General features: G+C 29.3%; 56 protein-coding genes and 1 riboswitch (1 of these 57 running past the window's edge). Of the genes, 29 read left to right on the top strand and 27 right to left on the bottom strand.

Annotated elements, in window-relative coordinates:
• The 20 genes from pgsA to LQK79_RS04490 all read left to right on the top strand — a co-directional run.
• Positions 1-421, top strand: partial view of a CDP-diacylglycerol--glycerol-3-phosphate 3-phosphatidyltransferase gene (pgsA, locus tag LQK79_RS04580; RefSeq protein ID WP_053241903.1) — the 3' portion only. 191 nt of this gene lie to the left of the window's left edge; 421 of the gene's 612 nt are visible here — the last part of the coding sequence; its start codon lies beyond the left edge, outside the window; its stop codon occupies positions 419-421.
• A 145-nt stretch (positions 422-566) separates the two neighbouring features.
• Positions 567-1,625 carry a recombinase RecA gene (gene recA, locus LQK79_RS04575; protein ID WP_231015709.1) on the top strand — a complete coding sequence of 353 codons (1,059 nt, stop codon included), beginning with the start codon at positions 567-569 and terminating at the stop codon, positions 1,623-1,625.
• A gap of 302 nt (positions 1,626-1,927) precedes the next feature.
• Positions 1,928-3,475, top strand: coding sequence for a ribonuclease Y (rny, locus tag LQK79_RS04570; protein ID WP_231015708.1), 1,548 nt, complete (start codon positions 1,928-1,930; stop codon positions 3,473-3,475).
• A 167-nt stretch (positions 3,476-3,642) separates the two neighbouring features.
• Positions 3,643-3,903, top strand: coding sequence for a stage V sporulation protein S (locus LQK79_RS04565; RefSeq protein WP_053241904.1), 261 nt, complete (start codon positions 3,643-3,645; stop codon positions 3,901-3,903).
• Between the two features lie 89 nt (positions 3,904-3,992).
• Positions 3,993-4,865 (top strand): decaprenyl-phosphate phosphoribosyltransferase, encoded by an 873-nt coding sequence (locus LQK79_RS04560; RefSeq protein WP_231015707.1) that lies wholly within the window; start codon positions 3,993-3,995, stop codon positions 4,863-4,865.
• A 134-nt stretch (positions 4,866-4,999) separates the two neighbouring features.
• A complete protein-coding gene (locus LQK79_RS04555; protein WP_231015706.1) occupies positions 5,000-6,199 on the top strand; it encodes a pyridoxal phosphate-dependent aminotransferase in 1,200 nt (399 codons plus the stop codon).
• Between the two features lie 18 nt (positions 6,200-6,217).
• Positions 6,218-6,676 (top strand): PTS sugar transporter subunit IIA, encoded by a 459-nt coding sequence (locus LQK79_RS04550; RefSeq protein ID WP_053241905.1) that lies wholly within the window; start codon positions 6,218-6,220, stop codon positions 6,674-6,676.
• A 95-nt stretch (positions 6,677-6,771) separates the two neighbouring features.
• Positions 6,772-7,032 carry an HPr family phosphocarrier protein gene (locus LQK79_RS04545; protein ID WP_053243529.1) on the top strand — a complete coding sequence of 87 codons (261 nt, stop codon included), beginning with the start codon at positions 6,772-6,774 and terminating at the stop codon, positions 7,030-7,032.
• A gap of 158 nt (positions 7,033-7,190) precedes the next feature.
• Positions 7,191-8,621 carry an adenylosuccinate lyase gene (gene purB / locus LQK79_RS04540; RefSeq protein ID WP_231015705.1) on the top strand — a complete coding sequence of 477 codons (1,431 nt, stop codon included), beginning with the start codon at positions 7,191-7,193 and terminating at the stop codon, positions 8,619-8,621.
• A gap of 104 nt (positions 8,622-8,725) precedes the next feature.
• Positions 8,726-9,580 (top strand): L,D-transpeptidase family protein, encoded by an 855-nt coding sequence (locus LQK79_RS04535; protein ID WP_053243527.1) that lies wholly within the window; start codon positions 8,726-8,728, stop codon positions 9,578-9,580.
• Positions 9,581-9,616: 36 nt separating this feature from the next.
• On the top strand, positions 9,617-11,311 hold the full coding sequence (locus tag LQK79_RS04530) for a M3 family oligoendopeptidase (RefSeq protein ID WP_231015782.1): 1,695 nt from the start codon (positions 9,617-9,619) through the stop codon (positions 11,309-11,311).
• A 155-nt stretch (positions 11,312-11,466) separates the two neighbouring features.
• Positions 11,467-11,766, top strand: a complete 300-nt coding sequence (locus LQK79_RS04525; RefSeq protein WP_231015704.1) for an ATP-dependent Clp protease adaptor ClpS — start codon at positions 11,467-11,469, stop codon at positions 11,764-11,766.
• Positions 11,767-11,768: 2 nt separating this feature from the next.
• On the top strand, positions 11,769-14,021 hold the full coding sequence (clpA, locus tag LQK79_RS04520) for an ATP-dependent Clp protease ATP-binding subunit ClpA (RefSeq protein ID WP_053242113.1): 2,253 nt from the start codon (positions 11,769-11,771) through the stop codon (positions 14,019-14,021).
• A 46-nt stretch (positions 14,022-14,067) separates the two neighbouring features.
• On the top strand, positions 14,068-14,202 hold the full coding sequence (locus LQK79_RS20825; RefSeq protein ID WP_157055732.1) for a CPC_1213 family protein: 135 nt from the start codon (positions 14,068-14,070) through the stop codon (positions 14,200-14,202).
• A gap of 93 nt (positions 14,203-14,295) precedes the next feature.
• Positions 14,296-14,925, top strand: a complete 630-nt coding sequence (locus tag LQK79_RS04515; RefSeq protein WP_231015703.1) for an ABC transporter ATP-binding protein — start codon at positions 14,296-14,298, stop codon at positions 14,923-14,925.
• A gap of 1 nt (position 14,926) precedes the next feature.
• A complete protein-coding gene (locus LQK79_RS04510) occupies positions 14,927-15,697 on the top strand; it encodes an ABC transporter permease (RefSeq protein WP_053242112.1) in 771 nt (256 codons plus the stop codon).
• Between the two features lie 19 nt (positions 15,698-15,716).
• Positions 15,717-16,445 carry a DUF554 domain-containing protein gene (locus LQK79_RS04505; protein ID WP_231015702.1) on the top strand — a complete coding sequence of 243 codons (729 nt, stop codon included), beginning with the start codon at positions 15,717-15,719 and terminating at the stop codon, positions 16,443-16,445.
• A 112-nt stretch (positions 16,446-16,557) separates the two neighbouring features.
• Positions 16,558-16,731, top strand: coding sequence for a hypothetical protein (locus LQK79_RS04500; RefSeq protein ID WP_231015701.1), 174 nt, complete (start codon positions 16,558-16,560; stop codon positions 16,729-16,731).
• Between the two features lie 344 nt (positions 16,732-17,075).
• Complete coding sequence (locus LQK79_RS04495; protein ID WP_053242108.1) at positions 17,076-17,450, top strand: BlaI/MecI/CopY family transcriptional regulator; 375 nt, start codon at positions 17,076-17,078, stop codon at positions 17,448-17,450.
• A 15-nt stretch (positions 17,451-17,465) separates the two neighbouring features.
• A complete protein-coding gene (locus tag LQK79_RS04490; protein WP_231015700.1) occupies positions 17,466-19,016 on the top strand; it encodes a M56 family metallopeptidase in 1,551 nt (516 codons plus the stop codon).
• A 19-nt stretch (positions 19,017-19,035) separates the two neighbouring features.
• Here LQK79_RS04490 and LQK79_RS04485 read toward each other — a convergent pair whose 3' ends face one another.
• A complete protein-coding gene (locus tag LQK79_RS04485; protein WP_231015699.1) occupies positions 19,036-19,404 on the bottom strand; it encodes a hypothetical protein in 369 nt (122 codons plus the stop codon).
• Between the two features lie 258 nt (positions 19,405-19,662).
• Between LQK79_RS04485 and LQK79_RS04480 the strand changes: the two genes are divergently transcribed.
• Positions 19,663-20,613 (top strand): DUF1848 domain-containing protein, encoded by a 951-nt coding sequence (locus LQK79_RS04480; RefSeq protein ID WP_231015698.1) that lies wholly within the window; start codon positions 19,663-19,665, stop codon positions 20,611-20,613.
• A 175-nt stretch (positions 20,614-20,788) separates the two neighbouring features.
• Here LQK79_RS04480 and LQK79_RS04475 read toward each other — a convergent pair whose 3' ends face one another.
• Positions 20,789-21,685 carry an FUSC family protein gene (locus LQK79_RS04475; protein ID WP_231015697.1) on the bottom strand — a complete coding sequence of 299 codons (897 nt, stop codon included), beginning with the start codon at positions 21,683-21,685 and terminating at the stop codon, positions 20,789-20,791.
• A 178-nt stretch (positions 21,686-21,863) separates the two neighbouring features.
• Positions 21,864-21,973, top strand: a riboswitch (SAM riboswitch).
• 96 nt (positions 21,974-22,069) lie between these two features.
• Between LQK79_RS04475 and metA the strand changes: the two genes are divergently transcribed.
• From metA to LQK79_RS04460, 3 genes are all read left to right on the top strand, one after another.
• Positions 22,070-22,987 (top strand): homoserine O-acetyltransferase MetA, encoded by a 918-nt coding sequence (gene metA / locus LQK79_RS04470; RefSeq protein WP_231015696.1) that lies wholly within the window; start codon positions 22,070-22,072, stop codon positions 22,985-22,987.
• Positions 22,988-23,143: 156 nt separating this feature from the next.
• Positions 23,144-24,694 carry a 2-isopropylmalate synthase gene (locus tag LQK79_RS04465; RefSeq protein ID WP_231015695.1) on the top strand — a complete coding sequence of 517 codons (1,551 nt, stop codon included), beginning with the start codon at positions 23,144-23,146 and terminating at the stop codon, positions 24,692-24,694.
• A 364-nt stretch (positions 24,695-25,058) separates the two neighbouring features.
• The gene (locus LQK79_RS04460; RefSeq protein ID WP_053242103.1) at positions 25,059-26,048 is read left to right on the top strand and encodes a tyrosine recombinase XerC; all 990 of its coding nucleotides are present in this window, start codon (positions 25,059-25,061) and stop codon (positions 26,046-26,048) included.
• A 54-nt stretch (positions 26,049-26,102) separates the two neighbouring features.
• Here the strand turns inward: LQK79_RS04460 and LQK79_RS04455 are convergent, their stop codons facing one another.
• Complete coding sequence (locus LQK79_RS04455; RefSeq protein WP_053242102.1) at positions 26,103-26,522, bottom strand: hypothetical protein; 420 nt, start codon at positions 26,520-26,522, stop codon at positions 26,103-26,105.
• Between the two features lie 184 nt (positions 26,523-26,706).
• On the opposite strand from LQK79_RS04455, the gene lexA reads away from it, so the two are divergent.
• Positions 26,707-27,318 (top strand): transcriptional repressor LexA, encoded by a 612-nt coding sequence (lexA, locus tag LQK79_RS04450; RefSeq protein ID WP_053242101.1) that lies wholly within the window; start codon positions 26,707-26,709, stop codon positions 27,316-27,318.
• Positions 27,319-27,341: 23 nt separating this feature from the next.
• On the opposite strand, the gene LQK79_RS04445 is transcribed toward lexA, so the two are convergent.
• From LQK79_RS04445 to miaB, 6 genes are all read right to left on the bottom strand, one after another.
• Complete coding sequence (locus LQK79_RS04445; protein ID WP_053242100.1) at positions 27,342-28,628, bottom strand: methionine gamma-lyase family protein; 1,287 nt, start codon at positions 28,626-28,628, stop codon at positions 27,342-27,344.
• 120 nt (positions 28,629-28,748) lie between these two features.
• The gene (hfq, locus tag LQK79_RS04440) at positions 28,749-28,994 is read right to left on the bottom strand and encodes an RNA chaperone Hfq (RefSeq protein ID WP_053242099.1); all 246 of its coding nucleotides are present in this window, start codon (positions 28,992-28,994) and stop codon (positions 28,749-28,751) included.
• A gap of 64 nt (positions 28,995-29,058) precedes the next feature.
• The gene (gene miaA / locus LQK79_RS04435) at positions 29,059-29,991 is read right to left on the bottom strand and encodes a tRNA (adenosine(37)-N6)-dimethylallyltransferase MiaA (protein WP_053242098.1); all 933 of its coding nucleotides are present in this window, start codon (positions 29,989-29,991) and stop codon (positions 29,059-29,061) included.
• A gap of 29 nt (positions 29,992-30,020) precedes the next feature.
• The gene (gene mutL, locus LQK79_RS04430) at positions 30,021-31,865 is read right to left on the bottom strand and encodes a DNA mismatch repair endonuclease MutL (RefSeq protein ID WP_231015694.1); all 1,845 of its coding nucleotides are present in this window, start codon (positions 31,863-31,865) and stop codon (positions 30,021-30,023) included.
• Between the two features lie 34 nt (positions 31,866-31,899).
• Complete coding sequence (mutS, locus tag LQK79_RS04425) at positions 31,900-34,524, bottom strand: DNA mismatch repair protein MutS (protein ID WP_231015781.1); 2,625 nt, start codon at positions 34,522-34,524, stop codon at positions 31,900-31,902.
• 21 nt (positions 34,525-34,545) lie between these two features.
• The gene (gene miaB, locus LQK79_RS04420; RefSeq protein WP_053242097.1) at positions 34,546-35,865 is read right to left on the bottom strand and encodes a tRNA (N6-isopentenyl adenosine(37)-C2)-methylthiotransferase MiaB; all 1,320 of its coding nucleotides are present in this window, start codon (positions 35,863-35,865) and stop codon (positions 34,546-34,548) included.
• A gap of 171 nt (positions 35,866-36,036) precedes the next feature.
• Here miaB and LQK79_RS04415 point away from each other — a divergent pair, with 171 nt between their 5' ends.
• Entirely contained in the window at positions 36,037-36,207 is a 171-nt protein-coding gene (locus tag LQK79_RS04415) for a hypothetical protein (RefSeq protein WP_157055737.1), read from the top strand.
• Between the two features lie 98 nt (positions 36,208-36,305).
• Here the strand turns inward: LQK79_RS04415 and LQK79_RS04410 are convergent, their stop codons facing one another.
• The 8 genes from LQK79_RS04410 to corA all read right to left on the bottom strand — a co-directional run bounded on the left by LQK79_RS04410 (position 36,306) and on the right by corA (position 45,428).
• The gene (locus LQK79_RS04410; protein WP_231015693.1) at positions 36,306-37,175 is read right to left on the bottom strand and encodes a GNAT family N-acetyltransferase; all 870 of its coding nucleotides are present in this window, start codon (positions 37,173-37,175) and stop codon (positions 36,306-36,308) included.
• A gap of 59 nt (positions 37,176-37,234) precedes the next feature.
• Positions 37,235-38,296 carry a CotS family spore coat protein gene (locus LQK79_RS04405; RefSeq protein WP_231015692.1) on the bottom strand — a complete coding sequence of 354 codons (1,062 nt, stop codon included), beginning with the start codon at positions 38,294-38,296 and terminating at the stop codon, positions 37,235-37,237.
• 116 nt (positions 38,297-38,412) lie between these two features.
• A complete protein-coding gene (locus tag LQK79_RS04400; protein WP_053242202.1) occupies positions 38,413-40,338 on the bottom strand; it encodes a bifunctional 4-hydroxy-3-methylbut-2-enyl diphosphate reductase/30S ribosomal protein S1 in 1,926 nt (641 codons plus the stop codon).
• An 89-nt stretch (positions 40,339-40,427) separates the two neighbouring features.
• Positions 40,428-41,081, bottom strand: coding sequence for a (d)CMP kinase (cmk, locus tag LQK79_RS04395; RefSeq protein ID WP_231015691.1), 654 nt, complete (start codon positions 41,079-41,081; stop codon positions 40,428-40,430).
• 161 nt (positions 41,082-41,242) lie between these two features.
• Entirely contained in the window at positions 41,243-42,463 is a 1,221-nt protein-coding gene (locus LQK79_RS04390) for a BaiN/RdsA family NAD(P)/FAD-dependent oxidoreductase (protein WP_231015690.1), read from the bottom strand.
• 94 nt (positions 42,464-42,557) lie between these two features.
• Positions 42,558-43,436, bottom strand: coding sequence for a MurR/RpiR family transcriptional regulator (locus tag LQK79_RS04385; protein ID WP_053242204.1), 879 nt, complete (start codon positions 43,434-43,436; stop codon positions 42,558-42,560).
• Between the two features lie 197 nt (positions 43,437-43,633).
• Complete coding sequence (locus tag LQK79_RS04380; protein ID WP_053243316.1) at positions 43,634-44,344, bottom strand: pseudouridine synthase; 711 nt, start codon at positions 44,342-44,344, stop codon at positions 43,634-43,636.
• Positions 44,345-44,354: 10 nt separating this feature from the next.
• Positions 44,355-45,428 (bottom strand): magnesium/cobalt transporter CorA, encoded by a 1,074-nt coding sequence (corA, locus tag LQK79_RS04375; RefSeq protein WP_231015780.1) that lies wholly within the window; start codon positions 45,426-45,428, stop codon positions 44,355-44,357.
• A 186-nt stretch (positions 45,429-45,614) separates the two neighbouring features.
• On the opposite strand from corA, the gene LQK79_RS04370 reads away from it, so the two are divergent.
• Entirely contained in the window at positions 45,615-46,133 is a 519-nt protein-coding gene (locus LQK79_RS04370) for an NUDIX hydrolase (protein ID WP_231015689.1), read from the top strand.
• Positions 46,134-46,248: 115 nt separating this feature from the next.
• Here LQK79_RS04370 and LQK79_RS04365 read toward each other — a convergent pair whose 3' ends face one another.
• From LQK79_RS04365 to LQK79_RS04325, 9 genes are all read right to left on the bottom strand, one after another.
• Positions 46,249-47,508, bottom strand: a complete 1,260-nt coding sequence (locus LQK79_RS04365) for a cytochrome P450 (RefSeq protein WP_269144051.1) — start codon at positions 47,506-47,508, stop codon at positions 46,249-46,251.
• Positions 47,509-47,666: 158 nt separating this feature from the next.
• A complete protein-coding gene (locus tag LQK79_RS04360; RefSeq protein WP_207642175.1) occupies positions 47,667-47,813 on the bottom strand; it encodes a hypothetical protein in 147 nt (48 codons plus the stop codon).
• Positions 47,814-47,874: 61 nt separating this feature from the next.
• Positions 47,875-48,018: a hypothetical protein gene (locus LQK79_RS04355; RefSeq protein ID WP_231015688.1), complete on the bottom strand. Its 144-nt coding sequence runs from the start codon at positions 48,016-48,018 to the stop codon at positions 47,875-47,877.
• Between the two features lie 144 nt (positions 48,019-48,162).
• Positions 48,163-49,074, bottom strand: a complete 912-nt coding sequence (locus tag LQK79_RS04350; protein ID WP_231015687.1) for a ribonuclease H family protein — start codon at positions 49,072-49,074, stop codon at positions 48,163-48,165.
• 31 nt (positions 49,075-49,105) lie between these two features.
• Positions 49,106-50,479, bottom strand: a complete 1,374-nt coding sequence (locus LQK79_RS04345; RefSeq protein WP_407928512.1) for a vWA domain-containing protein — start codon at positions 50,477-50,479, stop codon at positions 49,106-49,108.
• 7 nt (positions 50,480-50,486) lie between these two features.
• Complete coding sequence (locus LQK79_RS04340) at positions 50,487-51,632, bottom strand: AAA family ATPase (RefSeq protein ID WP_053242207.1); 1,146 nt, start codon at positions 51,630-51,632, stop codon at positions 50,487-50,489.
• 11 nt (positions 51,633-51,643) lie between these two features.
• Entirely contained in the window at positions 51,644-52,300 is a 657-nt protein-coding gene (locus LQK79_RS04335) for a hypothetical protein (protein ID WP_053242208.1), read from the bottom strand.
• Between the two features lie 31 nt (positions 52,301-52,331).
• The gene (locus LQK79_RS04330) at positions 52,332-52,544 is read right to left on the bottom strand and encodes a DUF3006 domain-containing protein (protein WP_053242209.1); all 213 of its coding nucleotides are present in this window, start codon (positions 52,542-52,544) and stop codon (positions 52,332-52,334) included.
• 5 nt (positions 52,545-52,549) lie between these two features.
• Positions 52,550-53,449, bottom strand: a complete 900-nt coding sequence (locus LQK79_RS04325) for a ComEC/Rec2 family competence protein (protein WP_231015685.1) — start codon at positions 53,447-53,449, stop codon at positions 52,550-52,552.
• A 226-nt stretch (positions 53,450-53,675) separates the two neighbouring features.
• Here LQK79_RS04325 and LQK79_RS04320 point away from each other — a divergent pair, with 226 nt between their 5' ends.
• Positions 53,676-54,659: a sulfide/dihydroorotate dehydrogenase-like FAD/NAD-binding protein gene (locus tag LQK79_RS04320; RefSeq protein WP_231015684.1), complete on the top strand. Its 984-nt coding sequence runs from the start codon at positions 53,676-53,678 to the stop codon at positions 54,657-54,659.
• A gap of 174 nt (positions 54,660-54,833) precedes the next feature.
• Here the strand turns inward: LQK79_RS04320 and LQK79_RS04315 are convergent, their stop codons facing one another.
• Positions 54,834-56,015, bottom strand: coding sequence for an acetyl-CoA C-acetyltransferase (locus LQK79_RS04315; protein WP_053242213.1), 1,182 nt, complete (start codon positions 56,013-56,015; stop codon positions 54,834-54,836).
• 179 nt (positions 56,016-56,194) lie between these two features.
• On the opposite strand from LQK79_RS04315, the gene LQK79_RS04310 reads away from it, so the two are divergent.
• Positions 56,195-57,472, top strand: a complete 1,278-nt coding sequence (locus tag LQK79_RS04310; RefSeq protein ID WP_053242214.1) for an FAD-dependent oxidoreductase — start codon at positions 56,195-56,197, stop codon at positions 57,470-57,472.
• Positions 57,473-57,671 lie beyond the last annotated feature (199 nt).

Below are 57,671 nucleotides of genomic sequence, written 5' to 3'. Positions count from 1 at the left end.
AATGGATCCGCTTGCAGATAAATTACTTGTTTCTGCAGCACTTATAACTTTAGTTGAATTTCATGTTATACATGCATTTGTAGCAATAGTAATAATCGCAAGAGAATTTGCTGTAACTGGACTTAGAAGTGTAGCAGCAGCTGAGGGAATGGTAATAGCAGCTAATTGGTGGGGAAAAATTAAAACTGTATGCCAAATTGTAGCTGTTATTTTTGCACTTTTATACATAAATATAAGAAAAAATATGATGTTTGCACACATTGTAGATAATTTAAATATACTTGGTATACATAATAAAGACATAGTTAAATTTTTTTACTATGGAACTAAAATAACTATGTTTATAGCTGTTATAGCCACAATAGTATCAGGAATCGAAATTTTTGTTAAAAATAAAGAAGTTTTTATGAATGATAAATAAATTGTTTAAAATTCAAAAAAATGTAAAAAATAATTATAGATGGATTATTAAAAATTATTGACCTTAAGTTCATTTTATTATATAATATTATGTGTAAGAACAAATGTTCGATATAGAGAGGTTGGTGAGCCCTTAGGGGAGTAATATGGATAATGATAAATTAAAAGCTATAGATACGGCTATGAGTCAAATAGAAAAGCAGTTTGGAAAAGGTTCAATAATGAAATTAGGAGAACATAGTACCCTTAACGTTGATTCAATATCAACTGGATGCTTATCCTTAGATATTGCCCTTGGAATAGGAGGCGTTCCTAGAGGAAGGGTCGTTGAAATATTTGGACCTGAGTCTTCAGGTAAAACTACAGTAGCACTACATATTGTAGCTGAAGCTCAAAAAAAAGGTGGCGCAGCTGCGTTTATTGATGCTGAACATGCTCTTGATCCTCAATATGCAAAGAGGTTAGGGGTTGATATAGAAAATTTAATTGTATCTCAACCTGATACAGGTGAACAGGCACTTGAAATAGCTGAAGCATTAGTAAGGTCTGGTGCTATTGATGTAATTGTAATAGATTCTGTTGCGGCACTTGTTCCAAAAGCAGAAATAGAAGGAGAAATGGGAGATTCACATGTGGGACTTCAAGCAAGACTTATGTCTCAAGCACTTAGAAAACTTGCAGGTTCCATAGATAAAACAAAGTGTGTTGCTATTTTTATTAACCAACTTAGAGAAAAAGTTGGAGTAATGTTTGGAAATCCGGAAACTACTCCTGGAGGTAGAGCACTTAAATTTTACGCTTCTGTAAGACTTGATATAAGAAGAATAGACTCAATAAAGCAAGGGGAAAGTATAGTAGGTAACAGAGCAAGGATAAAGGTAGTTAAAAATAAGGTGGCTCCGCCATTTAAGCAAGCTGAGTTTGATATAATGTATAATGAAGGTATATCAAATGAGGGAAATGTAGTAGATGTTGGTGTGAAAGAGGATATAATTCAAAAAAGTGGAGCTTGGTTCTCTTATGGAGAATTGAGATTAGGTCAAGGAAGAGAAAATGCAAAGCAATTTTTTAAGGAAAATCCTGATATAAGATTAGAAATTGAAAATAAAATAAGAGAAAAATATGAATTGCCTTTATATGGGCAAAGCAAAGAAAAACTTTCTGATAAGAAAGAAACGGCTGCTACTGAAGATGAAAAGAAATAGCTTTATATAAAATTATTATAGAAAATAGAGCCTACTTACAAATTAAAATTTAAGTGGTTCTATTTTTTTAGTGGAATTTTGTTAAAAGTACCATAATAGATTTATAATTTTTATTCAATATTAAAATGAAAGTAAATATCTTTAACTTGACATAATAGTTAATTTAATATACAATAAATTATATACAAATACTGGTTTAGCATATTCAAATGATTGCCAATTGAATAAATATGACACCTTTTCATAGCTTTCATGTACTTCAAATAATGTGACAAAATAAGCAAAGGAGGTGTTTTGAGGCAATGAATAATAATTATATTTATAAATTTTTAATTGCCATTGTTATAATACTTGTATTAGTGGCAATAGAACTATATTTTAGAAAGAAGTATGCCTGGGCAAAACTTTCAAAGGCAGAGGAAGAAGCTAAAAGAATAAAAGAGGATGCTTTAAAAGAAGCTGAATCTTCTAAGAAAGAAGCAATTCTGGAAGCAAAAGAGGAAGTTCATAAACTCAGAGCAGATCTTGACAAGGAAACAAGAGAAAGAAGAAATGAAATTCAAAGATTAGAAAGAAGAAATATTCAAAGAGAAGAAAGTTTAGACAAAAAAAGTGAAGTGTTAGAAAAGAAAGAAGATGTTCTCAATCAGCGTGAATCCTCAATTAAAGAGAAGGAAAGCAGTATTGAAGAATTATATGTAACTCAAAGAAAAGAGCTTGAAAAGCTTTCAGGATTTACTTCTGAAGAAGCTAAGCAAATGCTTTTAGAAGAAACAAGAAAAGAAATAAAGCATGAAACCGCAGTTATGATTAAAGATATTGAGCAAAAAGCAAAAGAAGAGGCTGATAAAAAAGCAAGAGAAATTATTACTTATGCTATACAAAGATGTGCAGCAGATCATGTAGCTGAGTCTACTGTTTATGTTGTAGCGCTTCCTAATGATGAAATGAAAGGTAGAATAATAGGTAGAGAAGGCAGAAATATAAGAGCTCTCGAAACTTTAACTGGAGTTGATTTGATAATTGATGATACTCCTGAGGCAGTTATTTTATCTGGGTTTGATCCTATAAGAAGAGAAGTAGCCAAAATAGCCCTTGAAAAATTAATATTAGATGGAAGAATTCATCCAGCTAGAATTGAAGAAATGGTTGAAAAAGCCAAAAAAGAAGTTGAAAATAATATTAAGGAAGAGGGAGAGCAAGCTACATTTGAAACAGGAGTTCATGGTCTACATAGTGAACTGATTAGACTTTTAGGAAGATTAAAATATAGGACCAGTTATGGTCAAAACGTTTTAAAGCATTCTATAGAAGTTTCTTATTTAGCAGGTTTTATGGCATCTGAATTGGGAATAGACCCTACATTTGCTAAAAGAGCTGGATTGCTTCATGATATAGGTAAAGCTGTAGATCATGAAGTTGAAGGACCACATGCATTAATTGGTGCAGAAGTTGCAAAAAAATATCATGAATCTTCTTTGATTGTAAATGCTATAGCAGCTCATCATGGTGATGTTGAACCTCAAGCACTAGAGGCAATTTTGGTTCAGGCTGCAGATGCTATATCAGCAGCAAGACCAGGTGCAAGAAGAGAAACACTGGAAGCATATATAAAGCGATTAGAAAAATTAGAAGAAATAGCTAATTCTTATGAAGGCGTAGAAAAGTCATATGCCATTCAGGCTGGAAGAGAAATCAGAATTATGGTTAAACCAGATGTAGTAGACGATGCGGGTTCAGTAGAAATGGCAAGGAATATTGTTAAAAATATAGAAGATCAATTAGAATATCCTGGTCAAATTAAAATAAATGTAATAAGAGAAACCCGAGCAGTTGATTATGCAAAATAAAAAATGTATGTTAGAAAATAAATTCCTTTCAAAAATATTTGAAGGGAATTTTTATATTCCAAATAATTTTTTTTTTGGTTTTAGAAGGAATTATTTAAAATATGTAGAATTATATACCTATGTTATTAAATAATTATTTACAATTTTATCAACGTAGGAGGGTTATTATGGAAGTATTAAAAGTTTCAGCAAAATCAAGTCCAAATTCAGTAGCAGGTGCTTTAGCAGGAGTTTTAAGAGAAAGGGGAGCTGCCGAAATTCAGGCAATAGGTGCTGGAGCAATTAATCAGGCAGTAAAAGCTATAGCCATAGCAAGGGGATTTGTAGCACCAAGCGGTATAGATTTAGTTTGTATTCCAGCTTTTACAGATATTGAAATAGATGGTGAAGAAAGAACTGCAATAAAATTAATAGTTCAGCCAAGATAGTAAAGATTTTTACAGAGAGACTTTAAATTTATTTGAAGTCTCTTTTATTTATTACCAAAGTATGATAAATTATTGTATGGAGGAATGTTATGAAAAAATTAAATCTTAAAGCTTTATTACTACTTATGAGACCAAAGCAGTGGACTAAGAATCTATTTGTATTCGGTGCTATTATATTTTCAGGAAATTTTTTGAACGCAAGACTAGTTTTAATGAATTTATTTGTATTTGCAATGTTTTGCTTAACCTCTTCTAGTGTGTATGTGTTTAATGACATAGTAGATGCAGACAAGGATAGAAAACATCCTATAAAAAAATACAGACCAATAGCTAGTGGAAAGGTGTCAAAAGGTCAAGGTATAATCTTAGATGTAATACTACTTATTTTTATAATTACTTTTACGAGTATAGTTAATATAAAGATATTAATTTTATTAATGATGTATGTAGTTATGAATATATTTTATTCTTTTATTTTAAAAAACGTAGTTATTATAGATGTGATGATAATAACAGCTGGATTTGTTATGAGACTTGCAAGTGGTGGTATAGCAACAAGTGTTGAATTGTCTCCATGGATAATACTATGTACTATATTGCTTGCTCTATTTATTGCCTTAAATAAAAGAAAAAGTGAAATTATATCGATGAAGGAAAATCGTACTAAGACACGAAAAATTTTAGAAGAATATTCAGTAGAATTAATTGATAAAATGCTCACAATTGTCACTCCATCAATTTTAATGGCTTATTGTTTGTATACTTTTAGTTCTATACAAAATAGGAGTATGATGATAACTATCCCTTTTGTATTGTATGGTATATTTAGATATGAATATTTAATGGAAAAGGCAAATATCGGTGGTAAACCAGAGGATATCTTTACTAAAGATATGCCATTTTTAGTTAACATTGTTTGCTGGTTTTTGGTAGTAATAATAGTAATCTATTTTAAATTATAATTACAGTGGATTTACAGCAGCTATAATTGATTATATATTGAAATAGTATGAAACTGTAATATTTTAGATCAATAGATTATAACTTAGTAACTAGTTAAAGGGTTATATTTCTATAAGTTTGGAGGAAATACAAAATGGTTTTATCGAAAAAGGCGGAAGCTATAGCACCATCTATAACTTTGGCAATAACAGCAAAGGCTAAGGAATTAAAAGAGCAGGGTGTAAATGTAATTGGTTTTGGAGCAGGTGAACCTGACTTTAATACACCTCAAAACATTATTAATGCAGCTGTTTCAGCCATGAATGAGGGGTATACAAAATATACAGCTTCTTCTGGAATAAAAGAGCTTAAAGAAGCAATAAAAAGTAAGTTTAAGAGAGACAATAATTTAAATTACGAGATATCACAAATTATTGTTTCCACAGGTGCAAAGCAGTGCTTAGCAAATGTATTTACAGCAATACTTAATCCACTTGATGAGGTTATAATTGCATCACCATATTGGGTTACATATCCTGAACTTGTAAAATTAAATGATGGAGTTTCTGTAATTATAGAAACTAACGAAGAAAATAATTTTAAATTTACTGTTGAAGACATTAAAAAGGTATATACTAATAAAACAAAAGCAATAATTATAAACAGTCCTAACAATCCAACTGGAGCTGTTTATACTAAAGAAGAGCTCACTAAAATTGCTGAATTTGCTAAAGAAAAAGATTTAATTATCATATCAGATGAAATATATGAAAAACTCATTTATGATGGTGAAAAGCATGTAAGCATTGCAAGTCTTAGTGAAGATGCTTTTAAAAGAACAGTTGTTATAAATGGAATGTCTAAATCTTATGCTATGACTGGATGGAGAGTAGGATATGCTGCTTCAGGAAATGAAAAAATAATAAAGCTTATGTCGAATATTCAAAGCCATACAACTGCAAATGTTAATTCTATATCACAATATGCCAGTGTAGAAGCTTTAAATGGCAGCCAAGATGCTTTAAAGCATATGGTGGGTGAATTTAAGAAGAGAAGAGAATACATGGTTAATAAGATAGAAAGTATTAAAGGAATACACTGTGGAAGTAATCCTAAAGGTGCTTTTTATGTGATGATAAATATAAGTGAACTTTTTGGAAAGAAAATAAATGGTTTAGTAGTAAATAGTTCTTTTGACTTTTGCAGCAAGCTTTTAGAGGAAAATAATGTAGCAGCTATTCCTGGTGCAGGCTTTGGAAAGGATAGTTATATAAGACTTTCATATGCAACTTCTATGGATAACATAATTGAAGGTTTAGATAGAATAGAAGATTTTATAAATAAATTAAATTAATAATTCAGGGGTGATATTATGAGCAAGACAATAAAAATGGTTCTTCCTATTAACGGTAAAGTTCTTCCTTTGTCAGATGTAAATGATTATTTGTTTAATAAAAAGATAATGGGTGAAGGGGCAGCTATAGAGCCGTCTGATGGCAATGTTGTTTCACCAATTGATGGTAAGATTGTTTTAATATATAAAACAAATCACGCCATTGCAGTAGAAAATGAAGATGGGATAAAAGTACTTATCCATATTGGACTTGATAGTGCAAAATTAGAGGGAAAAGGCTTTGCATTGTATGTAAAAGTTGGAGATAGTGTAAAGGCAGGAGATAAAATATTAAGCTTTGATAGAGAGCTTTTAGAAAAGAATGCATCAATAACTACTCCTGTTGTAATAACAAATTCTGAGCGAGTAAAAAGCTACGATGTTGATTATTTTGTCAAAGAAGCAGGAAAAGAATTTGTTCAATTTTGTATTGACTAGTAGGAATTTGTGAAAATTTTATTGAATATGTTATCATATTATGTTATACTGTACTAAGCTAAATTAACAATTAATTATATAGAGGTGGTTATTAAATGGTAACAAAAAGTGTTATTGTAAAAAGTGCAACTGGTTTACATGCTAGGCCAGCGACTTTACTTGTAAAAAAGGCTTCTAGCTTTAAATCAGATGTTAATATGGAATTCAATGGTAAAAAAGCAAATGCTAAAAGTTTAATTGGTGTTTTATCTTTAGGAGTAACTAAGGATAGTACAATTAAAATAATTGTTTCTGGTGATGATGAAGCATTAGCAGCAGAAGAAATCGTTAAATTAATAGAATCATTAGATGAATAGTTTAAAATAAAAAAACAATGAAAATTTTAATTTTCATTGTTTTTTATTTTAAAAGATACATATAAAAAACACGAATAAAATATATTAAATTGTTAATGAATATATGATATACTATAAACGAATATTATAATTATAAAGATTACGTACGGAGGTATATTATGAGAAATGCTTACGAAACACCACTTAATAGGAGATATGCTTCAGCTGATATGAGTTATCTATTTTCTGATGAGATGAAGTTTAAAACCTGGAGAAAACTTTGGGTAGCACTTGCAGAGAGTGAAATGGAACTTGGACTCAATATAACACAAGATCAGGTTGATGAACTTAAAAAGCATATTGATGATATAAATTACGAAGCAGCTGAAGAAAGAGAAAAAATAGTAAGACATGATGTTATGAGCCATGTATATGCTTATGGTGTTCAATGTCCATCAGCAAAGGGAATAATTCATCTTGGAGCTACATCATGTTATGTTGGAGATAACACAGATATAATAATAATGAAGGAAGCATTATTAATAATCAAAAGGAAGCTAATTAATGTAATAAGTCATTTAAGTCAATTTGCACTTAAATATAAAGCGTTACCAACGCTTGGCTTTACACATCTTCAACCAGCACAATTGACTACTGTTGGAAAGAGATGCACACTTTGGATACAGGATTTAATGATAGATCTTGAGAATTTGGATTTTGTAATTGAAAATTTAAAATTAAGAGGCGTTAAGGGAACAACAGGAACTCAAGCTAGTTTTATGGAACTTTTTAATGGAGATGAAAGTAAAGTTAAGGAGTTAGAGAAAAGAGTAGTAAGCAAAATGGGATTCAAGAAAGCATACAATGTTACAGGTCAAACTTATCCAAGAAAAGTGGATTCCATAGTTTTAAATACACTATCTGAAATTGCCCAAAGCGCATATAAATTTAGCAATGATCTTAGAATACTTCAAAATATGAAGGAAATGGAAGAACCTTTTGAAAAGAATCAAATAGGATCTTCTGCTATGGCATATAAAAGAAATCCTATGAGATCAGAAAGAATAAGTGCACTTTCTAGATACGTTATTGTAGATGCTTTAAATCCAGCTATAACGTCATCTACACAATGGTTTGAAAGAACCCTTGATGATTCTGCTAATAAAAGGCTTTCAGTTGCAGAGGGGTTTTTGGCCTTAGATGGCGTATTAAACCTTTATATAAATGTATCAAGTAATATGGTAGTGTATGAAAAAGTTATAGCTTCTCATGTTAAAAATGAACTTCCTTTTATGGCTACAGAAAATATAATGATGGAAGCCGTTAAAAGAGGAGGAGATAGACAGGAATTACATGAAGTAATAAGGGAGTACTCTATGGAAACTGCTAAAAGAATAAAGCAGGAAGGATTATCGAATGATTTGATAGATAAAATTAAGAAGAATCCTATGTTTAAGTTAACTGAGGAGGAAATTGATGAGATTATAGATCCTAAAAAATTTACAGGGAGATCATCAGGTCAGGTAGAAGATTATATAAATGAATGTGTAAAACCTGTTCTCGAAAACAATAAAGAATGTTTAAATGTCTCCGTAAGTATAAGTGTATAAATGTAAAATTTTAGAAAATGTATTTACACGACATTTATAAAAGTATATAATAAGTTCATGGAATATGAACTTATTATATTATATAGGGATGAAGGGTTTTAACAATGAAGAAAAGAAATATTTTTTTTGTGTTAATTTTATTAGTTGTTTTATCTTTTTGTGGATGTTCAGCAAATACAAAAAGTAATCTAAAAAATAATGTCAAATCTGAAAATTTAGCATCAAAAAAACAAAAAGCCAAAAATGAAGTGAAAAAACTAGAAGAGAAAAAACCGGAGGTATATAAGGTTGGTTCTAAAGGGGAAAAAGTAAAGTATATTCAGGATAAACTCATTAGTTATGGATATCCAGTTTCAGATGATGGTAAATTTGGGGTCCAAACTGATTGGGCTGTAAGGGATTTTCAATATAGACACAATGTAACTATGGATGGATCCGTTTCTGATAATACAATGAAATTACTAAAAGAAACACCTACATCAGATAAAATGTGCAATTCTAATCTTGGACCAGCTTCAAATCAAGAAGTGCAAGCCTATAAATCAGCAGCTGAGGGAGTTGCAAATTCAAACGATTTAAGCAGTTATACAAAATATTTAATAATAGCTTCTCTTAAAGAACAACGTGTGTATATTTTCAATGGAAGTAATCACGGTTGGAGTCTTATAAATACTTTTCCATGCACCTCTGGAGCAGCAGAAACACCTACAGTAACAGGGCATTTTTTTGTACAAGGTAAAGGTCCGGCATTCAAAACAGCGAATAATGTTATATGTAAATACTACACCCAAATACAAGGAAATTATTTATTTCATAGTATACTTTATGATATAAATGGTAATGTTGTAGATGGAACTTTAGGAGCATCTTTATCACATGGATGTGTACGACTGGCATTAGAAAATGCAAAGTATATATATGATAATATGCCTATGGGAACTGCAATATGGATATATTAAGACATAATTAAAAGTATGAAGAAAGAGGATATGAAAATGAAATTTAAAGAATTCGAATACAAAAGACCATGTATTGCTGATATAAGGAGTGAATTTAACGATTTTTTTAAGAAATTTAGAGCAGCAGATAGTTTTAAAAAACAAGATGAAATAATAAGACAAATTAATAAATTAAGAAATGAAATTGAGTCTATGATGACTATTGCAAGCATAAGACATACAATTGATACAAATGATTCTTTTTATGAAGAAGAACAAAATTTTTGGGATAAAAATATGCCAATATATGAAGGAATAATATCAAATTATTATAAATGTCTTATAAATTCAAAGTTTAGAGATGAACTTGAAAAAAAATGGGGTAGACAATTATTTACTATAGCTGAATATCAAATATCAACAATTTCTGATGAAGTAATAGATGACCTTAAAGAGGAAAATGAATTATCAAGCAAATATACAAAACTTTTAGCATCAGCTAAAATAATGTATGAGGGAGAAGAGAGAAATCTTTCACAGATGATTCCATTTACTTTATCAAAGGATAGGAAGATTAGAAAAGAAGCAAGTGAGAAAAAATATAAGTTTTTTGTAGATAATAGCAAAGAATTTGATGATATATATGACAAACTTGTAAAGGTAAGAACTAGAATAGCTAAAAAGCTTGGATTTAATAATTTTGTAGAACTTGCATACAAGAGAATGTTAAGATCAGATTATAATTCTGAAATGGTTAAGAATTTTAGGGAACAAGTTAAAAAGGTAATAGTTCCAGTATCACAAAAAATCATTGAGAAGCAGAGAAAAAGACTTGGACTTGATAAAATAAAATATTACGATCTTAAGTTTTATTTTAAATCAGGAAATGCTAAACCACATGGAGATGCAGAATGGATGGTAAAAGATGCACAAAAAATGTATGGTGAGCTTTCAAATGAGACTAAAGAGTTTTTTAATTTTATGATTGAAAATGAACTTATGGATCTTGTAAGTAAAAAAGGAAAAGGCAGTGGCGGATATTGTACTTATATAAGTAAATACAGATCACCATTTATATTTTCTAACTTTAATGGCACATCAGGAGATGTTAATGTACTTACTCATGAAGCGGGGCATGCATTCCAGGTATTTTCAAGTAGGGATTTAAATATACCTGAATATAGTTTTCCAACTTATGAAGCTGCGGAAATACATTCTATGAGTATGGAGTTTTTTACATGGCCATGGATGAAGTTGTTCTTTGAGGAAGAGGAAGAAAAGTATAGATTTTTCCATATAAGCGATGCACTTTTATTTATACCATACGGCGTTGCAGTTGATGAATTTCAGCATGTTGTATATGAAAATCCAGATATGACGCCGGATGATAGAAAAAAGGCTTGGAGAGAAATCGAAAAAAAATATCTTCCTTATGTAGATTATGAAGATAATGATTTTCTAGAAAATGGTGGGTATTGGCAGCAGCAAAGGCATATATATGAAAGCCCATTTTATTATATTGATTATACTCTCGCTCAACTTTGTGCATTTCAATTTTGGAAAAAGTCTCTTGATAATAGAGATGAGGCTTGGAAAGACTATGCATCATTATGCAAATTAGGTGGAAGTAAGTCTTTCTTAGAATTAGTTAAAAGTGCAAAGCTTATTTCTCCATTTGAAGCTGGAAGCATAAAAAGTATAGTTGATCCTGTAGAAAAATGGATTGATGGTATAGATGACTCTAAGTTTTGAATAATGAAAACTTCAAGCAAGCTGCTGTTTAAAGTGAAACAGTAGCTTGTTTTTTTACATTAGTATAATAAAATGCCACTTCATACATATATTTTAATATAAATTAATGATATAATAATTTATATTAAAATATTTAGTAATATGGAGCTGTTCTTATGTCAGGTGAAACAAAATTACAAGAAAAAACAATTGATGAAATAAAAAAGCCTAGGATGTATAAAGTAATAATATATAATGATGATTATACTACTATGGATTTCGTAGTAGAAGTTTTGGTAAGCATATTTTCAAAAAATGTTCCTGAGGCAGTTAAAATAATGTTTAGTGTACATAAAAAAGGAAGCGGAGTTGCAGGAATATATTCCTATGACATAGCGGCTACTAAGATTAAACAAACTCAGAATATGGCAAGTAAAAATGGATATCCGCTGAAGCTGACTATGAAGGGGGCGTAGTTATGAGATTTGATGATACTTTAGATGAAATTATTACAGCAGCATATAGTGAGGCAAAATATGATATGCACAAATATTTTACTCCTGAGCATATACTTTATGCCTCTCTATTTTATGATGATGGCATAAAAATAATAAAAAATTCTGGAGGTTCTGTAGAGGAATTAAAAAAGGAGCTTGAGGATTATTTTTCAGCTAATATTGAAAAACTAGATAAAGGGGAACCAATACAAACAGAAGGAGTTCAAAATATAATTAATTCTGCAGCAAAACATGTTTTCTCAAGTGGAAATGAAAGTATTACTATTGGAGATATATATGTAGCAATTTATGATGATGAAAATTCTTTTGGAGGATATTATTTAAAAAGACAAGGCATTACTAGAATAAGCCTTCTTAATTATATAACTCATGGAATTTCCATTGTTAATGATAAAATTAACAATTCATATGAATATAGTGATAATGATGAGGAATATTATGCATATGATTACTATGAGGAAACTGATAAACCTATTTCAAGTAATTTTATTGATAATATAACTGAAAAAGCAGCTAAAGGACTTATTGACCCTGTTATAGGAAGAGAGGATGTTATTAAAAGAACTCTTCAAGTTTTGTGTAGAAGAAGAAAAAACAATCCTATACATGTTGGAGAGCCCGGTGTTGGAAAAACATCCATTACAGAAGGTATAGCTGAATTGATTGTAAAAGGTCAAGTGCCAAATGTATTAAAAGGGAGTAAAATATATGCTCTTGATATGGCAAGTATGGTTGCAGGTACAAAATATAGAGGAGATTTTGAAGAAAGAATAAAAAAAATATTAAGCGATATCGAAAAACAAGATAAGCCAATAGTATATATAGATGAGATACATACTATAATAGGAGCTGGTGCAGTTTCAGGTGGCTCAATAGACGCATCTAATATATTAAAACCATATCTTGTTGGAGGTAAAATTAAATTTATAGGCTCTACAACCTATGATGAGTATAAAAAGATATTTGAAAAGGATAGAGCCTTATCAAGAAGATTTCAAAAGATTGACGTTAAGGAACCAACCGTAGAGGAGACTTATGATATTTTAAAAGGAGTAAGAGAAAGATACGAGGAGTACCACAATGTAAGATATACTGATAGTGCGTTACAGGCGGCAGCAAAGTTTTCAGCTAAATATATAAACGATAGATTTTTACCTGATAAAGCAATTGATGTAATTGATGAATGTGGTGCGCTTTCTCAGATGGGCAGAAAAGATGAAAATGTTATAAGTATAGATGTAAAAGACATAGAAAATGTAATTTCCTCTATCTCCGGTGTACCTGTAACAGAGGTATCAGAAAATGAAATTGAAAAGCTAAAATCTTTAGAAGGTACTTTAAAACAAAATATTTTTGGTCAGGACAGTGCTATAGAGGCCGTAGTTAAGGCTGTAAAACGATCTAGAGCGGGTCTTAATGATGAGGCTAAAACTATAGCTAATTTGCTATTTGTAGGTCCTACAGGTGTTGGAAAGACAGAAATAGCTAGAAAGATATCAGAAGTACTTAATATAAAATTAATAAGATTTGACATGAGTGAGTATCAAGAAAAGCATACTGTAGCAAGACTAATAGGTTCTCCTCCGGGATATGTTGGATATGAGGAGGGTGGACTTTTAACAGATGCTATAAGAAAAAATCCATATTGTGTATTGCTTCTTGATGAAATAGAAAAGGCTCACCAAGACATTTTAAATGTTCTTCTTCAGATAATGGATTATGCAACCTTGACTGATACTTCTGGAAAAAAGGCTGACTTTAGAAATGTAATACTTATTATGACTTCAAACAAGGGTGCAGTAGGGGTTGGCAAAAATATAATAGGTTTTGGACATAGAACTGTGGGTGGAGAATATATAGATAAAGAAGTAAACAGGTATTTCTCACCTGAATTTAGAAATAGATTAGATGATATAATAGTTTTTAATGAAATGAATTTACAAATGGCAGAATTGATAGTAAAAAAAGAATTTAAATATTTAAGGGATAAACTTAATTCTAAAAATATAGAAATCGAAATAACTAATAAGTGCATTGAATGGATAGCTGATAAAGCGCTTAATTCAAAATACGGTGCACGTGAAATAATTAGAATTATAAAAAAGGATATAAAATCATATTTTGTAGATGAAGTTTTGTTTGGAAAACTTTCTGATGGCGGGAAAGCAATAGTCGATGTCATTGATGATAAAATTCATATAGTAGAGGAATAAAAAGTCATATGAGAGGGAAACATACTAATAGAGAGGTGTGTTTTTAATGAACAACAAAATGAATAAGACGCAGAATGATAAAAAAGAAGATGGAACATTTAAAAAGAAAAATATAAAACACGATCCAAATGCCGAAAGTGCAAGAGCTAAATTTGATTCAAAAGGTAGAAGTGAATACTGATAAAAATTACTACAGTAAAGTATAAATGCTGTAGTAATTTTTTATTTTAATGATAAAATAAAATATAGAGTATAAACAAAGGATGTGAATGTAATGGATGAAATATTATTTAAAGCGAATAATATTGTTTATAAAGAAAATTTGACTTATGACAATGTAAAAATTAAAAGAGGTAAAGTTAATTTTATTGTAGGGGAGAGTGGAAGCGGCAAAAGTACTTTTTTAAAGCTATTAAATCATACTATAAGCCCAGTATTAGGTGAAATATTATATAAAGAAAAAAAAGTAGAGGAATATGATCCTATTTCTTTAAGACGTGAAGTGAGCTTGGTTTCTCAAGATCCTTTTCTTTTTGATGAGAGTATTCTAGATAATTTTAAAACCTTTTATTCTTTGAGACAAGCACCTATGCCAGAAGAAGATTATATAAAATATATTACTGAACTTTGTTTTGCAAATGTTCCTTTGAAGCAGAATGCATCCACGCTTTCTGGTGGAGAACGTCAAAGGGTTTACATATCAATTTTTTTATCTTTATGCCCCAAAGTAATATTGTTAGATGAACCAACTTCAGCATTAGACGAAAAAAATAGTTATAGAGTAATGAGAAATATAATAAATTTTTGCAAAGAAAAAAATATTGATATAGTAATTGTAAGTCATGACAAGGGTATTGTAGAAGAATTTTGTGAAAATAAAATTGAAATAGTAAAGAGGCGATAATATGCATGGAATAGTTAAACTTAGTATTTTTAGATTTTCACTTATATATTTATTATTACTTATTGTTTTATTAATAATGAAAAAATCAAAGGTTAATAAGACGAAGCTTCTTATAGTTGCAAGCTTAAGGATGTCAGTTCAACTTGTAATTGTAGGATATATACTTCAATACATATTTGGCAATCCCAATCCTTTATTTACGATAGCTTTTTTAATTGTTATTATAGCATTTTCTATCAATAGAGTAATTAAAAGTAGAAAAGATTTAAACCGTAAATTTAAAGTTGCAATAGGAATTTCTTTAACATTCCCTGGACTTTTTGTATTGTTTTTCTTTGTAGGTGTAGTGGTTAACAAATCCATATTTAATCCACAATACACTATATCTTTAGCCGGTATGATAATTGGAAATGCCATGACAGGAGTAAACATTGCAATAAAAACTTTTATGGAATCTATTGAAAGAGAAAAAAATAAAATTAATACACTGCTCAACATAGGTATAGAACCTAAGGATATTTTAAAGCCTTTTGCTAATAGCGCTTTGGAAACAGCATTAATTCCTACCCTTAATTCAATGCTTGGAATGGGAATTATATTTTTACCAGGAATGATGACAGGACAAATGTTATCTGGTACGCTTCCTACAACAGCAATTATGTATCAAATAGCTATTATGATTGCGATTTGCACTTCCGTTTGTATAACAGTATTTTTATCTTTAAATTTAGGATATAAATCTTTATATAATAGTAGAAAACAGTTTTTATAAGTAAAAAGGAGGCTATTTTGTGAGGGGATTAGGTACTATTATAAATACAACAGCTGTAATCATTGGAAGTGCTATTGGTATGTTTCTTAAAAATGGAATGAAACAGAAAATGCAGGATATTTTAATGCAGGCATGTGGTGTCGCTACAATATTTATTGGCATTGCTGGAGCACTTCAAGGAATGATTACTATAAATAATGGCAGAATAGAAACAAAGGGAACCATGCTTTTAATTTTTTCACTTGTAATAGGGGGATTTATCGGACAAGCATTGGATATTGAGAAGTGGCTGGATACTTTGGGTGAAAAAATTAAAACTGTAGCAAGAATAAAAGAAGACAACCAGTTTGTTGAAGGTTTTGTTAATGCATCGCTTATTATCTGTATTGGAGCCATGGCTATAGTTGGTTCAATACAAGATGGTCTTAAAGGAGATTACTCAATGTTAGCCGCTAAATCTATTTTGGATTTTGTTATAGTTATAATTCTTGCTTCTACTCATGGATTTGGGGTTATGTTTTCTGCAATTCCAGTTTTCGTTTATCAGGGAGGCATTACATTCATTACCATTCTTGCAGGATCACTTTTAGGAAAGGTACTTATTGAAAACTTGTCTTTTGTAGGTTCAGCATTGATTTTTTGTGTTGGTGTAAATATTTCTTTCGGCAAAAAGTTCAGAGTAGGGAATATGCTGCCGGCTCTTTTAGTTCCTGTGGCTTATGAGGTGATTTTAAGTTTTATTAGGTGATACATATTATGTATTTTTTTGTTAGGCTTTGTAACTGAAGTCACTTTAGGAGATATCAAGGATTGTTACTGAAGAGCAAGCTAAAAAGCTAAATAATTCAGCTAATGTTTTTTTGCTTGAACAATCTAAGAAATTACAAGGGCCGTATAATAATAATATAACTAAATTAGTTACTAAAGAATTTGCTTCAACTGCAGAAATAGGGAACACACTTACTGATTCTAATACAAATAAAATTGTACAAAAAGCTTTGGAAGAGTGTAATATTATAATTCAGAAGAATTAGTAAGAGAAGGCGTAAAAATCAATGAATCTAATCCAAATTTATCTAACATGGATTGATATAACACAATTATCAAGGGAAGATATTGAAAATTATAAAAGTATAAAAAAGTGGATTGACTTTCCATATAGTTAACTTTTTTAATAGTTTTTAAATAAGTGGTAAATTATATGGTGTAAGAAAAAATAAATGATCATTCGAAAACTTGAATGGTCGTTATTTTTTAGTTATTCTTTTTGAATAGATTGGGATTAATTTGTTTATTTTTCCTTTTAACTATTGACAAAAATGTCCTACAAGTGTAATCTGTAAACGTGGATTACATTTGTAGGTAAGGAGGGGTATATTTGAAAAATTCACCTAAAATATCAGATGCCGAATGGCGTATTATGCAAGTTTTATGGAATCAGCATCCTGCTACTTTTTCAGAAATTATAGAAGGGCTTAATGAAAATTGTGATTGGAGTCCTAAGACAGTTCATACGCTTATAAGCAGATTAGTAAAAAAAGGGGCTATTGATGTAATAAAAGAAAAGAAAAACTATCAATATTTACCAGCTGTTACAGAGGATGAAATGATGAATTTAGAGACAGAATCATTTATAAATAAAATATATCAAGGATCTGTTAATTTATTTGTCTCAAACTTTTTAAAAAAACAGAAATTAAGCAAAGACGAAATATCAGAATTAAAAAAAATATTAGATGAAAATATGAAGTAAAGGAAATGATAAGATATGTATATAGTTTTTTCTTTATTTCTTCAGACAATTAAGTTATCGGTTATGGCTACAGTAGCAGCTATTATTATATGGATTATAAAATTATTATTAAAAAATAAACTTAGTCCAGCTTGGCACTATTATATATGGTTTATTATTATAATTAGATTGCTATTACCGTATTCATTAAGCAGTCCATTTAGCATCTATAATACTGTAAATATTGATAAAAATATCACAAGCAACATTATAAATACAAGCAATACGCAGATTACAAATAATCCAGCTTATATTTATACAAAAATTAATGTTAATAATAGTTTTAATCAAGATAGTAATCAAAATATTTTGCATATATTAAGCATAATATGGATTGCTGTTCTAGCGATTGGTGCTATATATCTATTATGCATATACACAATATTTTGCTTTAAGGTTAAGTCAGAGGAATCATTTAGAGAAGTTGAAATTTGTGACACTCTAAAGCAGTGCAAGAAAGCAATGAAAGTAAGATGTAATATACAGATAAAAAAATCTAATAGTGTAAAGACACCATGCATAATAGGCTTAATTAAACCTGTTATATTAATACCCAAATACATGACTCACAAATTAACCAATGAAGAAGTAAAATATATAATTATTCACGAACTTACACATTTTAGGCGCAAAGATACTTTTGTAAATTGGCTAATTACATTATTAAATCTTATCCATTGGTTTAATCCAATATTGTACTTTTCATTTAAAAGACTAAGGCAAGATTCTGAAATAGCCTGCGATGCCAAGGCATTAAGTTATATAAAGAGTAACAATCATAAAAAATATGGTGATACAATTATTAATTTAACATCACTTGTTTCGTCTTTTGATGTAAAGCCGTGGGAAGTTCCGATGGTAAGTAAATCTGAAATAAAAAGGAGAATTATTATGATTACTAAATTTAAAAAGAGAACATTAATTGGAACATTAGTTGGAGTAGTTGCTGCATGCATTATAGGTGGCAGTATTTTAACTAATGCAAAAATTTTAAATACAAGCAATAATAAAGCTGCACAATCTAAGGTTAGTACAAATAAAGTCGCTCATGTAAAAACTACTAATAAAGATCAAAAAAATAATACTACTGCAGCACTAGATAGTAGCAATTCTTCTACTAAAAATCAAACTAATACAAATACTGTACAGAATACTCAAAAACAGAATGTAAATGTATCAACAAAAAACAGTTCTAATACGCAAGCAGCTAGTACAAATAATAAAAGTACAGCTAACAATTCTAGTCAAGAAGATAATTATACGTCTGAAGAAGCAGCAATTGCAGCTATAAATTATGAGTTAGGATCAAACAATAAAATAACTACTGTTTCAAATGGTCCAAGTGGTGATGGATATTCTAATTTTTCTAATGGTGATATAGCTGCTACTGTCTTTAATTCTATAACTAAAAATGGAAAGAAATATTATAGTGTTCGTTTAACTAGTCAGTCAATGAAAAAGAATGGCGGAACAGGAACTATAGATAATTTATTTATTGCAAAGGATGGAAGTATTTATAGAAATTAGCCTATAAAAGGGATAAGACTTAAAATATTAAATCTATCCCTTTAGTTTTCATAAATTTTATATATTCATCTTTGCAATTGCAATTTTTAGGATTAGAGCAGTTGCAAAGATTATTATTAATAGATTTCTTTATATCTTGTCTTAAAGATTCATATGAAGGTTTTAGTTTGTTAAACTGATTTAATGAATACAATAAGAATAAAATACTAATAGAAGCTATTAAAAGCATTATTAAATCAAAAAATTCTAATCCATATATTCTTTGATTTTTAATATCTTGCAAGTTTTTATTGTTATAGGATAGCATAAATTTAGGTTTCCCAAATATAATTACAATATCAAGTAAAAATAATTGATAATTATATAGAAGATATAAAATATATTTCACAAAGAATAGATAATATTAAAAGTGATATAATTTCAGAGAAAGTTAAGGTAAATTATTCATACGATCAGATGGTAAGTGAAATAGATAGCTTGGATGTAGATTTGTTAAAGTATAAGGAGCAAATTAACAATGATATAATTTATAATAATAAAAAATTATTTAGAATATAAAAGTATCTAGATAATACTTCATTCATCTTAAAATCTATTAAGTTAGGCTAATAAAGACCATATAAATTATATGGAGGGGTTAAATGGAATGATTGTTAGTGTAAGCAGGAGAACTGACATACCAGCATTTTATAGCAAATGGTTTTTTAATAGTATTAAAGACGGATTTGTATATGTAGTAAATCCATTTAACGCAAAACAAGTAAGTAAAATAGAACTTACACCTAAAACTGTAGATTGTTTTGTATTTTGGACAAAGGATGCAAAACCAATGTTAGAAAGATTGGATGAAATAAAAGATTTCAAATACTATTTTCAATTTACTATAACAGCATATAGAAATGACGTGGAGAAGGGAACAAGAGCAAAGAAGGATATTATAAAAACCTTCAAAGAACTTTCCAGTAGAATAGGAAAGGAGAAAGTAATATGGCGATATGACCCCATATTACTAAATGACTTTTATACTAAAGAATACCATTATGAGTGGTTTGAAAAGTTTTGTAAGCACATTGCAGGATACACAGATAAGTGTGTTATAAGTTTTTTAGATTTATATAAAAAGACAGAAAGAAATACCAAAGAATTAAATATATATTCACTTGATAAAGATGATATGAATGATATAGCAGATAGATTGGCAAGCATTGCAAGTAATTACAATATAAAAATTGAAACATGCTCAGAAGGAATTGATTTGTCTAAATACGGAATAAAAAAAGGAAAATGTATAGATGATCAATTGATTTCTAAAATAATTGGTGTACCTGTAGATGTAAAAAAAGATGATACGCAAAGGGAAGTATGTGGGTGTGTAAAAAGTGTGGATATTGGTCAATATAATACTTGCAAACATCATTGCCTATACTGCTATGCAAATTTTAATAATCAATTAGTCCAGAATAATTGGTTAAAACATGATCCTAATTTACCTATGTTAATAGGAAATTTAAGTGGTAATGAAAAAATAATTATTAGAAAAATGAAATCTATAAAGAATATGAAAAAATATAATCAACAAATGAGTTTATTTAAATAGACTGCCATATATAATATAAATTATTATTAAAGGGGAAAACGCAATATTATTTACATAATAAGTATTATGTAAATACAAATTAATGTTAACTAAAATATTAATGCAATAAAAATCTTAAAAGTTAGTACTTTGACAAAAATCTCCACATAGCTTATTTATGTATGTGGAGATTTTTTTATATTTTCATAATAAATTCATCCTTGGTTATATTATGCTCAATCAAAGATTCCAATATATTTAATAATTCGCCTACATGATAATTATATACAATAAGTTCATCTGTATAGGTGCCTTCATGTGAGGGAACTTTTTTATTAAATATGGCTTCTATTTTTGCTGCATTGTCCTTATTTAAATTTTTACTATGTTTTAATGAATTTAATATATTTAAAGAGTAATAAGCTTTGTTAAATTGAGTTATCATACTTTTTATATTATCTATTTTTATTGCAGTTTCCTTAGAAAATCTTATTTCTTTGCTGTAGGTAGTTATATAGTTTTCTAATTTATTTAATTTGTCACTGTACTCTTTTAAATTTATTTCTTCATTATAAATAGTGTTTTTGCCGAATATTATAAATAGATGATCTATTACAGTATTACATTGATGTATTATTTTACCCACATATTTAGGAGGTATAAAAATATAATTTACTGCTAATGCAATGGTGATACCAAGCAGAGTATCTAAAAGCCTATTAAAGCTGTATGAAAAAGGATTTCTGCCATTTAAATTTGTCATTATAGCAGTGAAAACTATGCATGCAATACTTATGGATTTATTCCAATTTAATATATTACATATGTAGATGATAATTATAATACCTACACCGCATAATAATATATTTCCAGGTAAAACAAGCGAAAATAAAAGACCTATCATAGCACCTACGAAAGTTCCAAACATTCTGTTTCTTCCAGCAATATAGGAATCAGTAACGGAGGAGCTCATTGATATTACAGCGGCTATAGCAGCATAAAATGGGTATTCCATCTTTAGTAATCTAGATACTAAAACACATAAAAATACAGATAGAGCAGTTTTTATATTTCTCATCCCAATAGGTTTCATTTAATCACCTCATAAAATTTAAAATACCTTAATATTATAGTATAGTTAAGCAAAATATTCAAAGTAGGGATATTAATTTACATAATATTTATTATGTAAATGCAATTTATTGTAAACTTAATCAAAAATATTGCAATTTAACAAACAAACAACTATAATATAAAAGTAATATGGTTAATTCTTATCTAGAATGGTGGAGGGACTGGCCCAATGAAACCTAACAACCGGCATTATCATTTCAATGTACGGTGTTAATTCCTGCAAAACTTATGTTTTGAAAGATAAGAAAAACAGTTTTGAGTATTTTTGATACTTATAATCCGTTTTTCTTGTTTGAAAACGGATTTTTTATGTTTTAATTTTATATATAGGACGGTGACATATATGCCAATAAAAATACCTGATAATCTTCCAGCAGCTCAAACTCTGGAAAATGAAAATATATTCTTTATGCATGAAAATAGGGCTTATCATCAAGATATACGACCACTTAATATTTTAATTTTAAATTTGATGCCTAAAAAAATTGTTACTGAAACTCAAATTTTAAGATTAATTGGTAATTCTCCGCTTCAGGTGAATCCAACATTTATTCATACAGAGACACATGCCTCACAAAATACATCTCAAGAGCACCTTTTAATGTTTTATAAAAAGTTTAGCGAAATAAAAAATGAAAAATTTGATGGAATGATAATAACTGGTGCACCAGTTGAAACAATGAAATTTGAAGATGTAGATTACTGGAAAGAACTTTGCGAAATATTTGAATGGACTAATACAAATGTAACATCTACAATTCATATATGTTGGGGTGCTCAAGCTGGGTTGTATTATCATTATGGGATAAAAAAATATGAACTTCCTGAAAAATTGTTTGGAGTATTTAAACATACTGTAACAAAGGAACATGTTAAACTTACAAGAGGTTTTGATGATAAATTTTACGCTCCTCATTCTAGACATACTACTGTTAAAAAAGAGGATATAGAGGAAAATCCAAATCTTCAAATTCTTGCGGAATCGAATGAAGCTGGTGTTTATATAGTTTCAAATAAAAAAGGGAAGCAAATATTTGTAATGGGGCATTCCGAGTATGATAAAAATACTTTAAATGATGAGTATGTAAGGGATTTAGATTTAGGTTTGGATATTAAACCACCTAAAAATTATTTTGAAGATGATGATCCGTCAAAAAAACCTCTTGTTACGTGGAGAGGGCATGCGAATTTACTTTTTTCAAATTGGCTTAACTATTATGTATACCAAGAAACTCCATATGAGATTAAAAAAATAAAATAGCTATTGACATGTGTGACTATAAATATTATCATAAGTATATACAATTAGTTATCTTTTTAAATGGTAGCGGGATTATAACCTCGTCTCTGGTTTGAGATGAGGTTTTGTTTTATAGACGAATATGCAAAAGCTATATATGATGGAGGTAAAAGTATTATGAAGAAAATATTGATCATGGATACGACCTTGAGAGATGGTGAAAAAATTCCGGGTGCTAAGCTTAATATAAATGAGCAACTAAAGATTGCATATCAACTTCAAAAGATGAAAGTTGACATAATAGAAACGAGTTTCCCATCCTTATCGCATAATGATTTAGAAATTACTAAAGCTATAGCTCAAAAGGTTGGCACTAAAACTACAATTTCTGTTCCATCAAGAGCTATAAGACGTGATATTGACGAAGTATATAATTGCATAAAAAATTCTTATGATCCAATAATTCATATTGTTTTAGGATCATCTGATTTATATGATGGAAAAAATAAGGAACAGATATTTATGCAAAATATTGATGCTATAAAATACGCAAAATCAATATTACCTAAAGTTCAATATTCATTTACAGATGCTTCAAGACAGGATTTCGAAAGCCTTTGGGGAAAAATTAAACTTGTTGTTGAAGCTGGAGCTAATATAATAAACATTCCGGATACTGTGAGTGTTATGGTTCCTGATGAATATGGAGAAATGATAAATAAAATAAATTATAGACTCAAGAACTTAGATAAAGATATAATTTTAAGTGTTCATTGTCATAACGATTTAGGCCTTGCAACGGCAAATTCCTTAATTGCAATCAAAAATGGTGCAGATAAAATAGAATGTACTATAAACGGAATTGGAGAAAGAGCTGGAAATACAGCTTTAGAAGAAGTTGCAATGGCTATTAAACTTCATAAAAAATATTATAATGCTTATACAAATATAGCTACAAACGAAATAAGTAATACATCAAAACTTGTTAGTTATCTTATGGGAATAGATATACAAGTTAATAAACCTATAACTGGCAGCAATGCTTTTGCACATTATTCAAATTTAAGAATGACGGAAATTACAAATTCAGAAAATACATATGAAATAATACATCCTGAAGATATTGGTATAGAAAATTCAGAACTTGTTTTAACTTCACGCTCAGGAGAAAGTGCGTTTAAAAAAGGCCTAGCTAAAATTGGCTTTGATAAGTTCAGCAATAAAGAATTCAAAAACTTATTCAAAAATTTTCTTGAACTTGCTAATAAGAAAAAAGAGATATATTCTTATGACCTTTTATATCTTATAGAAAAAAATCTTGAAGAAAATAGCGAACAAGGCAATGAATTTTTAAAATTCAAAAATAAACTTTATGAATTAATAGACATAGAAGTTGTAAGCAATATTTTATTTTCAAGAGCTACCGTTAAAATAAGAAAAAAGGACAGCGTTTATAAAGGCGAAGGAGTAGGTAATGGACCAGTAGATGCAGTTTATACCGCTATAAGAGATGTTATAAAGATAAATATAGAACTTAGAGAATATAAAATAAAAAGTGTTTCTAAAGGTAAAGAGGCACTTGGTAAAGTTGCTATCCAAGTAAACTATAATGGTAAAGAATACACTGCTAAGGCTGTGGATACTGATGTGGTAAGGGCCAGTGCATATGCTTTTGTAAATGCAATAAATAGCGTTATAATTGGCAAAGAAACGAGCGAAACTGTATAGGAATTCAAAAAAGTTCAAGAGGAATGATTTTTCTTGGACTTTTATTTTATAGTATGCTAAAAAAGAATTAAATATTTTTTGAGCTTCATTGATAACTTTTATCATTTGATTATCAATGAAATATAGGGGAGATAAAATCAAATTATACCTATATTATATAAAAACTCTTTCTGGCAAAAACAAAAATTATATTTTTTAAAATAAGTACAATTCTATGACTTTCAAGAAAGTATAATCGAAAAAATTATTAAAGACTAATTACTATATACTATATAAAAGAAGGATTTTTCTCCCCTTACGTCGAATATTTTATTCGTAAAATGTGAATTTGACGAAATAAGAGTAATTTTTAGGAGGTTTTTACATGAAATATGATATTAGACAAGCTTTTGATTCTGATGTACCCTTTGAAGTTAATAATTTTTTAAATTACTTAGGTACAATTCGCGGAAAATCTAAAAATACTATATACAATTATAAAATTGACTTAATTTTGTTTTTTAGATTTTTAAAATTGTATAAAGGTCTTGTAAATAAAAATGAAGACTTTGATAATATAAAGATAAATGATATTGACAATAGGTTTATAGAAAACATAACCTTAAGTGACTTATATGCATTTTTATCTTTTGCAGAAAACTATAGAAATAATAGTTCTTATGCAAGAGCTAGAAAAGTTGCAACCTTAAGATCTTTCTTTAAATATCTTACTGGAAAAGCTAAAATAATAAAAGAAAACCCTACTCTTGAATTAGAATCTCCAAAAATCAATAAAAGAAATCCGGTTTATCTGACATTAGAAGAAAGTAAAAAACTTCTAAACTCAATAGATGGCCCCTTTTATGAAAGAGATTACTGCATAATAACATTATTTTTAAATTGCGGCATGCGCTTATCCGAACTTGTAAGCATAGATATATCAAAGATCAAAGGAGATACACTTACAATTATAGGTAAGGGAAATAAAGAAAGAACGGTATACTTAAACGAAACCTGCATTAGAGTAATAAACGCATATTTAGTCGAAAGAAACAAAATTGCAGGGAAGATACATAAAGAGTATGCTGATGCCCTTTTTATCAGTAGGAAATTAACCAGAATAAATAAAAGAACTGTAGAACTTATGGTTAAGAAATACGTTATTAAAGCTGGACTTAGCTATGAGAAGTTTACCCCACATAAGCTTAGGCATACTGCTGCAACCCTTATGTATAAATACGGAAATGTTGATATTAGAAGTCTTCAACAAATATTGGGACATGAAAGCGTATCAACTACCCAAATTTACACCCATGTAGATGACGAAAAGTTAAGAGAGGCTGTAAAATCAAATCCTTTAAATTCATTAGAATAAAAAATAGTAAAAGTGCTTACAAATCCTAAAAATTTGCAGGCACTTTTATAAGCGTTACTTTGATTTTTTTATAACAAACATTCCTGGATAAGTTTCATCAATATACTTTTTCCTTTTTTCTTCATCTTCTAATATTTCGTTTAACCCATCAATGTCGTCAATTAGTTCAAAATCAATTTCTTCTTTTTTATCCGTATCCACATAATCATCATTATAATCGTTTAAAAGTTCAACTTCATTCGCTGAATAAACTTCATCTACATTCTCATCTTTTTTAGCTTCTTCCTCAAATTTCTTAGCTTCCGCCTCATCATCTATTACATCATCTATTTTTATTGAACGTGTATCAAATCCGTTTATATTTAAACATTTTCCACAATTATTACATGTTTTGTTTGGATCAAGATCACATATATCACATTCTCCACAGTTGTCACATATTTTGTTTAAATTAAGGACACAATTTTTTTTCATAAAATGCACTACCCTCTTTACAAATTTATATTTTGAATTAGAACTGAGCTGCTTTTACTTTGGTTTCCATAAAGATATATTATATCAAATATAAAACAACAATTCAATAACAGAACATTAGTTTGCACAGAAATAATACTTGTGTTATAATTTTCTATATAAATAAGATTTGCGAGGTGTAATGATGGCAGTGCATAAAGATAAAGACGTACAGAGTGAAATTTATGAATTTATAAGACAAGAAGTATTAGATAAAGGTTATCCGCCATCTGTAAGAGAAATATGTGCTAAGGTAGGCCTTAGTTCAACTTCAACAGTACATAGTCATTTATCAAAACTTGAAAAAAAGGGTCTTATAAGAAGAGATCCTACAAAACCAAGAGCCATAGAAATAATTAAAGATCCTATTGCAAAAAAAGAAATGGTTGATATTCCTATAGTAGGAAAGGTTCAAGCTGGTCAACCAATTTTGGCAGTTGAAAATATAGAAGATTATTTTACTATCCCATTAAATTTTGTTAGAGGAAACAATGATTTGTTTATTTTAAAGATTAGTGGAGAAAGTATGATAGAGGCTGGTATTTATGATGGAGATTTAGCTATTATAGAAAAAGTTAATTCTGCTGAAAATGGTGAAATTGTTGTGGCATTAATAGAAAATGAAGCTACAATAAAAAGATTTTTTAAAGAAAATGATAAAATACGACTTCAACCTGAAAATCACACTATGGATCCTATTATTGTTGACGACTGCAAAATAATAGGTAAACTAAAGGGGATTTATAGAGAATACTAAAAAAGAGAGTTTTACTCTCTTTTTTAATTACTTTTAAGTAATTTTGATAAACCTATAAGTATCCCTATTTTTGCATGGTCAAAAGTAAGTCCTCCCTGAAGATAACCTATATAAGGCTCTCTTATAGGTGCATCAGCTGAAAGTTCTATAGAAGATCCTTGAATAAAAGCACCTGCTGCCATTATAACTTCATCTTCATATCCAGGCATATCCCATGGTTCACATTCAACAAATGAATCTATAGGAGAACCATGTTGTATCCCCTTTATGAAGTTAATTAATTTCATTTTATCATTAAATTTAATTGCTTGAATTATGTCGCTTCTTTTGTCATTATATTTAGGAAGAACTTCAAAACCACAAAGTTCCATTATTCTAGCACAAAATACTGCTCCTTTAACAGCCTCTATGGATACATGTGGAGCAAGAAATAAACCTTCATAAAGTTGTCTCATGACACCAAAGGTAGAACCGCATTCTCCCCCTATTCCTGGCACAGTAAGCCTATATGAAGCTTGCTCTACGCATTCAGCTTTTCCTGCAATATATCCACCTGTTGGAGCAATTCCTCCACCTATGTTTTTTATAAGAGAACCTGCAACTATATCAGCTCCAACATCTGTTGGTTCTTTTGTATCTATAAATTCGCCGTAGCAATTATCGACAAAAACTAGAACTTCAGGTTTAACTGATTTTATATTTTTAATAATTTCACCTATTTCATCTACGCTTAAAGATTTTCTCCAGCCATAACCTGTAGAACGTTGAATATGAACTAATTTTATACTTTGATCCTGTTTTAATTCATTTTTCACCTTAGCCATATCTACTTTTCCGTCTTTTAGCTCAATCATTTTATATTTTACGCCATATTCTTTAAGGGACCCTACCCTTTTTTCATTTCCTATACCTATTATATCATGAAGAGTATCATAAGGCATTCCACATATAGAAAGAAGCGTGTCACCAGTTCTTAAGTTTCCAAAGAGCGCGGAACCTATAGCATGGGTACCATTTACAAAGTGAGGTCTCACAAGAGCACTTTCAGTGTTAAATATATTTGCATATACCTTATCAAGGGAATCCCTTCCTATATCTCCATAGCCATAACCAGAAGAATTAGTAAAATGTGATTCACTTATTTTTTCAGCTTGGAGTGCTTTTAGAACCTTAAGCTGATTAAATTCTCGTATTTCGTCGTAGTAAGCAAATTCATCTTTGACATCTTTAAGTGCTTTTTCATATAAATTAAAAACATCCTCGCTGATATCATATGTATTCATTAACGTTTCTTTTGTCAAATTTAACATAATAAAATAAACCTCCTGAAAATTCATCCTTAAACATGGTATCACAATAAAAAAAAATAGGCAAATTATTGCCTATTTTTTATTTAAACTACATATTAAATGTAGTTTGTAGTTTTATTTTTACTCTTCATCTTGTGGGTTTTGATTGAAAAGTATAGGTTTTAGCGGTGTTATAGTTGAAACCGCATGCTTATATACCATCATTTGCTTATTATCATTATCTAATATTATTGTAAAACTGTCAAATCCCTTTACATTTCCCCTTAATTGGAATCCATTGGTTAAATGAATCGTAACAGGTATTTTATTTTTTCTTGCATTATTTAAAAATATGTCCTGTAAGTTATTTGTTGGCTTATTATTCATGTTATTCACCCTCCGCTTCGTTTTAAATATATAATTCTATAAAATTTTATAAAATCCTTCTTTTTTAATTATTCTTTAATATATCTTCTTTAATTTGATTAACTATCTCACTATCATCTTTATATAAATCTTTGTTTATCCATTTTGCACGTTTATCTTTTCTAAACCAGGTAAGCTGCCTTTTTGCATAATGTCTACTTCCCTTTTTAATAAGATCAACAGCTTCATCAAAACTTAATTTACCGTCAAGGTAGTATAAAACCTCTTTATACCCAATGCCTTTCATTGACTGCATATCTGAATTATATCCCATATTTTTAAGTTTTACAACCTCATCTATAAGTCCATGAGAAAGCATTTTGTCAACTCTTTTGTTTATTCGTTCATAAAGTTTATCTCTATTCATATTAAGTACATAATAGTTTATATCGTAGGAAATGTCATATAAGTTAACACCTTTGTTTAGTTCACTTATAGTTCTTTTAGTTACTTTGTATACTTCAAGCGCTCTTATAACTCTTTTTAAATCGTTTGGATAAAGCTTTTCATAAGATTCTCTATCTATATTTTTAAGAAGTTCGTGAACATAATCTTTACCATTTTCATCAGCAAGATTTTTTAAATAATTTCTATAATCATCATCCTTATAGGTTCCTGTAAATTCATAATTACATATAATTGAATTAATATAAAGACCTGTTCCACCAGCTATTATTGGATATTTGCCTCTTTCTACTATATCATCTATTGCAATTGTTGCTTTATCCTTAAATTCAGCAACGCTAAATTCTTCTGATGGATCTTTTATATTAATAAGATGATGTCTTATTCCCTGCATCTCATCAGTAGATATTTTAGCAGAACCTATATCCATGTATTTGTAAATTTGCATAGAATCTGCTGAAATTATTTCTCCATTTAATTCTTTAGCAAGTTTAATTGATATATCCGTTTTTCCAACAGCTGTAGGTCCAGCTATTATAAGAAGCTTTTTCATATTGCAAAATCATCCTTCTTTATTTAACTCTATTGAATTCTTTTAAATCTTTTTTCAAAATCAGTTATTGTATATTTTATTATAGTAGGCCTACCATGGGGGCAGTTAAATGGGTCATCAAGATATCTTAGGTCATCTACAAGCTTCTCCATTTCAGCCATGCTTAACTCATTATATGCTTTAATAGCAGCCTTACATGCTAATGTTGCTATTTTCATATATTTTACTTCAATGGTTTCTCCACTACCCATATCTTTAAGATTATCAAGTATATTTAAAAACATATCTTTAGCATAAGGTTTCCCTAAAAACATAGGAACTTCTTTTATTATTATTGTATTATCTCCAAAATCTTCGCTCTTAAATCCCGCATTTTCAAATATATGTTTATTTTCAATGTAATAAACATAATCTGATGGTATTAATTCAATAACTGCAGGTGTTATCATTATTTGAGATACTACACTTCTATCTTTTATTTCATTTCTATACTTTTCAAAAAGTACTTTTTCATGAGCTGCATGTTGATCTATTATATAAAATGATTTAACTCCTTCTGCTAAGATATACGTATTATCAAATTGTCCTATTACTCTTAACTTTTCAAACTTAGGTTCCTTTTTCAAAACTGGTTTTTCTTCATTTTTGCTTTCTTTAACAAAATCATAGGAAGGCACTGCTTTATTTTCTGGTTTAGAGTAAGAAGTTTCTAATTTATAAGTAATATTATCGTTTTGGGCTTCCTGAACCTTTTGTTCATCTACAGAATTTTTTAAATCAATTGGCAGCTGCACAACATTTATATTTTCATCTCTTACATCATTTTTAAGTTCATTTATAGCATTTTCCTCTTTTACTACAGCGTCAATTTTAAAACTGTCCTTTACACTTTCCCTTAAAGCTTCATGCACGGTATCAAATACGATTTTAAATATTTCCCTTTCATTTCTAAATTTTATTTCAGATTTTGTAGGGTGAACATTTACATCTACAAATTCCGGAAAAATATCTAAGAAAATTATAAAAAAAGGAAATTTATTAATCATAGTAAAGGATTTTACTGCATTCTCAATAGCTGTGGTTATAAGTCTATTTTTTATATATCTATTATTTATAAATATGCTTTGATTGTTTCTGCTTCCCCTGCTTATTTCTGCATTTCCAACATAACCATGGACAGAAACTAAATCCGAATGCCTTTCAAAATAAACTACATTATCAACTATTTTTTTACCATATATCTCTCTTATTGTATCAATGAGCTTATCTGTAGAATATGTAGTTATAGATTTTTTACCACCATTAATTAGTTTAAATGATATACTGCTGTGAGATAAAGCTAATCTATTAACTATATCTGAAATAGCTGCCATTTCCTTTTGTGGGGACTTTAAAAACTTTGCTCTAGCTGGAACATTGTAAAATAAATTCCTAACTTCGATAGTTGTTCCTATGCTGCAGCCACAGTCTTTTACGTAATTTATACTGCCACCACTTATTGATATTTCTCTTCCAAATTCACTTTCACGAATTTTTGATCTTAAAATTGTATTTGATACAGAGGCGATACTAGGAAGAGCTTCGCCTCTAAATCCAAGTGTGTTTATAGAATATATATCTTCTATTTTAGAAATTTTGCTTGTAGCGTGAGGCATAAAGGCTTTTTCAATATCATCGCCGTAAATTCCTACGCCATCATCAACTATTCGTATAAGAGTTTCTCCACCGTTTTCTACTTCTATACCTATGGTTTTTGAGCCAGCATCAATGCTATTTTCAATTAGTTCTTTTACAACTGATGAAGGTCTTTCTATAACTTCACCTGCGGCAATTTTGTTTGAAGTTTCCTCGCTTAATAAATTTATTCTTCTCAAAGTGCTTCCCTTCTTTACTGTACATTTGTAATTTTTAATCTATATCTTTAGCCTTTTTTATAAAGTCATATAGTTTATTCATGCATTCAATAGGGTTCATTTCAAGAATTTCAGTATTTTTTAATTCTTTAATTAAATTATCTCTCTCTATATCACTAAAATCAATTTGAAGTTTACTTTGTTCTTTTTTTGTCACCTTAGGTTTTACAATATCATGACTATTTACAATTTTGTCAGCTGCTACCTCATTTTTGTTATTATTCTCAAGTTCTTTTAGTATTTCTCTTGCTCTAACAATAACATCATTAGGAATTCCAGCTATCTTTGCAACTTCTATTCCATAAGATTCATCTGCTCCACCCTTTATTATTTTTCTTAAAAAAATAATGTCATCATCAACTTTTTTTACAGCTATTGAATAATTTTTGAGACCGTTTATTATTCCTTCAAGTTTTGTAAGTTCATGATAATGTGTAGCAAAAAGAGTTTTGCACTTCATTTTTTCATTAGCACATATATATTCTATCACAGACCAAGCTATACTAAGTCCATCATAGGTACTGGTTCCCCTGCCAACTTCGTCTAAAAGTATAAGGCTTTTATTAGTAGCATTTTTTAGTATATTAGATACTTCCCACATTTCTACCATAAAAGTACTCTTACCAGCTGCAAGATCATCAGAGGCTCCTATCCTTGTAAATATTTTATCACATATGGATATTTCAGCTTCACTTGCAGGAACGAAGCTGCCCATTTGAGCCATTAATACTATGAGAGCTACCTGTCTCATGTATGTAGATTTACCAGCCATATTAGGCCCTGTAATAAGCATAAGCATGTTTTCTTTTGTATCCATTTCTGTATCATTAGAAACAAAAGTTCCGTGCGGTATTACCTTTTCTACAACAGGATGTCTTCCCTCTTTTATTTTAATCTCACCATGATCTTTAATTACAGGCTTACAGTAGTTATTTTCACGAGCCACCTCTGCAAAAGAACTTATGCAGTCAATTTTAGATAAAATCTTAGCAGCTAATTTTATTCTGTCGATTTGTTTTTCTATTTCATCTCGTACTTTTACAAAAATATCGTATTCTAAGGATACAAGTTTTTCTTCTGCACCTAATATTTTTTCTTCCATTTCTTTAAGTTCAGGAGTTATATATCGTTCACAATTTGCAAGGGTTTGTTTCCTTATATATCGTCCTTCTGGTACAAGATTCAAATTTGATTTGGTTACCTCTATATAGTATCCAAAAACTTTATTATATCCCACTTTCAAAGATTTTATTCCTGTTTCATCCTTTTCCTTCGTTTCAAGAGAAGCTATCCATTCCTTGCCATGAGCTTTTGCAAGTCTTAGTTCATCTACTTCAGCATCATAGCCATCTTTTATTATATTACCCTCTTTTACAGATAAAGAAGGAGTAGTGGATATAGCAGAATCTAGTAAAACATATATGTCATTTAAATCATCAAGATTTTTTTCCATATTCATTAGAAATTCAGATTTAAACTGTTTCATTAGTTGCTTTATAGTAGGAAGATTTTCTATAGAACTTTTAAGCGATAAAAGCTCTTTGGCATTTACACTTTTAGATGATATTTTTCCAGCAAGTCTTTCTACATCATATATTTGTTTTAAATCTTCCTTTAAATCTTCGTGTGCATTTACATTTTGTAATAATTCTTCCACAGCATCAAGCCTATTTTTTATTTTATTTTCCTCTATTAGCGGCTGTTCAACCCATTTTCTAAGCTGCCTTGCTCCCATAGCAGTGCTAGTTTTATCGAGCACCCATAATAGTGAGCCTTTTTTGTTTTTATCCCTTAAAGTTTCAGTAAGTTCCAAATTTCTTCTAGAATTTAAATCTATGCTTAAGAAATCAATGACATTATAATATTCTATTTCGTCTAAATGAGTAAGCATTATTTTTTGTGTGTCCATTATATAACGCAGAAGTCCGTTAGCACAGCTTTTAAGCAGCAAATCCATATTTATTTCATTGTAATTAGAAAACTGTGCTTTTAAATTACTTTCTGCAAATTCATTAAAATACTTATTTTCAAGTTCTGTATAGGATACTGAAAATCTTTCCTTCATATTTTTTATTAATTTTGAATCAATAGTATCCTGAATCAATATTTCTTTTGGTGAAAACTTCGATATTTCATTATATATTAAGTCAGGCTCATAATTAATTTCAGTGCATTTAAATTCTCCAGTAGATATATCAGCAAAGCACATTGAAGCATTATCTTTTTCTATATAAATTGACATAATATAATTGTTTTTAGTATCTTCAAGAAAAGACGAATCTGTATAAGTTCCAGGTGTAAGCACCTTTATTACATCTCTTTTTACAAGACCTTTTGTTAAAGCTGGATCTTCAAGCTGCTCTGCTATTGCAACCTTATATCCTTTTGATATTAATTTACTCGCATAGATTGCATATGCATGGTGAGGTACACCGCACATAGGCGCTCTTTTGCTAAGACCGCAGTCCTTTCCTGTTAAAACAAGCTCTAGTTCTCTTGAGGCAGTTTCAGCATCTTCAAAGAACATTTCATAAAAGTCACCTATTCTAAAGAAAAGAATGCAGTCTTTATAATTTTCTTTTACACTTAAAAATTGCTGCATCATAGGAGTCATTCCCATAAGTATATCATCCCTCAATAATTAAATTTCTTCTCCTACCAAAGAAAAAGATTGAGCTTTTGTTATTTTTACGTTAATAAGTTTACCTATACTGTCCTCTGAAGCTGCAAAGTTAACAAGCTTACCTGTTCTTGTTCTTCCCATTAACTTTCCGTCATCATTTTTGCTTTTTCCTTCTACCAGAATTTGTACAATCTTACCTTCATATTCCTTGTTCTTTTCTGCGCATATTCTATTTACAACTTCTACCAATCTATTGAATCTTTCATGTTTTACATCTTCTGGAATTTGATCTTTAAGGTTTGCAGCAGGGGTACCTTCTCTTATTGAATAAAGGAAAGTAAATGCTGAATCATAGCCTACTTCTTCAACTAAGCTTAAAGTATCCTCAAAGTCTTTTTCAGTTTCTCCAGGAAAACCAACTATTATATCTGTAGTTATGGCTACATCTTTAATTTGTTCTTTTATTTTCTTAATTAAAGTCATATAGTAATCCCTGTCATAATGCCTGTTCATTTTTTTCATTATTTCTGAAGAACCAGATTGAACAGGTAAGTGTATGTGCTCACATACTTTATCACATTCTGCTACAGCTTTTATAACATCATCAGTTAAATCCTTTGGATGAGATGTCATAAATCTTATTCTTTCAAGACCCTCAATTTTATTTATCCTTCTTAAAAGTTCTGCAAAATTAATTTCCTCTTCAAGGCCTTTTCCATAAGAATTTACGTTTTGACCAAGTAGAGTTACTTCCTTGTATCCTTCCACAACTAGTTTTTTGATTTCATTTTCTATATCAGAAGGTTTTCTACTTCTTTCCCTTCCTCTTACATATGGAACTATGCAATATGTACAAAAATTATTGCAGCCATACATAATAGTTACGAAAGCTTTTATTTCACTATCTCTGTCAATTGGAAGACCTTCTATTATATCTTCTTCTTTATCCCATATTTCAAGTACTGACTTTCTATTTTCCTTAACTTCTTTTAAATATGAAGGGAACATTTGAATATTATGAGTTCCCATTATTATATCTACAAAAGGAAATCTCTTTTTTATATCCTCAGCCATTTTGTTTTCCTGCATCATGCAGCCGCATACCGTTATTATTAAATCTGGATTTTTTGCTTTAAGCTTTCTCAAAACTCCTAGATTTCCAAAAACCTTAAGCTCAGCATTTTCTCTAACACAGCAGGTATTAAATATAATAAGATCAGCTTCATTTTTATTATCAGTACTAGTGTAATCGAGTTTCTTTAGCATTCCTGAAAGTTTTTCGGAGTCTTCAGCATTCATTTGACAACCCCATGTTTCTATATAAAATTTATTACTCATATTTCCTCCTATTAAAACATATAATATAAAATTTTATAAAACGTCAATTTAATATTATATCATATATAGTCTGATTATTGAAGAATTTAAATTATAATTTAAAATGAATAACTTTTAAACTTTTGAAAATACTAAAGATGTATTAAAAAAACGAAAAAGGAGGTTTTTCATATGTATGATGCAAAACTTCTTGAAAATGAAGAAAATAATGAAGCTTCGCTGTTAAAAAGTGATTCTATATGCGATCTATGTTATTTTGAAAAGTATCCGGGCGAAAGATTATTTTATACTAAATCATTACATGTTCCAATAGATGGCTTGTTAAACAAGGACTCACAATGAAAGCATTTAATAAAAATTGCTAGGACTTTTATGTCCTGGCAGTTTGGATTCATTTATAAGTTCCTATAAAAATAAAAAAGAACAATTAATATTTTTTATTAATCATTCCTTTCCATTATAGTTTTTTTCCAAAGGCAGCATTCTTTGCTTTCAATAAATCCAATCGATTTATATAAATTAATAGCAACATAATTATTTATGTCCACATTAATATAAGCTTTTTTATATCCAATTAATTTTATATAATTGAGTATATACTGGAGAAAATATTTTCCGTAACCCTTTCCTCTATGTTCAGATAAAAGCCCAAAGTTAACGACAAATGGCCTATCATCTTTAAATATAAGCTGACCATATCCTATAGCCTCATTATTTAACTTAATAAAAAGCGATCCATCATCAATGTAATAATTTTGAGTTTCATCATAATATATATCATCAATAGAAATTGGTATACGTCCATCTTTATGAAACACTTCATTTTGAATGTAACATCTTATTCCTTCTTCTTTGGATTTTACTAAGGGTTCAATTTTAACATTTTGAAAATATCTAAGATTAAAATACTTTTCAAGATTTATTTCAAGCTCAAAGTTACCTTCTATTTCCTCAAAATTAAGCTTTTTTAATATTGAGTAATTATATAAGTTCTTTTCACATTTATATACAAAAGCTTTAGCAGATTTAAATGACTTTAAGAGTAAATTATAAGCATTAATATCTGAAAAAAATTCCTTACAAATTTCCATACAATTTATATTGTAAGTTTCTTTCGAGTTTTCTTTTTTAACCCAAATAAAGCCTATGTATTTATTATTATATTTAAGCAAATGTACATTTCTTTTTACCAGGATTTTTTTTAGCATATTATCTTTTTTAAATTCATCCATAAAATCCATGTTAAGCTTATTAAAATTATATCTTTTAGAATTTAAAGATATTAAGTATTTAAGATTGTACTTATTCAAAACCTCACAACTATACATATTTACCTCTTACAAAAATTATAAATAATAACATTTTTATGTCAATTATAATTGTATTTCTTTAAGTAATCAATATATTTTTGTATAAATTTATCCTGAAATTCACCTGCGTCTATTATTTTATTGAGCCTTTTTATATATTTCTTTTCAGTCCAGTTTTTACATTTTACATACCTTTTCTTACCCAATTTCCAAAACTTATGTGGAAAAATTATAATAGCCAGCATTATTTGAAGTTCTTCTCTGGTAAGTTTATTTATTGACATATATGCTTCCATTACTAATTTAGCTTTTTCAAAATCCCAATTGTATTCCTTTTTGAACATAAGCCTTCTAATCATTTTTCCAAGATCGCTTATTTCAAAATCTATAACTATACTATCCAAATCTATAATATAATATTTATCATCCTTTTTTATTATATTTTGATAATAAAAGCTATCATGACATATTGTTTTCTTTTTATCATAATTTTTTAAAAAGCTTAAGTATGATGATTCATTTAAAAGCTTTATAGATAGTAAACCTATATCGCAGTACCTATCAATAAGTTTCTCATATTCTTCATCAAATCCATTTTTTAGTTTTTTTGAGCTTATGAGTCTTTTATAGCTTCTCATGTCATTTACACAGCGCATAAAAAAAGTCATTAAATTTTTAGTATTACTTTCTATATAAAGTTTAGATTTATCAATATTTTTGCATGCTGAATGAAAATTAGCAAGTAATTTAGCACAATTGACGGTTTCGTTTATATCATTCATGTTACACTCCTCACCGTTTATCCATTCAGTAACGTAGAAAACATATCCCTTATGATGAATAAAAAATTTGCCATCTGTGGTTTTAATATAACCAGCCGTATTATAAAAGTTATTTTTCTTAAGCTCAGAGGTTAAGTAGTTTCCATTATAGGCTTTTTTAGTGCCATGTCTCATCCTTTTTAAGCAAAACATACCTTTGTCTGTTTCAATTTTGTAGGCACTTCTAACCTTTTTAATATCAATTACGGTAAAATCATATTTGCTAATGACTTTATTTATCATTTTAAGTTCTTTGTTTTTTAAGATTTCAACGAACTCAGCATTTCTATAATCAACCATAGTATTTCCTCCACAATTAGTGTACATTAAAATATATTATGGTTAATTTAAAGTTATAACTATTTTGAAATAAAAAAATGCGTGCTTATTATCATTTTGCACGCATTTAGTAATTATTATTCTTCTACTTCTCTTATACTTAAGCCAATTTTCTTTGTTTCTCCATTTACATCTATTATTTTGGCTTTTACTTCCTCACCAATAGTTAAAACTTCTGATGGTTTTGCAATTCTCTTGTGGCTTATTTCAGAAATATGAACAAGTCCATCAACACCAGGTTCTAATTCTACAAAAGCACCAAAGTTAGCAAACCTTACAACTTTTCCAAGAACAACTGAACCGGCTGGATATTTTTCTTCTATATTATTCCATGGGTCTTCTATAAGCTTTTTCATGCTAAGTGATAATTTTTTGTTTTCTTTATCAATACTTAATATATAAACCTTAATCTTATCTCCTGTTTTTAAAGCATCAGCTGGTTTGTTGACTCTTCCCCATGATATTTCAGAAACATGAAGTAGTCCATCTATACCCTTAATGTCAACAAAAGCACCAAAATCAGTTAATCTTTTTACTTCTCCTTCTACTGTCTGTCCCTGCTCTAATTCATTCCATACTGTTTCTTCTTTTACTTCTTTTTCTTTCTTTAATATTTCTCTTCTTGAACCTACGATTTTGCTTTGTTTCTTCTTTGTTGAATATTCTATTATTTCAACTTCAAGTTCCTTGCCAATATATTGATCAAGATTTTCTACATGAAATAATTCTATATGAGATGCAGGTATGAAAACTCTAATTCCTTTATAAAGAGCTATTATTCCACCGTTAACTGACTCTTTAACTTTTACATTTAGTTTTGTTTTGTTTTCAAAAGCATCCTTTATTTCTTTGTAACCTTCTTCTCTTTGAATTTCTTTTACTGATAAAACCACGTAATTATCATCATCTTTTAATTTAATTACTTTGGCAGAAATATTGTCTCCTACTTTATATACATCTTTTAGACTTTCTTTAGAACATTCTGTTTCACTTTTTGGTATAATACCATCACGCTTGTAGCCTATATTTAAAAATAATTCCTTTTCTGATACCTGAATTATTTCCCCACTTACATGGGCGCCAGCATAAATTTTACTTTCATTTTCGGCTATAAATTTCATAGCATCAGCCATTTCATTGTTTGTTTCAGTAACTGTATTATTTTCACTCATTTTATCAATTGCCTCCTCGATAATCCAATCAGGTGTTGAAGCTCCAGCTGTTACACCTATTTTTAAATAGTTTTTGTTTTTTATTATTTCATCAGGTATTTCACCTGAATTTTCTACATGAATTGTAGCTTTACAATTGCTTTTACATATTTCATAAAGCTTTCTGGTATTTGAGCTTTGCTTTCCACCAATAACAACCATACAATCTACTTTTTTAGAAAGCTCATCTGCAGCTTTTTGATTTTCGGAAGTAGCACTGCAAATAGTATTAAACACTGCTATTTCCTTTGAAATTTTAACAACCTTTGAGACTACTTTTTGTAAATTAGAAAGTTTTTCTGTAGTTTGAGAAACAATACATACTTTAGATTTCAAATTTTTAAGATTATCTCCGTCTTTAGATACATACGCTTTATTGTCACACCATCCGTTAATTCCTATAACCTCAGGGTGTTTTTCATCACCAACAATTACTATATCATACTTAAGTTCGTTATATTTTTTTACTTTTTCATGAATATTTGAAACAAAAGGACACGTAGCATTTACTATTATAATACCTTTTGAATTTAATAATTCGATTGTACTTTTTGGCACACCGTGTGATCTTATTATTATAACATCATTTTGTTTTAAAAAATCTAGATCACTTATTTCAATAGGATATATACCTTTATTTTTAAGATAATTAACTGCATCATTATTGTGAATTAAAGAACCAAGAGTATATATTTTTTTACCATATTTCTTTCTTGTTTCTAGAGCAGTTTCAACAGCTCTTTTTACTCCAAAGCAAAAACCGGATTTTTCTGCAAATATTATTTCCCTCATACTATTATAGTACCACCTTTTTCTATGGTGAAACCATCTCCACTAAAATCTATATAATTTAATTTTACCATGATTTCACTATAATTATATTACGTTCTATCTGTAATATATTTAGAAATGTAATTAACTACATCTTCAATACTCATAAAGGAAGAATCGATTTCCACAGCATCTTTCGCCTTTTTTAATGGACTTGCTTTTCTATTAGAGTCAATGTAATCTCTCTTTTTTATGTCGTTTAATATATCATTATAATTAACTTCAACATTTTTTTTCGTGAGTTCATCATATCGTCTTTTCGCTCTTTCTTCTGGAGAAGCTGTTAAATAAAACTTAAATTTTGCATTTTTAAGAACTACAGTTCCTATATCTCTTCCATCCATTATAACATTATATTTTTCTGAAAGAGCTCTTTGTATACTGACAAGTTTTTCCCTAACCTCCAAAACGGCAGCATAATTTGAAACATTTTTACTAATGTCAGGCATAACTATCCTATCACTTATATCTTTAGAATCAACTATAATTCTGTCATTTTCAAAATGCATAGAAAGCGAATCAATTAATTTACATAAATTTTTTTTATCTGTATAGTGTATATTATGTTTTATTGCCATTAGGGTAACTGCCCTATACATATATCCTGTATTTATGTACATAAGATTAAATTTTTTACCTACAAGTTTTGCTATCGTGCTTTTTCCTGCACCAGCAGGACCATCTATCGCTATACTTAAATTCAAAACGTATTCCGCCTTTCCAAAGAAATACTATTACATTAATGTATTCTATATAAATAAAAAAAACCCTTTAAAATTTCTACAAAATATAATTTTTTTCTTACAAACTTTAATTACATCTTAATAAATATAAAGGCAATTAAAGTCTAAAATTATCATATTTTTCAATTAGCTACATTTATTCCAGCTAGATAACCTGTTGATAATGCTATTTGTAAATTAAAGCCTCCAGTATATCCATCCACATCTATAATCTCTCCACAGAAATATAAGTTACTAATTAGTTTAGATTTCATTGTTGAAGGATCAATTTCTTTTACATTGATACCTCCAGCAGTAATTATAGCCTCAGCAATAGGACGTAAGCCTTTTATATTAAATTCCAAATTTTGAAGCAAATGGACTAAATTCTTTCGTTCTTCCTTAGTTATTGCATTTACTTTTTTATCAGGATCTATTTTTGACAATAAGATAATTATCGGTATTAATTTGTGTGGCAATAGGTCATTAAGCGCATTTTTCAAATCTTTATTTGTATATTTTATAAAGTCATTTTGAATCCTTTTATCAAGCTCAGTTTCAGTTAAGGCTGGTTTTAAATTTATTATTCCCTTAAGCTTATTGTTAAAATTTACAACTCTACTTCCACTAAGTACAATAGGACCAGTTACTCCATAATGTGTAAAAAGCATTTCACCAAAATTTTGATAAAGAACCTTTTTATCCTTTTTTATTGTAAAATCAACGTTTTTTAAAGAAAGTCCCTGAAGCTCCGGTATCCAGCTTTCATCTGCTTCTATTGGAACAAGGGATGGAACGGTTTTTACTATATTATGACCAAGTTTTTTCGCAAAATTAAGCCCGTCACCTGTTGAACCTGTTTGAGGATAAGACATTCCACCTGTACAAATAATAAAATAGTCACCTTTTATTATTTCATTTTTGTCAGTAACAATGCTTTGTATATTTTTGCCATTAGAGTTTACCTCCTTAACTCTTGTGTTTAACATAACCTTTATTTGCTTTTCTTTTATTTTTTCTTGAAACACATGTATTATGTCAGAAGATTTATCGGAAACAGGAAAAACTCTATCTCCTCTTTCTTTTTTTAACTTTACTCCTGAATTTTCAAAAAAACCTATTGTGTCCATATTAGTAAAAGAATACAGCGCACTGTACAAGAAATTAGGATTTCCAGGGATGTTATCAAAGAATTCACTTATATCTTTATAATTTGTTATATTACACCTTCCCTTACCTGTAATATATAATTTTTTACCTAGTTTTTCGTTTCTTTCTATTAATATAACATTATTTTTCTCAGCAGCTGTAATTGCAGCCATCATTCCAGCAGGACCGCCACCTATAACAATTACTGTGTTCATTAATCCACCTTCTTTAAAATCATTGTAAATAAAAATGAAGAGTATATCATATACTCCTCTTAATTTTTATATGTTTATAATAAAATATCTATTATTATTTATCTTCCATATTTTTGTATGAGTATACTCTATATTCTTCCCAAATATTTTCAAGATCACTAAAGGTTTTAGAAATTTTATGCTTTTCTTTCAATCCAACTGCTACAATAAGTGCATTTATAACACTTAAAGGTGCAACTAAGGAATCAACAAAGGATGCCATATTACTTTGAGCTATAAGTGTATAATCTGCTTCTGTAGCAAGCGGAGAAAGTAAACTATCAGTTATAGCTACTACCTTTGTAGACCTTGATTTTGCAAAACTTAAAGCTTCTATTGTTCTTGCTGCATATCTTGGAAAACCTATTCCTATTAAAAGATCATCTGAAGATATATTTATAATTTGTTCAAATATATCACTTATACCATAGTTTATGACATGCACATTGTCCAAAATAAGATTTAAATAAAATCCAAGAAATTCAGAAAGTGCTGTAGAACTTCTAAGCCCAATTATATATATACGTTTCGCAGCAAATATTGAGTTTATAACTTCATTAAATGTATTTTGATTTATTTTTTCAAGTGTTACCCTAATATTCTCCATATCAGCTTTTAAAACACCTTTTAGAGAATCTTCTTCTGATATAAAAGCATTTGAAAGCTCTATTCTCTGAACAGTTGTAAGTTTATTTTTTATAAGCTCCTGAAGTGCCTTTTGAAGCTTTGGATAACCACTAAACCCAAGCTCATTTGCAAATCTAACTACCGTAGATTCACTTACACCTACACTTATACCAAGTTTTGATGCTGTCATAAATGCAGCTTTATCATAATGCTTTAATATATATTCAGCTATTAATTTTTGGCCTTTACTTAATCTTGGAAATTTAATTTGAATAGTTCTCATAAGATCATGTTTTTCGTTTTCCATATGTATCAAACCCCTTCTAAGATGCAAAGTGAAATAAATAATTTTATATAATTTCAAAATGAATTATTTATTTCATTTTAACATTAAATGAAAACTTATTCAATATTTTATTCATTTTATTAGGGTGATTTCGATAGAAGTGCATCCAAATTGCAGAGGGTTCAATGCTCACTGCAATTTCATTAAATGCTCTGATTCTAAATATTCATCAAATAATTTACTTCATCCTTGCTTAGATATCTCCACTGTCCTACTTCTAGATCACCAAGCGTTATACTTCCAATAGAAACTCTTTTAAGTTCAATGACATGATGATGTATTGCTCTGCACATTCTTCTCACTTGTCTTTTTTTACCTTCATGTATCACTATTTTCAAAATTGAATTTTTACCTTCAACTTTTACTATTGAAGCTTCTGAAGGTGCAGTTATATACCCACCTATATCCACACCTTTTTTTAGAGTTGATATCTCTGTTTCATCAGGAATACCAGATACAAGTGCAATGTATGTTTTATTTATATTTTGTTTGGGATGCATTATTTTATTAAATATCTCACCATCATTTGTTATTATGAGAAGTCCTGAGGTTTCATAATCCAGTCTACCTACAGGGAAAAGTCTTTCTTTAAAATCAAAAATATCAATTACAGTTTTTCTTCCCCTATTATCACTTGAAGCAGTAATATATCCCTTAGGTTTATTTAAAGCTATGTAAATCTTTTTTTCTTCAATTTTTATTGGTTTTCCATCCAAGAAAACTTTGTCACTATCTGTATTAATCTTAAAACCAAGCTCTGTTATAGTAACTCCGTTTACGCTTACTCTTCCTTCTTCAATCAATTTTTCGCATTTTCTTCTCGAGGCAACACCACAGCTAGCCATGTATTTTTGTAATCTTTCTTCCATCATAATCACCTTATAACCATTTCTTTTTTTTAAAATATGCAAGCATTCCCACTGCAATAAAAATCATAATTCCCCATAATATTTGATATGCATAGTGTATTTTAAGTTCAGGCATATTATCAAAATTCATTCCGTAAACCCCAACTAAAAAAGAGAGAGGAATAAAGATTGTTGAAAATATTGTAAGAAATTTCATAACCTCGTTCATTTTATTGCTCACACTTGATAAATATGTATCCATCATACCTTCAATTATATCTCTAAACAATTCTATTGAATCTATAACCTGTATAGTATGATCATAAACATCCTTAAAATATACACCAGTATCGGCTCCAATAAATTTTGTCTCTCCTCTTTGAAGCACGTTAATAACTTCTCTGAGAGGCCATACTGACTTTCTTATAAAAATCATTTCTCTCTTCATATTATATATTTCCGTGAATACTTCATTCGTTGGATTTTTCAAAAGCTTTTCTTCAAAAATCTCTATTCTATCTTCAAATTTCTCAAGAGCAACAAAATAGTTATCAACTATAGAATCGATAATTGCATAAGCCAAATAATCTGTTCCAGCACTTCTTATTTTATTACCCTGAGTTCTTATTCTATTTCTTAAATTATCAAAGACATCGCCTTTTAATTCCTGTTCTTGAAAAGTTATTACTAAATTTTTCATGCAAATCAAACTTACTTGCTCAACTACAGGTACATTTTTCGAATAGTATATCATTTTTAAAACAACATAAATGTAATTATCAAATTCCTCAATTTTAGGTCTTTGGTTAGTATTTAAAATATCCTCCATTATAAGAGGATGTACTCCAAATTCGCGTCCAAACTTTTCATATAGAATTATATCCTCAAGTCCATCCACATTTATCCATGTTGTAGAATCAGAGTTTTTATATTTAAAACTTTCTTCTATACTTTTTAAATCTTTTTCTTCAAATTTATCAACTTTGTAGTCCATAACGCTTATTTTTGAATTCTTACCTGTCTTTCTTCCTATATGAACAAGACTTCCTGGTTTTAAACCTCTCTTTTTTGAAATTCCTTTCATATACCTTGTCAAATAAATCACCACCACATTGTACTTTTTTGTTGCCAAATTTTTAAAACATATTTAGAATAATATTATACTATATTATTCTAGTATTATCCAAAAAACTATACACTATTTCGTATTAGATATTATCAGCATTTCTTGTTCTAGCAGGCATATATATAATATATAAGAGCTTTAAATAAAGAAAAGGGGTCTTTTTTTATGTCAGATGAAAAATTGGTTTATGATGGATGGTTAAAAATTTATAATAAAAATATTAATGGCAAAACCTATGACATACTTCATAATTATGATGCTGTTGCTGCTTTTGTAACAGATGAATTTGGAGATATTTTAATGGTGAAACAATTTAGACCAGTTGTTATGAAAGAAACTTTAGAAATACCTGCAGGTTGTCTTGATGTAGAGGGTGAAACCCCTGAAGATTGTTTAATAAGAGAACTTAAAGAGGAAACTAATTTAAATGTGAATAAGAATGCTTTAAATAAAATTATATCTTATACTCCTATGCTTGGCTTCAGCAAAAGCATCTTGCATTTGTATCATGTTAATATAAAAAAATCGGATTTGAAAAACAATAAAATTGATGATGAAGATGTAAGGGAAGTTTTATGGTTAGATAATAATACTTTTAAAAAGTACGTAAAAGATGGTAAAATTTTTGATGGTAAAACCATAATAAGCTATTTATATGTCATGAATAAAAAAGTATTCGATTAGGTGGACATTATTATGTTTAAATTTAATACTTCAGGTTCTTCTTTGAGGCAGCTTTCATTGAAATGAAGGTGACAGAGTGCCAATGGAAGCTGCATGAATAATTAAATATTAAAGTTTAAGATTTCCTTTTAATATTGCTCATAATGAATCCGCTGTGAGGCAGTGTTGGTATTCTTGCTAAATTATAGCTTAAATCCTGCTTTGGTATATCAAACTCAAGCTTATTAACAAGGAAATCTAAACTTACTTTCATAATTTCTATAGTAATACCTTCACCTGGACATCGATGTCCTTCTGAAGCTTTGCCACCGCCTTGAGGCATAAAGCTAAACAATCTATCCTTTTTATTTTCAAAACGTTCTGGTTGAAATTCATCTGGATTGCCCCATATTTTAGAATCATGATTGATGCCATAAATATCAAGAAGTACAAGCATCCCTTTCTCAAATTCTAAACCGCTCCAAGTAAAATCCTTTCGAACTCTTGCACCCAAAAAAGGGGTAAATGGATAGTAACGTCTAACTTCCTGGACGAACATTTCTATGTAATTATTATCATCAGTTACTAACTTTTTTTTGCATTCCGGATGTTTGTATAATGCTAAAGCTGCAAAAGTAATATATGTTGAAATAGCAACAACAGGTCTTAGTAGATTAATGAGTTCCACTGCAGCCATCTCAGAGCACATTAAATTACCATCAATTTCTCTATAAAATGCCATTGCATAAAGCAATGAATCATTCTTAACCGTTAACTTTCCACCTCTTACATCCTCTATAATGCCTTTTGCCCATCTTTCAGTTCTAGTTCTTGCATTTTTTCCTTTCCAATACCTAGGACCAATTCCTCCAAAACCATCAACCATTGCACTAAAGTCATCTGCTAAGTTTTTTATTTTAAATTCTGGTAATGGAACTCCAGTCCAACGGCATGCTATTTTACATAAAATATTTTTAACTTCATCAAAAAGCACTATTTTTTTAATACTTTCCCATTCATAAGCAGAGGCTTGTAAAGCTTCAAGCATAAGTTCAGCAAGTTTTTTTTGGTGCTTTTCAGTCATCAAGGACATAAAGAAAAGCTTTCTATGAGTATGTGCCTTTCCATCCATTGTTTGAATTGCGTTCATTCCAAAAAGAGTTTTTTGTATTCGCTTTGGTGCTGCGTCTTTTCGCTGAAATCGTTCCTCATCATAAAAAATTTTTGCAGCTTCCTCACCAGTTATGCAAATTACTTTTTCTCCAAATAGATGGGTTTCGAATATATCACATCTATAGAAATCCATTGTATTTTTAATAAAAGTATATCCTTCATGCAATAAATCAAGAGTATTATCTAGACCTTTATCATGTACGACTTGTTCATCTATTGTCATGGATTTATATTCTCCTTTCCAAAGATATAAAAAATCACTCACTTTTATTTTATATTTAGCGATAATATTAAAATTTTCCCATATTTAAATTTTAATCATTTCACTACGAAAGATAATAAATATTTTTCGTAGTGAAAGTTACTCTTTAAACCAACTCTTTACACTTTGTCTTTAAGAAAATCATCTTTTTCATATGTCATATTTCTTTTTTCTACTTTGTCTTCAACTGCTTCTTCATAGGCAGCTTCTGACTTAACACGCTTTGGTTCTGAATCCTTGTCTTTAGCATTTTGTCTGTTATTCATATTATCACTTCCATTTTTCATTTTTAGACTTCATTTTAGTATTTTTAAATCACAGTATTTTTTATGTGTACATAGTTTGTGATGAAACATCTACGTTGTTGAGCTTTGGAACCGTTTCTTCATCCTTTTTGTCTTTTGTTTTAGCTCTCTCCTGCTCTTTAGCCTTTTCTTTATCAATTATAGTAACCTTGTCTTCACTTTTCATAAAATCTCCCCTTTCTTATTTTATTATTCCTTTTATATATATAAATATTTATTTAAAGTGAATGTTTTAAAAAATATGAAATCCTATTTAAATAAAAAAAGTTATAAAAATACCTTTAAGTATCTTTATAACTTTTAAATTGTTTTAATTATTAAGCAGATAAATTATAAATTTAGTTTTTTCTTCATCACTTAACCCTTCAATCAAATTTATGCCTTCATTCACATTGCTTTTATATTTAATTATAAGATCTTTATATTGAGAACAAACATCTAATTTTTGTTTTGGAGACAAATCTTTTTCTACAATTTCAATACTTTCTGCACTTCCTGGTGCAACTTTAAGTATTTCCTTTTTAACACTATCATTTAACACCTTAAGTTTATTTGATGAAAGCCATCTTTCTACAACTTTATCTGATGCAAGCTTTACTTTTTCTTTGCATTTTTCATCTACCAGCTCATTGAAAAAGTCTCCGGTGTGACTATCTACTTTTACAAAAATAACCTCGATGCCATTTTTCATAAGTTCATTCATCTTATTGTAGTAATTTATTGAAGATTCTTCGCGGCGTTCCCAAAAACCAGTGGCATGATGGCTAATACCCTCATAATCATGGAAAATAACCACCTTCTTTTCTCCGCTTTCTAAAGCATATTTTACAGCCCTTATTGCCGCCTCTAATTCGCCCGCAATTTGTCTTATATTTTTTTTACTTTTATCCTTAGCTGCTGCACTTTCAATGTATTCAACTACATTGTCTCTAACCGCTACTAAGCCATAAGCATATTTCTCAGTCTCAACGTTGTAACTGCCATCCACGTAAATATGTAAACAATCTTTAGGATAGCTTTCTTCAGACTTTTTTAGCATTTTGCTGCCTTCATTTAAATAGGCCTTGGCGCTATCTATATTCTCAAAGCTTTTATATTGAGCACCTTTTACTCCTTTTACGTAGTTTAGACATTCAGCCCAGGTATTAACAATTTTATTTTTTATCTTAATATTATTTTTAGAATCAAAACCTTCTTTTATAGCATAAACTTTTTTGCCCATATAAATTTTTCCCTCCTTAAAACTATAAAAATTATTTAGCCCATTCGTTATTAGCCCATTCTCCCCTATTAAATAATACATCCCTGTAGATTTCAAATTCCTCTTCAACGTGATTTTTTAACTTTTTAACTGATCCTATTTTGGGGGTCAATGATAAATCACTCTTTTGACCCGTTAATACCCATAATATTTTCTTTGTTTGGGGTTTTACTGATAGCTCTTTTTCACCCATTCCATCAGTAAAATATATTAAAAAGTGATCTTTCATTTTATTTTTATTCATATATTCAAATACAGGAGAAAAGCTCGTTCCACCTTTAGTTTCAACTCTCTTTTTTAAATCTCTTTTACTCTTTAATCTATATACTCTTCTTATTCTATTATCACATTCTATTATAGTGACTTCATAGTTATGTTTTGATAATATACTTAAGATTTCTAGTACCGCACTGTCAAATTCACCATCACTCATGCTGCCACTAATATCTATAGCAATGACTATTTGAATAATGTGATTTGAAAGCTGTCCTCTTAAATCATACCTCTCTGGCTGTCTTCTATTTCTTCTAGTTATAGTTTTTTTATATCCATGTGGTAGTGTACCAATAATTCTTTTTAAGTAATCTTGCCAGGATATCTCTGCTTTTCTATTTAAATTCTTTATATATTCATCAACCTTTGCTGGAAGCTTTCCTTTTGCAGAGTTTCTAACAAGTTTTTCAGTTAAGGCATCTATTTGTTCATAATCAAATTTACTTATAGATTCATTCCACAAATTGTGAGAATAAACGACATCAAAATCAGTAAAATTTCCTTTTGAATTTTTACTAGTAATTTTTGCACCCTCACTGCTTATTCTCTTATTTATGCTTTTCTGCAATTTTTCAGCATAGTATTCAGGTAATTTATCATATTCTAAATTCACATTATATGAAAGCTTTACGTTTTCCAAGGTTGCTTCCCACGGTGGGAGATTTTTTATGTATTGATTTATAGAAATATCAAATGCTGTATTTACTGCCACATCACTGTATTTTCTTGATAAAACTTTAAACTGCTTAATATGATTGTACATTATATGATATATTTCATGTTTAATTAAAGCTTGCATCTCTAAAGCAGAGCATTTTAAAAAGATATATGGATTAAAGTATATTATAAAATTAGAAAGCTGTGCTGCACTTTCGCAAGCTGATGCAATATCTATTCTTATTTCTCTTTTTAACTGTATTAGAAAAAGTCCAAAGAAATTGTCTTCTCCATTCATCATATCAAAATTTATTTTTTCAATTAAATTAAAAAACCTTTTTTTAAAACCTTTATTTGCTAAAAGTTCTTCTTTAAGTTCTAGACTTTCACAAAATAAATCCTTTATTTCATCTTCAATATTATTCTTCAAATCCATCAATCCTCTATTCTTCTATATCCTCATACATAGAAAAGAATGATTCAATAAAAATATCATTATTCAAAAAATCTTCATAAAGGTTTTGAGTGAAGTCACTTTTAATACCCTGCATTATACCCATTTTTAAGTCATCAGGATAATAGCTTAAAAATTCAGAAAAGAGACTTATTTCTCTTTCTCTTTCTTGAAGGTTAGTTAAATAAAATAGAACCTTTCTCGCAGTCAAATATAATCTTGAATGGCTTTCCGTTTTAATTCTATTTTTTAATTCATCTGTTATGTAGTCATTTTTAAATATTTCTTCAGGTTTAATAATTGGATTTTTATTTTCTTCAATATAATTTAAAAAGTCTTGAGAAATTGCAGCTCCTACATTTCCTTTAACAACATTATATAAAATACTTAATGACAAAGAACCCTTTTCTTTTAAGTATTCCCTATAAATATTTGAAACTCTAACCCAACTTCTTGGGGTTGGCTTTATTGATTCTTTTGAATTGGGTGCATGTAAATATTCCGGAAAGCTCGCTATAAAATTAATTACATCATCATGTATTCTAGGTTCTCCATTTTCTAATTTCATTCCCCATTTTAGCCATTCATTTACATCTGACTCCATGTAAATCCACACAAATCTATCTTCTTGAGCTTGGTCCATATCCACAACCTGATATTCGCTGTCCTCAAACTCATCATATTTATTTGATGGGTTCATGGCAGCAACTACTACAACATTATCATTAAGTTTATATCCATTAATTTCTCTGTTAAGTATTATATTCATAATTTCCTGCTGCACACTGTGCTCACATCTATTTATTTCGTCAATAAACAGCAGTATTTTTGCATTTGGATCTTTTTCTAAAAGTTCATCTATATAAGCAAATTTAAAATATACAGCATAAGTTGTCCTATTTTTTTCTACTTTTTTTTCATTTATATTAGTATAATATTTTTCCACTGAAGGTAACCCACCAATTTCTCCTTCTTTAAGGAGGTTTCCATCTATATTAATGTAATAATAATTGTAGTCAGCCGCAAACTGCTTTATTAGAGCAGTTTTACCTATTCCACTTTCACCTACAAGTAAAGGTACTGAACCTGAGTTAATTACAAGATGTATACTTTGTAATGCTTCTGTAAATTTCATTTTTGTTCTCCTTACACAGATAATTTTAAGTCAATAAAATACATTTTTGCCTTTTTACTTCCAAATTTATATATAAGTTTTGTCTTATTTATACTTAAAGATTTAAGCCTTAAAAAATCATCAATATACTGTTTATCTATATTTATGTCAGAAACTTTTTCTTTTAATGTTTCTTCTACGATATCTGTATTCTCTAAATTCAAATACTTTATTGAGTTTATATTGTCTTTTATAAAAATGCGTTTCTTTTCATCAGTAATATTACTAATATACATTATGGCTTCAGCATTTTGCCTTACAGCAATTCGCTCCATATCAATACTTGTGTTGTCTATATATGCTATTGCTTTCCAATTCATTTCAACTGCCTTAATTTTTACGCTTTCAAAAGGATTTTTTATATACTGTATAGAATCCCAATCAGATTCTATGGCTAAAAGTTGGAATTCCTCACTTGGATTTTTAACGAATTGAATTGCCCATCCCTTTGTTTTTAAAGCTTCTTTTATAATATTATCTGAAGGATCTTTTATAAGCTTTAATGTATTCCAAGCATTTTTAACACAGTAAATACATATGTCATCATCTGGATTTTCTATTTTTTCTATAAACCATGGATCATTTTTTACATCATTCCATATCTCTTCATTAGATTTACTCTCCCTCATAAACTTACTCCTTCTTCAATAAATAATTATTTTATTTCCACATATCTTTCATTAGATCATCAATTTCATTTTTTTTCTTCTTAGTAGAATTTTTATCTATGAAAATCATTCCTTCTTTTAAAAACAGAACATCTTGTTCCTTGGCCTCCTTAGGAATTAAATTTCGCTCTATGTTGATCATAGTTCTATCTTCTTTTTCACAAACAGCATAATTTCCTTCAAATCTATCTATAACCACTTTCATTAAGCTTATCTCCTTCCACTTCTGTAATCTCCAGGACTACAATTAAAGCTTATATTTTTACCATCGCTAGTGCAAATTATAGTGCCATTTTCATCAGTTCTATATAATGGTATATTCCTACTTTTTAATCTATTTACAGTTTCCTTATGTGGATGCCCATAATCATTTTCTTTTCCACAACTTATAACTGTATACTTAGGATTTACCTTATCAAGAAAATCATTGGAGGTAGAGGTTCGACTTCCATGATGTCCAAGTTTTAATACATCTGCACTTAAATCATAGCCCTTAGATATCATAGCTCTTTCATTTTCAGCCTGCGCATCACCGGTAAAAAGAAATTTTGTACTGCCATAAGTTAATTTAAGTATTATCGAGTATGTATTTAAATCTTTCTTTTCGCTATTAATTGGACCATAAAATGTACAATTTGCATCTTCAAATTTAAAGCTTTCTAAAAGTTCTGGCTCATTTGCTTTTAAATCTTTATTTTTCATAGCCATAAGAACATCCCTAAAGGTTTTTGTTGAAGTACCTACCTTAGGCATATAAAGTTTGCCTATATCAAAATCTTTAATTACTGCATCTGCTCCTCCTATGTGATCCTCATGAGGATGGGTTAAAATAAGATAGTCAATTTTTCTTATATTTTGCTTTTTTAAATATGAAATTAACTTTTCTGTTGAATCGTTAGTCCCTGTATCTATAAGCATATTACTATAATTTTTTTGAACAAGTATGCTGTCTCCTTGGCCTACATCTATATAATGAATTTTTAATTTTTCATTGTATTCATTTGATACACTTTGAGATTTTTCATTAGAAGTTTTAATATTTATACTGCAAGAAGTTAACGTAAATATTAAAACAAAAAGCATTGCAAATATTTTAAAAGTTTTCTTCAAAATTATCAGCCTTTCATATTAAGTATAATCTTATTTTTTAATTATTGACATTAGCTAATACTATAATACATTAATCCTTTCATTAATTTATCTTTAATTGTAGCAAATCATAAATTTATTTTCAATTTAAATGTGTAAGCTTAAGTCTTGAATTTTTAGTAACAATTATTATTTATATTAATAATCTAATATTAGAGCTTTTAAATAGAATACTGGAGGTTGTTACATGAATTATGAAATAATAGATTGTATCGACGGCGGAAGTGAATACTGTCCATGTCATTTAGCTGAAACTGGTGACTGCATACTTTGTTCACAGCTTAAGGGTAAAGATTCCTGTGACTGTACAAACTGGAAGGGTGTTTGTATATATCAAGAATATATGTGGAACGGTAATAAAGCTAGAACTCAAAGGAAAGCATATAGCTGTACTATTGCGAAAAAAGAAAACGTAGATGATAAATTACTTATATTAACAATACTTGCAAAACATAAATTAGTACAGGATTTATCTTCTCCTGGCAGCTATGTATTTTTGAGAAACCCATCAAAAAACTTTTATTATGATGCTCCTATATCCGTAATGGAGGCAAATACAAAAGAAAATTCTCTGAAATTAGCCATAGAGATAAAAGGAATAAAAACTAAAACTATAAATGAACTAAACGAAAAAGATAATATTTTGGTTAGAGGGCCTTATTGGAATGGAGTATTAGGAATAAAGAGCATCAATTCCCTAAAGGATGGGTGCGCATTAATTGTGGCAAGAGGCATAGGAGAAGCCCCTATGGTTCCTGTTATGAAAAAACTTTATTCAAATGGCAACAAAATACTAATAATAATTGATAGTGCTAATATAAACGATAATTTTGTAAAAGAATACCTTGAAAAATGCGATGCCGAAATCTTCTACTGTAACATGCTTACTAAAGGAGAGCTCCCCTATGAGTTTTCTACTCTTTTATCAGAATGTATAAAAAATAAAAAAGTCAATCTAATTCATATATCAGGTCCAGACATACTAATAAATAGAGTTTTAAACAAAATAGATGACGACATAAAGGTTTCTTCTTGCAATAATGCCAAAATGTGCTGCAGTGAGGGAGTGTGTGGAACATGCGGTGTACGTTATAGCGGGCATAAATTAAAAAAACTTTGCAAGGTTCAGATAGATCCTAGATATTTATTTAAGGATAGAAGATATGTTTAGAAAGCTTAAAATAATTGATGCATTTTTTGTATAAGTTGGATTTTATGTTAGTGAAGGGTTTTAACTTGCCTTGCTTGTTAAAAGCCTTCACTTTTTAACTAATAAATATAAAATATTACTCGTAAAATTTTGAAACTTATATTTTTAAACGTTTAGCTTATTTATATATCATAATTAGAGCATACTTTCTACTATTAAAGAGGTTCCCTGTCCCCCACCTATACATAAAGTGGCAAGACCTTTCTTAGCATTTCTATTTTTCATTGCATACAAGAGGGTGACTAGTATTCTTGCTCCAGATGCTCCAATTGGATGACCTAAAGCAGTTGTTCCGCCATTTACATTTACCTTGCTCATATCAAATTTCAAGTCTCTTGCTACAGCCACACATTGTGCAACAAAGGCTTCGTTTGCTTCTATAAGATCTAAATCATCTACGGTTAAATTAGCTTTTTCTAGTGCCTCTTTGGTTGAATAAAATGGTGCATAGCCCATTATAGCAGGATCTAAACCAACTGATGCATAAGATATTATTTTAGCTAATGGTTTAATTCCTAATTCTTTTGCTTTATCGGCACTCATAACAACTAATGCTGCAGCACCATCATTTAAACCAGAAGCATTACCAGCAGTAACAGTTCCAGCCTTTTTAAATGCAGGCTTTAGCTTTGTAAGATTTTCAAGAGTAGTTCCAAATCTAGGCTGTTCATCTGTATCAACTACAATTTCTCCTTTTCTAGTTTTTACAGTAACTGGCACTATTTCTTCTTTAAATATCCCATTCTTTATGGATTTTTCCGCTTTTTGTTGTGATTCTAATGCAAATTTATCCTGTTCTTCTCTTGATATTTTCCATTGTTCAGCAATATTCTCAGCTGTTATTCCCATATGATAATCATTAAAAGCATCCCATAATCCATCCTTAACCATTTCATCTACTAACTTAACGTCACCCATTTTGTTTCCCCATCTTGCAGTTTCAACTAAATATGGAGCTCTACTCATATTCTCCATTCCACCAGCAATAACTACATCTACATCTTCTGCTTTAATCATTTGAGCTGCTAAGCTTACAGCTCTTAACCCCGAACCGCAAACCTTGTTAATTGTAAAAGCAGGAATGTGTATTGGTAATTCAGCCTTTACAGCCGCTTGCCTTGCAGTATTTTGTCCAAGCCCTGCTTGAAGAACATTTCCAAAAACAACTTCATTTACATCTGATGGTTTTATTCCTGCTCTCTTTACTGCTTCTTTCATTACTAGTGCCCCAAGTTCAACTGCTGTTACATCCTTGAACGCTTTCCCAAATGATCCTATAGGTGTTCTTGCCGCACCTGCTATTACTACTTCTCTCATATTTTTCCTCCTTAGTATTAATTAATTTTATCAAATTTTAGTTTTTTCGTATTACCGTATTTTATACATTGCAAAAATTTAAAGTTATAAAAGTTGGAACAAAAATATATGTTTAAAATATCATAATAATAAGTGACATCTATTAATAAACAATTAATATTTATGGGGGTAATTTTTGTATGAAGGTAATTATTATTGGAGCTGGATGGGCAGGTAGTGCTGCTGCAATTACAGCAAAAAAAGCTGGTGCAGACGTAACAATATATGAAAAAACAGATATGGTTTTAGGGCTCGGCAATGTTGGTGGAATTATGAGAAACAATGGGCGTTTTACTGCTGCTGAAGAACTTATAGCTTTAGGCGCTGGTGATTTAATAAACATAACAGATGCTGATTCAAGACATAAAAATATAGATTTTCCTGGTCACAAGCATGCCTGGCTTTATGATGTAAATATAATAGAAGCAGATATAAGAAATTATCTTATCAATATGGGAATAAAAATAAATTTAGTTAAAAGAGTTGTAGACATTAAAAAAAGTGGCAAAACCATAAAAGGAATTTTTCTATCAGATGGTACTTATGTTGAAGGAGATGTTTTTATTGAAGCTACAGGCTCTACGGGACCAATGGGCAATTGTTTGAGATATGGTAATGGTTGTTCTATGTGTGTATTAAGATGTCCTTCTTTTGGCCCACGTATAAGCCTAAGTCAAAGAGCTGGAATTGATGATATCAAAGGTGAAAGAGAAGACGGCTCCTTTGGTGCTTTTAGTGGTTCATGCAAACTTGCAAAAGAAAGCTTATCTCCAGATATTGTAAAGGAACTTGACGATAAAGGTGTGGTTGTTCTTAAAATTCCACCTGAAGATATTAATCTTGATAAATTAAAGCTTAAAGTATGTCAGCAGTACGCTCTTAAAGAATTCGCTGAGAACGTAATACTTCTTGATACAGGACATGCAAAGCTTATGACTTCTTTTTATCCTCTAGAAAAATTGAGAAAAATACCTGGGCTTGAAAAAGTTAAATATGTAGATCCTTATGCAGGTGGAAAAGGAAATTCTATAAGATATTTATCTGTTGCACCTAGAACAGATGACATGAGGGTTAAAGGATTAGATAATTTATTTTGCGGTGGAGAGAAAAGCGGACTTTTCGTAGGTCATACTGAAGCCATTTGCACTGGAAGTCTTGCTGGATGTAATGCCGTAAGACATGTATTAAATATGCCTCAATTAATCTTGCCAAAGCAAACTGCAATTGGAGATATTATTTCTTATGCAAATTATAAACTTTTAACGGAAGATGGCATAAAAACTAGATATACCTTTGCAGGTTCAGAATACTTTAAGAGGATGCAGGAAACTGGCTTGTATACAACAGATATAGATAAAATAAAAACTAGAATAGAAAACTTAGGTTTAACAGGTATATTTGACAAGAAATTAGTTTAAATAAAAGTTTTAAAAAAATGGGGCTGTCGTACTAAATATAAAAAATTGCAAACTAATTAAAGTGAAGGGTTTGACATAGCTTTGCTTGTCAAAGGTGAAGGGTTTTGCCACGGCAAAAGGTTAATCATGACCACCGGCTAAGCCGGTGGTTTGCTCAGCCCTGTAAGGGCATATTACTGGCTGGGCTAAAAGCCCTCTG

It is taken from the genome of Clostridium guangxiense, from assembly GCF_021043395.1.
Taxonomy (GTDB): domain Bacteria; phylum Bacillota; class Clostridia; order Clostridiales; family Clostridiaceae; genus Clostridium_S; species Clostridium_S guangxiense.
This window is presented reverse-complemented; position numbering and strand designations above follow the sequence as displayed.

What these genes read in the sequence shown, in the direction of transcription:
- recA (WP_231015709.1), top strand. Translation starts at nt 567, where the DNA reads ATGGATAATGATAAATTAAAAGCTATAGATACGGCTATGAGTCAAATA.
- rny (WP_231015708.1), top strand. Translation starts at nt 1,928, where the DNA reads ATGAATAATAATTATATTTATAAATTTTTAATTGCCATTGTTATAATA.
- LQK79_RS04565 (WP_053241904.1), top strand. Translation starts at nt 3,643, where the DNA reads ATGGAAGTATTAAAAGTTTCAGCAAAATCAAGTCCAAATTCAGTAGCA.
- LQK79_RS04560 (WP_231015707.1), top strand. Translation starts at nt 3,993, where the DNA reads ATGAAAAAATTAAATCTTAAAGCTTTATTACTACTTATGAGACCAAAG.
- LQK79_RS04555 (WP_231015706.1), top strand. Translation starts at nt 5,000, where the DNA reads ATGGTTTTATCGAAAAAGGCGGAAGCTATAGCACCATCTATAACTTTG.
- LQK79_RS04550 (WP_053241905.1), top strand. Translation starts at nt 6,218, where the DNA reads ATGAGCAAGACAATAAAAATGGTTCTTCCTATTAACGGTAAAGTTCTT.
- LQK79_RS04545 (WP_053243529.1), top strand. Translation starts at nt 6,772, where the DNA reads ATGGTAACAAAAAGTGTTATTGTAAAAAGTGCAACTGGTTTACATGCT.
- purB (WP_231015705.1), top strand. Translation starts at nt 7,191, where the DNA reads ATGAGAAATGCTTACGAAACACCACTTAATAGGAGATATGCTTCAGCT.
- LQK79_RS04535 (WP_053243527.1), top strand. Translation starts at nt 8,726, where the DNA reads ATGAAGAAAAGAAATATTTTTTTTGTGTTAATTTTATTAGTTGTTTTA.
- LQK79_RS04530 (WP_231015782.1), top strand. Translation starts at nt 9,617, where the DNA reads ATGAAATTTAAAGAATTCGAATACAAAAGACCATGTATTGCTGATATA.
- LQK79_RS04525 (WP_231015704.1), top strand. Translation starts at nt 11,467, where the DNA reads ATGTCAGGTGAAACAAAATTACAAGAAAAAACAATTGATGAAATAAAA.
- clpA (WP_053242113.1), top strand. Translation starts at nt 11,769, where the DNA reads ATGAGATTTGATGATACTTTAGATGAAATTATTACAGCAGCATATAGT.
- LQK79_RS20825 (WP_157055732.1), top strand. Translation starts at nt 14,068, where the DNA reads ATGAACAACAAAATGAATAAGACGCAGAATGATAAAAAAGAAGATGGA.
- LQK79_RS04515 (WP_231015703.1), top strand. Translation starts at nt 14,296, where the DNA reads ATGGATGAAATATTATTTAAAGCGAATAATATTGTTTATAAAGAAAAT.
- LQK79_RS04510 (WP_053242112.1), top strand. Translation starts at nt 14,927, where the DNA reads ATGCATGGAATAGTTAAACTTAGTATTTTTAGATTTTCACTTATATAT.
- LQK79_RS04490 (WP_231015700.1), top strand. Translation starts at nt 17,466, where the DNA reads ATGTATATAGTTTTTTCTTTATTTCTTCAGACAATTAAGTTATCGGTT.
- LQK79_RS04480 (WP_231015698.1), top strand. Translation starts at nt 19,663, where the DNA reads ATGATTGTTAGTGTAAGCAGGAGAACTGACATACCAGCATTTTATAGC.
- LQK79_RS04475 (WP_231015697.1), bottom strand. Translation starts at nt 21,685, where the DNA reads ATGAAACCTATTGGGATGAGAAATATAAAAACTGCTCTATCTGTATTT.
- metA (WP_231015696.1), top strand. Translation starts at nt 22,070, where the DNA reads ATGCCAATAAAAATACCTGATAATCTTCCAGCAGCTCAAACTCTGGAA.
- LQK79_RS04465 (WP_231015695.1), top strand. Translation starts at nt 23,144, where the DNA reads ATGAAGAAAATATTGATCATGGATACGACCTTGAGAGATGGTGAAAAA.
- LQK79_RS04460 (WP_053242103.1), top strand. Translation starts at nt 25,059, where the DNA reads ATGAAATATGATATTAGACAAGCTTTTGATTCTGATGTACCCTTTGAA.
- LQK79_RS04455 (WP_053242102.1), bottom strand. Translation starts at nt 26,522, where the DNA reads ATGAAAAAAAATTGTGTCCTTAATTTAAACAAAATATGTGACAACTGT.
- lexA (WP_053242101.1), top strand. Translation starts at nt 26,707, where the DNA reads ATGGCAGTGCATAAAGATAAAGACGTACAGAGTGAAATTTATGAATTT.
- LQK79_RS04445 (WP_053242100.1), bottom strand. Translation starts at nt 28,628, where the DNA reads ATGTTAAATTTGACAAAAGAAACGTTAATGAATACATATGATATCAGC.
- hfq (WP_053242099.1), bottom strand. Translation starts at nt 28,994, where the DNA reads ATGAATAATAAGCCAACAAATAACTTACAGGACATATTTTTAAATAAT.
- miaA (WP_053242098.1), bottom strand. Translation starts at nt 29,991, where the DNA reads ATGAAAAAGCTTCTTATAATAGCTGGACCTACAGCTGTTGGAAAAACG.
- mutS (WP_231015781.1), bottom strand. Translation starts at nt 34,524, where the DNA reads ATGGGAATGACTCCTATGATGCAGCAATTTTTAAGTGTAAAAGAAAAT.
- miaB (WP_053242097.1), bottom strand. Translation starts at nt 35,865, where the DNA reads ATGAGTAATAAATTTTATATAGAAACATGGGGTTGTCAAATGAATGCT.
- LQK79_RS04415 (WP_157055737.1), top strand. Translation starts at nt 36,037, where the DNA reads ATGTATGATGCAAAACTTCTTGAAAATGAAGAAAATAATGAAGCTTCG.
- LQK79_RS04405 (WP_231015692.1), bottom strand. Translation starts at nt 38,296, where the DNA reads ATGGTTGATTATAGAAATGCTGAGTTCGTTGAAATCTTAAAAAACAAA.
- LQK79_RS04400 (WP_053242202.1), bottom strand. Translation starts at nt 40,338, where the DNA reads ATGAGGGAAATAATATTTGCAGAAAAATCCGGTTTTTGCTTTGGAGTA.
- LQK79_RS04390 (WP_231015690.1), bottom strand. Translation starts at nt 42,463, where the DNA reads ATGAACACAGTAATTGTTATAGGTGGCGGTCCTGCTGGAATGATGGCT.
- LQK79_RS04385 (WP_053242204.1), bottom strand. Translation starts at nt 43,436, where the DNA reads ATGGAAAACGAAAAACATGATCTTATGAGAACTATTCAAATTAAATTT.
- LQK79_RS04380 (WP_053243316.1), bottom strand. Translation starts at nt 44,344, where the DNA reads ATGGAAGAAAGATTACAAAAATACATGGCTAGCTGTGGTGTTGCCTCG.
- LQK79_RS04370 (WP_231015689.1), top strand. Translation starts at nt 45,615, where the DNA reads ATGTCAGATGAAAAATTGGTTTATGATGGATGGTTAAAAATTTATAAT.
- LQK79_RS04365 (WP_269144051.1), bottom strand. Translation starts at nt 47,508, where the DNA reads ATGACAATAGATGAACAAGTCGTACATGATAAAGGTCTAGATAATACT.
- LQK79_RS04360 (WP_207642175.1), bottom strand. Translation starts at nt 47,813, where the DNA reads ATGAATAACAGACAAAATGCTAAAGACAAGGATTCAGAACCAAAGCGT.
- LQK79_RS04355 (WP_231015688.1), bottom strand. Translation starts at nt 48,018, where the DNA reads ATGAAAAGTGAAGACAAGGTTACTATAATTGATAAAGAAAAGGCTAAA.
- LQK79_RS04350 (WP_231015687.1), bottom strand. Translation starts at nt 49,074, where the DNA reads ATGGGCAAAAAAGTTTATGCTATAAAAGAAGGTTTTGATTCTAAAAAT.
- LQK79_RS04345 (WP_407928512.1), bottom strand. Translation starts at nt 50,479, where the DNA reads ATGGATTTGAAGAATAATATTGAAGATGAAATAAAGGATTTATTTTGT.
- LQK79_RS04340 (WP_053242207.1), bottom strand. Translation starts at nt 51,632, where the DNA reads ATGAAATTTACAGAAGCATTACAAAGTATACATCTTGTAATTAACTCA.
- LQK79_RS04335 (WP_053242208.1), bottom strand. Translation starts at nt 52,300, where the DNA reads ATGAGGGAGAGTAAATCTAATGAAGAGATATGGAATGATGTAAAAAAT.
- LQK79_RS04330 (WP_053242209.1), bottom strand. Translation starts at nt 52,544, where the DNA reads ATGAAAGTGGTTATAGATAGATTTGAAGGAAATTATGCTGTTTGTGAA.
- LQK79_RS04320 (WP_231015684.1), top strand. Translation starts at nt 53,676, where the DNA reads ATGAATTATGAAATAATAGATTGTATCGACGGCGGAAGTGAATACTGT.
- LQK79_RS04315 (WP_053242213.1), bottom strand. Translation starts at nt 56,015, where the DNA reads ATGAGAGAAGTAGTAATAGCAGGTGCGGCAAGAACACCTATAGGATCA.
- LQK79_RS04310 (WP_053242214.1), top strand. Translation starts at nt 56,195, where the DNA reads ATGAAGGTAATTATTATTGGAGCTGGATGGGCAGGTAGTGCTGCTGCA.